Origin of the sequence: Treponema succinifaciens DSM 2489 (assembly GCF_000195275.1) — a bacterium.
GTDB classification, from domain to species: domain Bacteria; phylum Spirochaetota; class Spirochaetia; order Treponematales; family Treponemataceae; genus Treponema_D; species Treponema_D succinifaciens.
On the sequence record NC_015385.1, the window covers coordinates 114522 to 172192 of the forward strand.

Here is a 57671-nt window from a genome sequence, read left to right on the forward strand (position 1 = left end):
AAAGTTTATTTAAAACCATAGATATATGTGCTGATTTTAAGATATCTTCTAATCCCTCTGAAACAAATTCATTTGTAACAGTATTCTCAATATTTTGTGTATCATAATGATTATTATCTATTGCTGGTGTATATTGTTGTTGATGGTTAAGTTTATTTTTTCCTGTTTCTTCTGTGAAGGAAATTCCGCTTCCTGGAATTGATGTAGTTCTTCTAACTGTTCCTCTAGCAGTTTTTGTTATTCGATAGCCTTTTACTCCCCAACTATAACCGATTCCAGATTTACTAATATTGATTCGAAATCCACCACCTAAGTTTATACTTTTTCTATATCGGAACCCCATAATTTTCCTCCAAAAGCGGCTCAGTGAGCCGTCCGCCTAACAATGAGTTAGACAATATGTAGTGCCACCAGGTTTGCAGAATCGAGGGTTCGGTCGTAAACTTGGAATAGAAAACAACAAGCATGACCTGCCTCATGCAAAAAGGAGCACTACAATGAACAATGTAACAGAGAACACAAAAGTAATCTATGTCGGAATTGACGTGCACAAGGACACAAATTCTTTCTGTGCTTATGACAGCCGTGAAGACAAATTATTCGCGGAGCACAAAAGCTCTTCCAAATTTGAAAACACGCTTCACTACCTGAAGAACCTTCAAAAATCAGTCGGGCAAGATGCAGTTTTTCTTATTGGATACGAGGCAGGTCCCACAGGATACGGACTTTGCAGAAAACTTCAAAAAGAAGACTTCGCCTGCGTCATTATCGCCCCATCGACAATAGCAAAGGCACCTGGTCAGAAAGTCAAGACAGACAGGATGGACGCCCGCCTTCTTGCAAAGACTCTCGCCTTCAAAACCTACAGCCCTGTCTGCCTTCCTTCTGAAAAACTTGAGGCGATAAAGGAATATACACGGGTCAGGACGGCAAAAATCACCATGCTCAAAAAAGCAAAGCAGAACCTCCTTTCTTTCCTGCTGCGAATGGGCTTGCCTTATCCTCAGAGCGGCCATTACTGGACGCAGGCTCACATGGCTTGGCTCAGGACGATGAACTTCGCTGACAAGTGGCTTCAGGAATCATTTGAGGAATATCACGCCGAAGTAATAACGCTCATGGACAAAGTTCAGAGAATTGAGGCGAAGATTCTGGAACTCTGCAAGGATGATGAAGTGAGGGAAAAAATTGATGCCCTGGTGTGCATCTCTGGAATCAGTTATGTCTCCGCCATTTCGATTGTCGCGGAAATCGGGGATTTTTCCCGTTTTTCAAAGGCGAAGTCCTTCGTAAGCTTTACAGGACTTTGTCCCGGCGAGGATTCAAGCGGAAACAGGGTACGGCACACGGCGATTACTAAGGCTGGGAATTCAAGAGTCAGAAGTCTTCTTGTTGAGTGTGCGGGAAGCCTTAGAATGCATTCTGTTGTCACGGCAAAATCAGTCAGGGTAAAAAGAGCGGCAGAAAAATGCGTCCGCCGCCATCGTTTCTTACGCGGACAAGTGCACGCTCAGGCTCAGAAAAAGAATGCTTTATCTTTCCCAAAAAGGGCTCCCCTACAATCTAGTAACGACGGCGGGGGCAAGGGAGCTTGCATGTTTTGTCTGGGGAATGATGAATTTTGTTGACAACAGGAAAACTGCCTTGAACAAAATTGATGAGGGGGAGCTTTCCGACATTCAAAAAACGGTCGAGGAGTTTATTGCGCAATGAAATCAAATCACCTGCGGGATGAAACTTTCGCTAAAGATATTCTGGCGAAAAATTAACTTGTATCATAACGGAAGGAATTTGTGAGCATTTAAGGAATTATCTTCGAGCGGTTTATGAGCGGGAAACTTTTTAACTTCCTATGCTCGCAGTTAGAGAGAAAGAATTCCAGGCGGACCATTGACCTGTCGGTAAACCTGATTTTCAGGCGAATCCACGTATATCAGAATGGCCATGTGCCGATCTATCGCTTTCCTTCCGTTTTTTTTTATATTTTTTCTCAAAAGGAGTTTTTTATGTTGACAAATGGCACAACATATCAAACCGCAAACCGGCTTGACCGGTTTGTCGGCTTTGAACTTCTTGTTAGGCGTTTTTCTTTACAAATTAAGAAGATGTTTTATATCTTCATTTTTGATTTTATTATAACTTAATAAATCAATTCGATATTCAATATCAGAAATATTTTCTGGCAACGTATTAAATGGATTTATTATATTGCAGTCATAAATATTTATGTCTAAAAGTTTTAACTTTTTATTAGAATAGTCTGCTGTATTAAGTCGTGATTTTTCTTTTTCTAGATTAACTATGAAATTAAAATCAGATGCTATTATATCAATATCTTTTAGTTTCTCTTCCAATTCTTTTAAACTAATGCCTGAATTGTTATTTTCAACTATGGAAATCGCCAAATAATTTGAATCGCTATTGAAAAGCTGCGAATGTTTAATTAGCACATTATTTACTGAATTAGAAGTTTTAACTTCGATATTTTTGTTTTTCACAGAAAAATCATATTTTGAATAAGTTCCTGACGTATGCCAATATGATGATAGATTAATGCTAAATTTCGTATAAAAATAATATATTAATGATAATTCACCAAACAAACCTAAAATATTTTGTTTTTTTTCTTTACCGACATTTTGAAACAAATCGACCAAGGAATTAAAAAACTCTACAAAGTTTTTTGAATCCATTAATTCTATATGTGCCAAGCATAGATTTATAAAAGATTCAAAGGCTGATATATTTTCATTAAATGAAATCTTATATTCAATAAGGTTATAAAATCCTGAATCAAAATTCTGTAAATTTTCAACCGAAAGGATGTTTGCATTTGAACGGAGATGTAAATACTCTGTTTCAAGGGAATTTTTCACAACTGAATCATTATTTTTCACCATATAAATAAGTTTTTTATTATTGACAAAAAATCCTGCACTATCAGAACATTTTTCAATTAAATAAAGTTTATTATCTATTGGAGCGTCATTTATTGCATCTGTAATTTTATTCAACAAACTCATCTTCTTCTCCTTTTGTAAAATAAACTTTTTCTTTTGGAACATAGATAGCGAACATATATTGAATTAAGGATGTGTCATAATTATTCTTATCATTTCCCGGAGCAACATTATACAATTGTATATTAACTTTATTCTCATCTATTAAGACAAATCTATCGCCTAAAAATGCAGATTTATCTTTATTGAGACTGCTAGCTCCCTGCTGCAGAGGCTTGATTCTCGGCTCATTTTTGTAAAGAGAACGGAATCTAGGAGACTCTTTTTTTATGTCACCTATCTGAATTAATACAACTTCATCTGTATCAAGTAATTTTAACAAGGCATCCTTTTGAAATGGCTCATATTCAAATACATTTTTAACAGCTTTTACAATATCCTTCATGGACTCTGCCTTTAAAAGAGTGTAATATCCAGTAATTTGACCAACTTGACTTCCATTTTTTGTTTCTTTCCAATTTGAATTATTTATCAAATTATCAATTATTGCGGCATTTTCCTTTATTATAGAGCGGTCTTCAACAATAAAACGCTGAATAACCCAACGTTTCTTAAACTTAATTTTTTGGAACTTTGCCTTATTCGGGCTTGTAGGTCTTAATATCGTATTTTCGCCAGATATGATAATATCATCTATACTCATTTTACCGACTTCAATATCTGCAAATTGTTCCCACAAATCCTCATCGATTTCTGCAAGATTCGTAAATTCCTGTGCAATAGGTGAACTTGTAAAGATTTTACATAAATGGAAATACTTGCTTCTGTAACCAAACCATCTTGCGCGCTGGAGAGTGGTATCCATATTCCCAGATTTTTTTGCCCATCGAGTAAAATAAGTTGTAATTAAATTATCAAACGTTAAACCACGCTGCAATAAATCTCCACCAATAAAAATCTTTTGCGTAAATAATTGCGGATTTGCCTGGGTTTCTTTCCCTTCTGAATTCTGTAAAATCAACTTAATAGATTTTACTATCTTAGGGATAACATCATTGATTGAGTCGAATGTGTCAGGCTCTGAAAAATATTTATCAAAAGTTGATTTGAACTCATTTAGAAATTCAAATTTATTTTCATCATTATTTTTGAATGACAATTGCATTTGGTCGATGTAAGAATCTATCTGATTATATACTCGTTTATGTTCAGCTTTTTCCTTGGCCGTATGAACAATCATATCAGAATAAGTTCTAGTTTTGCTTTCAAGAAGCAGTTTCATTGCAGAAGTGATAATAAAATAGTTTATTGCTTCACGCAAAGAATTGGAGATTGTTGTTGTATCAAACGAATCATCATCGTCAATAATTTGTATAGAATTATTGTCACTCAAATGATATTGCAAAGCACCATCATAACCAATTGCTGGACTTATAAGCCATATAGATGCTGGCCGTAATTCGCTCCATTTGTCTAAAAAGATATTAGCTTGTGGTGTTGCAGTTACTGAAAGATAAAGAGGATTATTTAGTAAATTTTTTATTTTCTTTATCTCTGCATACGTTGCGGAAGCATCATTTTGTTTGTCTTTTTTTGTATTTAAGCTTGCCTGGTCTCCTTCGTCATCGATAACAAAAGATTTTAAGCGATTTTTATCCAACTGCGATAAAAAGTTATTTACAATTTTCATTGCAGGTGGACGCTTCATAGAAATCAGGATAATAGGCTTTTTTAGCTCAATAAAGTCATTTATAATATCTTCCGTCAGATTTGTTATATCTTCTTTTTCTTCTGTTGAAAAAATTGCCGGACTATCACTTTCATATGTTACGGTATCTTCTGCATCAAAAGTTTTCTTAAATCTTTTTGTAGTTTGCCCCAATAGTTTTGAATCATAACCGCCGTAAATGACTAAGAAATTATATCCATTATCAAAAGCTAATGCGGAAAACAGTTCCAAATTTGATGTTTTTCCAGACTGTACTTTACCGACTAACAAGGAGTTGTGATTTGTATTTTCAGAAAGCTGCCCTTTTATTTTCTGAAATATTTTGATTACATTAGCTGCTATATTATCAGCACCATTCTTGCCATAGCTATTTATGTGCTTATTATGAATTCTTTGATAATATTTTCCATCAATGATTACTGGTTCAAGTTTCTCGTCAGCAAATTCATATTGTTCCATAATTATTCACCTACCACTGATAAGAAGTCATTCAGAAAATTTCTAATAGATGTTGACGGAATCTTTCCATCTGAACCAGCCAATTTAGCTTTCTTTTCAGCTGCCATAAATGCAATGACAAACTTTTCTATTATAGGTTGAAAGTCAGGATTCTTTGAAAAAGGCTTGAAGAACTGATGATTTATATTTATATAAAGTTCCACCAAATCATCGGTGTCAGTCTTTACATCTATCCAATTTGTTGAATCGGCTTGTTTCCATGAGATTCTAAAAACAGTTTTTTGAATCTGATTCATTTGTATTGGATATTCTCTAACTGATTCGCTTAATTTTTCTTCTTTATTTGATTCAACTATATATTCATCAAATAACTCTTGCTCAGGAGTTTTAGTTTGTGAAGAGGATAAATTGATATGACCGGTATTAATTGCAGATATTTTTTTTGCATAGGGCTGTACTTTTTCCAAAGTGTTGTTCGAAGTTTCTTCGGAAAGAACATTTTCATCGTTACGTTCTTGAACTGTTTTTGAAGCTAAAGATATAATATTCTTTATTCTAGGTTTTAGCGATTTCAAAAATTCATCTTCAAGACCGTTATCCCAAACAAAACCGTCTTTTGCCTGATTTACAGGGAAATCATCTAGATCAATTTCACCATATAATTTATGTGATATTGTGCTTTGAGCCTCACCAAAAATTTCTGTAGGTTTATAATTTTGTCCTTCACCACCAATGATTACTCTATTTCGCCTAAACAATGCAAAGCCGGCATTTGTAAAGCCACTTTTTCCTCCCGCTTTTCTGTCTTTTAAAATACCAACAAAACCTTTGACTTTATAGGCTTTCTTTTTAAACTCAAAGGTGAAGTCGATATTTTTCTTCCATACTTCACCTTTATATGAAAGTGGTTCATAGGGAGTAAACGACAGTTGTTTTGAATTATTTCCGGTTATAAACTCTATAGTAACTTTTCCACTTTCCAAATCACGACGATACATACTTTCTAGCAAAGTACAAATCTTGTCACGAGTTTTTGATGATATTTGCTTTGTAAGATTTTTTATATGGACAGTTGTACCATGTTCTGATTTGGGACAGTTGCTTTTTTGAATTTTTACAGAATTAATTTTCTGTTCACGTAACAAAGGTATATTTACTTCGGTATAATATTTATTTTCGGAATCAAGTTGAGTTGTTTCTACGCTCCATATCTCACCAAACCAAGATGCAGCAGTCTTTAACCCCATTCCAAATTCATTTCGGGTATCAGGATGGTCTGATTTTGAATCAAGTTTTACAGCCCTTTTAAAATCTTCAATTTCCATGCCATAAGCATCATCTGTTATGATAAGTTCATTCTCATTTTGAAGATATTTTATTTGTACGTGAACTTGTCCTATTTTTTCTTTCTTTAATTTTGCCTCATTTGAAAAAAATGACTGTGTTGAATTATCCACAAATTCAGCAATGGCATACCAAGCCTTGTAGCTTAATCGTGAGAACACGCCCAAAATGCCAGCTTCTGGTCTTATATCCAATTCTTCATTTGCCATTATCTTATCTCCAAAAGATTTTCTGCAATTCGTCTTACGACATCAACATTTACCGCATTTCCAAAAGCCTTGAATGCCTCGGAAATTGTATTCGGTACATTTTTAAGTTCTTCCATGCCTTGTAGTTTTGCGGCTTCTTTTTTTGTCATGTATCGTCCTTGCTTTCCGTCTGGTGTTGTTATCCAAGGGAAAATAGGAATTTGAGTTGTTGTAAGAACAAGTGCTGGTGAGTATGTTGGAAGTTTTACACGAATTCCAGACGGCCTAAACTGTATTATTTTGTTATCAAGAATTGGTTTTGCATTTTTATCGATTCCACAGTTCCACTCAAATTTTTGATGACTGTTTTCAAAGCCTGGTTTTTGAATCTTTGGTAACCAAGAATCTAATATATCCTTGTGCTCATTATAAAATTCCCTGTTCCATTTTATAAAGTTCTTTTTCCAAACAGGAAATTCTTCATTAGGCTTCATAACAGTTTGGGCATATATGGGAAGTTGCAAACGCATATCATCAGCAGAATTACCTTGCAGGACAACACCAAATTTTCCGCGTCTTCCTTCAAGAGTTTTTCTTTTCTGACGACAAGGCGGAGTTTTTTCATATTCATAATCAGCTCCCCATTCCATAGCCCAAATTGGAAAAGAGGGAATTGAGATTTTGTTTTTAGTAAGTAAATCAAGAAACTCTTGCCAGGCTTTTAAATGTACACGCGTTTGTTCTCGTAATGATAGAAAATCATCGTCACTTTCATCTATGACAGATTTAATGTTACATTCAACTTTTTCTTCATGCGGAGGAAATTTAAAATCCTTTAGACCGCCCTTTGATTTTAAGCGACCTACTATATAGATACGCTTCCTATGTTGAGGTATTCCAAAATTATGAGGGGAGATAATATCGCATTTGACATCATACAACTTTTCTAGATTTGTTCTTATAACTTCCCAAGTATTTCCATTGTCATGTGTTTGAAGATTTTGGACATTTTCAAGCAAAATATATTCAGGTGTTTTATCCTTTAATATATCCATAATTTTCCAAAAGAGATTGCCTCTATCTTTTTCATCATTGAATCCCTGTTGTTTTCCAGCTTTTGAAAATGGCTGACAAGGGAATCCTGCACAAAGCATATCAAACTTTTTTGGAATATCTTTATCAATATCGACTTTGTTTATATCCCCAAAGCAGTCAATACCATAGTTTTCCTTGTAAAGAATTCTCAAATCTTCCTTTAATTCGCTTGCAAAAACGCATTTACCACCTAGTTTTTGCATTGCTAAATGAAAGCCTCCAAGACCAGCAAATAAATCTATAAATGAAAACTGATGTTTATCTTGATAATTTAAAGGAGCGTTTAAAGTGACATCTTTTTTAGTTTTTCTTTCTCCAACACTCATTATTCTATATCTCTTCTATAATAAAATAGAAATTAATATCTGCTAAAAATTCACCTTTTAATATAGCACAAAAAACGCTCCTTTTCTATATCAAAGGAACTCTTTGGCAGGGCAAACGCATGTAAAAACACTTTCTGATAAAATTACAGAAAGTGTGAAATTTTAAAGGAGCCTTAAAACCGTTTGGCGGAACTGGCGGTTTTCCCGAAACCAGATCGTGCGCTTGCTTAAACTGTCCTGTTTTTTATTCTCCGGTTTTTCTGCTTGGCGTAAGATATTTAATGCAAGCCGGCGCATAACTGTCATGTTTTCCGGACTATGATCCTTTCGGTGCCTTTTGTAGTCCTCATTGAAAGTCATATCAAGACACCAGTGAAGGCGGTTTTCAATTCCCCAGTGTAGTCGAATTGATTTTTTCACAAGTTCAATGTTATCAAGTGAAGTTAGAAAAAACCTGATGTCTGTGAAAGTTTTTCCATTTACAGTCCGTTCTTCCCGTGCCATGGCAACAGCCTTAAGTCCCGGCCACTCATCTTTATTCTCCAGCCACGACAGGTTCGTGCAGAGGTAATACTGCCTGTTTTCAATTCGTCCATGGTCAGGATTACATTCCTTTTCGCTTTTTATAACTCCGTATTTTGCAAGCTCCTTTTCATCCATAGAGAAAAAGTCTTTTACGGCTTCGTGTGTCGTGCTTTGATCTCCTTTCAAAGAAAGAACATAGTCTGCTTTTTTTTCCTTAATTTTCTCGCAGATTTTTTTCTGGCAGCCCATTGCATCGATTGTGATTATCATTCCCCTTATATCAATCAGTTCCAGAAGCTCAGGAATTGCAGTGATTTCATTTGACTTTTCATCTGTCTTTACCTGCCCAAGAATGAGGGACAGTTCATCTGCCCATGCACTTACAATGTGAATTCCCTTTGCTCCCGTGACCTTGTTTGAGCCGCACATCGTCTTTCCGTCGATGGCAACAATTGTTCTGTCCGGTTCAATTTTTACTTTTTCGTAAATTCCATGAGCCCACTTTATAAAAACTTTCTCGATTTTATCTGCGTTCACATTTCTGAAAACCCGGAGAATTGTGTCGGCACTTGGCGGACCGAACTCAAACTTCACCAGCCCCTTGATGGACTCTTCCGCTTCCTCCGCCCATTCAGCTATGTGCTCAATGTCCTTGATGCCGCTTAGCAGCCCGAACAAAACCAGCAGGAAAATATCAGCCAGTTCAAACTTCCTGCACCTTTTTACTCTAAAATCGTCTATTTCTTCCAGACTTTCTCTTAAAAGCATAATTCCACCCAAGGGGAATTTTACCATTTTGTGCATTTTTTAAATAGTAGTTTAGAGATTTAAAACAAAAAATTTTTACATGCGTTTGCCCTGAACTCTTTGGCAAAAGTCAAAATTCTCACTGAGAATTTTTTAAAAGTCAGTGAGAATTTTTAAAAACTTACTGACTTTTTGACCAAAACTCACTGAGAATTTCAGCTTCTGTAATACTTACTCCATGTCTGATTTACAGTTTCCTTGAATATTGTAAATGAAGAGTGATAATGGTCATTATGGATTAAATAAAAATTCTTTTTATCCAAGTAGGTATCGCGAAGTTTATTAAAGTGCCCCGCCGATTTCAATTTTTCAAATCTTTTATAAACTTTCTTGCTTTTAGGAATTTTATCCCAGTGATATGAGTTTTCATCTGCTTTCTTGTTATGAATTAATCTGCAAAAGTCTCCGTCTTTGTTTTTCGCTAATATAGCGACATCAAAGCTGAACTGCAATTTTCCACCAAATACAAGACGAGATGTAATTGCCGATGTTGAATCTTGGCAATTTCGAAAAACAGGCTCATTTTCAACAGTGATCTTATTCAAAAATGACATTATGTAATTCTTCAGTTCTTGTGGATTTAACTGCGAAATTGACACATTTAGAAATTCAATGTTATAGTCGAGGTCAAAAGATTCATTTTCATTTCTTGTAACAAGATTTTTCATCCCGCTACCGACAAGATAGAAATCAACTTCGTAGCCTTTGTTTTTCAAATCTTGTTTCAGTTGATTTAATTTATCAGAACAAAAAATTCTGAATCTTCGGCTTTCGTTTTTGGGTACATAAGAATACATAGCAACTCCAATAAATAAAAATATGCCCCAAACCTACCATTCAAGATTAGCACTCAAATCCTTATAGAATATTCTATTTAATGAAAAAAGTCTAGAATCTATTTATGTTCAAATTTTCAGTCAAAAGAATCCTTTCAGGTACGGAAAGTTCCTGGACACTCAGATTTTTTTATAAATACTCATTGACTATTTTTTTACCTATTCATAATGCGTCCACATTCTGAGGATATGGACGATTTTTTTCAGTCTGAAAAACTTCATAGACTAGTCTGTGCTGAATATTTATTCGGCGGGAAAAAATCCGGTCAGGTCGCCGATGAGTTTTTCGTAAGGTGGAGGATTCTGGAATGGGTTGATTTTCAGGATTTCAATGAGATTTATCACGTTCTGCTTTAAATTTGACTGTTCAATCTTTTTGGTGTTTTTTACTGCCTGTTTGGAATATTTTATTGTCTACATTACCAGCCGATGTCCTCAACGTTGTCTTCAAGTGACTCTTTGCTAGCTTCGATGATGGATTTCTTCATTCCCGGAACAGAGCACAGATAAAGCGTTTCCTGAGTTGCAGTTGCTGTGATTATTGACATAAAATATCTCCATGTTTAGAACGTGCATATTTTCGTACGTTTAGTCAAGAATGTTTTTTTCCCTTATGCGCTGTAATCACCGTGTAGCTGTGCGCGTTCACCGTGATTGTGCGGCCGTCTGTTTTTATGTACCAGTTTTTTCCCTGACGGAAGATTTTATTGGCGGATTTTCCATCGTTTTCGCCAGATTTTTCATTTTCAATGTTTTTTGCCGCGGAAAGAATTGTGTTTTTGCACCAACCAATAACATCATCGGTCATAAGTCCAAGATTCCGTTTTATGCGGACAACGCCGAGTTCCGTTGTGTGAAGTTTTTCAAGATTTTCTAAAAGTTCGCTTGTCATTTTTGTTGTCTTGTATGGAAAAATCATGTTGCCGCGAAAAAATGCCAGATAGACTTTATTTTACCGGCGTAAAAACTGGTTGTTCTGTATGCGTGTTTTCTGGATGTCCGTGGTTGTGTTCTCCGTGGTGATGGTCGCACTTTGCATCCGGATTGTCTTTTAGTGTTCCTGCCAGAAACTCTTTTACCGCATCGTCCGGATTTCCTGTGATTCCTGCAATCTGTTTGAGGCCGGCATTGTTCAATGCGTCGATTGCTCCCTGGCCGCGGTTTCCCAAAATCAAAATTTCGATTCCAAGATTTTTAAGATATGTCGCCAGGTCGTGGTGTCCGAAGCCTCCGTTGTCAATAACTTTTGAATCGGCTATTTTTCCGTTTTCTATCGTGTAAACCTTGAAATTCTGTGTTTTTCCAAAATGCTGAAAAATAGAATCTGTTGAAATATCGTAAGTCGCCGCAATTTTCATTTTTGCCTCCGAAAACTGGTGTGGCTGTAAGCCGTAAATCAGTTTGAATTAAGATAAAATTTTATTCTTCTTATTATATCAAGATTGGCGGATAAAACAAAGTCAACATGAAAATCCGGAATGTTTTGAGAATATGCGCAGAATGAAAAAAAGTTTATTTTTTTGAGTTTACAAGTTCAAAACTTTGTTCTGTCAGCGCGCAGAGTTTTTCCCAGTCGGCCGCTTCTGTCAAAAGCACTGTAATCCAGTATTTTTTGTTCATGTGCCACGCCGGAAAAACCGTGATTTTGTCTGTGATTTCTGGAATTATTTTGGGGTTGGCTTTCAGGTTTACGGCAAAAACCTCTTCATCGCCAGAGAGCCCGAGCCGGGAAAATTTTATCTTGATAATAAGGGCGAACCATTTTTTGTTTTTGCAGCGGAACACTGTGTTTTCAGGCGTATCTGACCATGGATTGTCGCCTTTGCAGCCAAATTTATTTTGAATAAAGTCCATGTATTTTTTCTTTGTGTCCGAAGTCTTGCAGCATTGGGAGCGGAAAAGTTCAATAATTTTACGAACCTGGTTTCTTATTTCGCCTACAAAACTTCCGTTTGCATTTTCCACATCGAACAGAACGTAACGCTCATCTGAGCCGGATTCAAAAACTTTAGCGGTAAGAAAGTTGCCTTTCAGTTCGATTATTGAATAAAAATCGCCGTTCAGAATGTTTTTTCTGCAAAAATAAGAGCCGTTTTTTTCTTCAAAGCCAAATTCCGCAAGTTTTTCCGGCAAAACTTTTGATGTTTTCAGAATGTATGAATAATCCATTTTATGCTCTTTTTGGAAGAAATATAATAAGTCAAATATCGAGTTCTGATAAAAACAGCCATTTTTTCTGGCAGCGGGAAACTGCGCGGCTTTGGAATCGAACCAAAGACCCCAAGCGTGTCATGCTTGTACTCTAACCAACTGAGCTAGTCGCGCAAAATATGTGTGTATAATAACAAAACTTTTGCCCAGCGTCTACCCATTTACATTGCAATTGAAACTTCACTTTTTAACTGCTAAAATCTTCGGCATGAATCTTTTATCTGTGAATAACCTTGCAAAAATCGGACGGGAAAAACCTTTGTTTACAGGAGTAACGTTCGGCTTAAACGAAGGAGACAAGGCGGCTCTTATAGGACGCAACGGAACTGGAAAATCAACTTTGCTCAACACAATTGCGGGACTGCTTTCTCCAGACGAAGGAACTGTTGTGCTGAACAAAGAAGCCGGAGTTTCTTTTCTTGCACAGAATCCTTTGTACAGCAAGGATGACACAATAAAAAGCCACATTTTCAAATTCCAAAGTCCCAAGCTCAAGACAATCCGCGAATATGAAGAAGCCTGCGACGAGCTTCAAAAAACAAACTCGCAGCAAGCCCAGAAAAAGTTCAACACCCTGAACGAAAAAATGCAAAAAGACAATCTTTGGAACTACGAGTCCCAGATAAAGTCAATTCTTACCACGCTTGGAATAAACGACCTTAGCCGAAAAATGGGCGAGCTTTCAGGCGGAATGATAAAAAAAGTCGCACTTGCACAAGTTCTTGTTGAAGACACAAAGCTGCTTCTTTTGGACGAGCCCACAAACCATCTGGACATTTCCACAATTCTTTGGCTTCAAAATTATCTTGCCGAAACAAAAAGGTCAGTTCTTATGGTAACCCACGACCGCTACTTTCTAGACGCAGTATGCAACAATATCTATGAACTTGCGCGAAACAAGATAAAGCTTTACACAGGAAACTATTCAACTTACCTTGAAAAAAAGCAGACAGAAGCGCAGATTGAAGCGAACACAGAACGCCGCATTGAATCCGTTTTGAGGTTTGAACGCGACTGGCTTATGCGAGGACCATGCGCGCGCGGAACAAAGGCAAAGGCAAGAATCCAGCGGGACCAGGCTTTAATAAACCGCGAAAAATTTTCCGCAGACAAAGGCTTTACTTTTGAAGTTGAAGGAAGAAGGCTCGGCGGAAAAATTCTAGAGCTTCATAAAATCACAAAGAATTTTCAAAAAGGATTCGCATCTTCGGGCAAAAGCAGCCTTGAAAATTCTTTTCCAGTCCTTAAGGATTTTAGTTACAATTTTAACAAGGGCGAAAAAATCGGAATATTCGGCGGTAACGGCTCTGGAAAAACCACGCTTTTAAATATAATCACGCAGAAAATCCAGCCAGATTCCGGCGAAGTTGTAAAAGGCGAAAACACTTCGATTGCATACTACGAGCAAAATCCGCATTTTGAAAACACGGAGCTTACTGTTCTTGAATACATAAAGGAAGCGGCGGACGTTATGAAAATGAATGACGGTACAGTTTTAAGCGCGCCACTCTTTCTTGAGCAATTCGGCTTTGAAGGAAAAATTCAGCATTCGCCAGTGGGAACTTTGAGCGGTGGAGAGCGCAAGCGGCTTTATCTTGTGCGGCTTTTAATCAGCAATCCGAATTTTCTGATTTTGGACGAACCTACAAACGACTTTGATATTTTTACAATGAATATCCTTGAGCAGTTTTTGCTTTCGTTCAAGGGCTGTCTTTTAGTTGTAAGCCACGACCGCTACTTTATGGACAAAATCTGCGATACAATGTTTATAATGGAAAACGATGGAAGCGTTTCAGGCTTTGTGGGAAAATGCTCTGAATATCTTGATCTTCAGCAGGAACAAAGCGCACAGCAAAAATCACAATCCAAGCAGGAAGAAAAACAGGAAAAGGTTTCTGTCCATCAGAAAAAAAACAAAATGTCGTTCAAGGAAAAAAAGGAATTCGAGCAGCTTGAGCAGCACATATTTGAGCTTGAAGACAAAAAGCCGGAGCTTGAAAAACTTATGGCCTGTCCAGACTACGAAAAGTCCTCAAAGGCTGGAAAAGAATACACAGACCTAGAAAAGGAGCTTGAAAAAGCGTACTCAAGATGGGAAGAACTTTCCGCGCTTGAAATGTAAACGGCAACTTAAAAGAATTACGGAGGCGTTTTTATGGAAGAAAAAATCGAACAGTTAAAAAAAATTGTAGAAAAATCCCAGAAAATTGTGTTTTTCGGAGGAGCTGGAGTCAGCACAGAAAGCGGCATTCCAGACTTTAGAAGCGTTGACGGGCTTTACAATCAAAAGTGGGCTTATCCGCCGGAAACAATACTGAGCGCGACTTTTTTTCATTCAAATCCAAAGGAATTCTACAGGTTCTACCGGGAAAAACTTCTTGTATTCGGAATAAAACCGAACATTACGCATTTTAAACTTGCGGAACTTGAAAAGCAGGGAAAGCTTTTGGCAGTCGTAACTCAGAATATTGACGGACTTCATCAGGCTGCAGGAAGCAAAAAAGTTTTTGAGCTGCACGGAAGTGTTCTTAGAAACTACTGCACAAAATGCGGCGAGTTTTATGATGAAAAATATATTGCTTCACATTCAGACCAAGACGGACTTCCCCTGTGCGAAAAATGCGGTTCCCTTATAAAGCCAGACGTTGTTCTGTACGAAGAATCTCTAAAGGATGAAATTGTAAGCGGCGCAATAAAAGCAATAGGCGGCGCAGACCTTTTGATTATCGGGGGAACTTCGCTCACTGTTTACCCTGCGGCAGGAATGATTCATTATTTCCGCGGAGAAAATATCGTGCTTATAAACCGCGACCCGACTCCAAGCGACGGAATTGCGAACCTCGTTCTGCACGAAAGTCTTGGAAATGTTTTTTCAAAATTATAGTTTACTTTAATGCCATTCTTTGCGCCAAAACAGTTTTAAGGGAAGCAAGTGTTTCTTTTACCGCAGACTCATTGCTTCCTGAAAGAACTGAATCGCAGGCTGAACTTACGGCCGTAATGTTTCCAAGGATGTCTTGCTCAAGCTTTGCAGAAAAAATTTCAGGAGAACCAGCAAGTTTTTTTGCTTCCTCGGCAAGTTCCGCTATCTGTTTTTTTTCTTCATCAAACTGGCTATTTAAATTTTGCGATTTCTGTACAAGAAGGTTCATTGATAAATTTATTCTGTCCAGCAAATCGGAGTTTTCATTTTTCTTTCCAGACTTCTGAAAAAGCCTCTTCATAAAATCTGTAATTCTCATACTTAACATTATCTCTGATTTGCAAAAATATGGCAATACAGACCTTGCGCGCAAAACAGGGCTTACGCATTATAAATGTATTCAGCATAAAACTGGCTCCCATGCATGGTTTTCTGGTTCAAAATCGCGCAATAATGCGCTACACGCTGATTGTTGCAAAGTAACTATAGAATTCCCCGCTCATGCGGCCGCAACAATCAGAGTGTTTTTGACCAAAGAACCGTTCCTTCGCGCAAACTTTACTTAAATTATTTATAATGCGTTTGTCCTGGCGCAAAAGCCTTGACCTTGAAATCTCATGAACTATAAACTAAGGTAAAAGGACCAGTGAAAGAATGAATGCAATTTACGCCTCAGGACTTAACGGAGAATTCGCGCTAGAAGACGGAACACTTCCATGGAAAAAAAACTCTTTGCTTCAAAAAGAATGCAAAGAAGACATGGATTTCTTCAAACATATGACCGCAAAAAAAGCCGTCATAATGGGATTCAATACATTTAAGACTCTGCCCTTTCCGCTTAAAAACAGGCTGAACATTGTAATAAAAAGAAACGCCGCCCCGCAAAAAATAGAACGCATAGACAATGAATTTTTCTTTTTTTCTTCTATAGAAAAAGCTTTAAATGCGCTTGATTTTCTTTGCCCGGACGATATTTTTTTAATCGGCGGAAAAAAACTTTTTACAGAAGCGTTCAACAAAAATCTTGTAGACGGTATTGTTTATGAAACAGTTTTTTGCAGGAATTTTCCAGACGCAAAAATTTTTATAAATTGCCCGGAAAATTTCAGCCTGATAGATTCAAGGAAAAGCGGAATTCTTGTTTTTAATCAGTACAAAAATCCGGAAGCTCCAAAGGCTCAATTCCAAAGCGGCTTGCAAAATCCCTAGCTTTCCAGGCGTTCATGATAACATCCTGCGGATTGTGGGCATCGGAATTGCATATTACACGGACATTTGTAAGAGAAGCCATTTCCCAGAACTCAACAAACGGATAAGGGTATCTCATTCCGCGCTTTGTATGATTTGGAGTTCTGGTTATTCCAAGACCGTTTATTTCAATAGGCAAATCCAAATCGGAAGCCGCATCCAAAATCGCCTGGCTGCAAGCCTTTGCCTGATCGTCCCATTCCTTGTAGCCTGCCATAAACAAATCCGGGTGGGCAAGAAAAGCAAAATGGCCGCTCCGCATTCCTTCTATGGTCTGATCAATATATTTATTCAAAAGCAAAGGGCTTTCAACATCGGGAATATAAATATGGCTTGAACCGTCTGTAACCCAGTGCGAGCCAAGAACAAGATAGTCCGCTCCAAAATCCGCCTTAAGTTCGTCATACCAGCCAACGAAGGATTCTTCCCATTCACATTCATAGCCCTGGTAAATAGGAAACATCGCTGCTTCTTTTGCCTCTTCAATCCATTCGCTGTATTCAGAAGCCTCCTTTGTTGTCATTCTTATTTCCGGCCAGTAGTCAAAAAAATCTTCCGGATATGGGCAATGGTCAGAAAACCCCAAAGCAGTGCAGCCTTCCAAAATAGCCTGATTAACATAGTCAACCGGCTGTCCTTTTGCATGATGGCAAAGCTCTGTGTGTGTATGAAAGTTAGAAATTGATTTCATATATGCTTGATTTTATTAAAAAAGAAGAATTATGTTAAGGGCATAAAAAAATCCCCTCCAGTTTCCTAGAGGGGGAAGTTAGCATTTAGCCGCTAAACATCAATGAAAATTATTTCTTTGTTGTTTTTTTAGCAGGAGCCTTTTTTGCTGGTGCTTTTGCGGCCGGCTTCTTTGCTGTTGACTTTGCAGCCGGTTTTTTAGCAGGAGCCTTTTTTGCTGGTGCTTTTGTAGCTGGTTTCTTTGCTGTTGAAGTCTTTTTTTCTGCTACTGCTTTCTTTGCGGCTGGCTTTTTTGCTGGTGCCTTTGCAGCTTTTGCAGCGGCAAGAGCTTTAATAACAGCCTGTGCTCCGGCAAGGCGTGCAGCTGGTACACGGAATGGTGAGCAAGAAACGTAGTTAAGACCAAGCTTGTAGCAAAGAGCGATTGAATCTGGGTCTCCACCATGTTCTCCACAGATTCCAAGGTGAAGATCAGATTTTACTGAGCGTCCCTTAGCTTCTGCAATTTCCATAAGAGCACCTGGTCCGTCTGGATCAAGAGTCTTGAATGGATCCTTTTCGAGAATCTTCTGGTCAAGGTAAGAATCAATGAACTTGCCATAGTCATCACGGCTGAAGCCAAATGTTGTCTGTGTAAGGTCGTTTGTACCGAATGAGAAGAAGTCAGCGTACTGTGCAATCTGATCTGCTGTGCAAGCTGCGCGTGGGAATTCAATCATAGAACCAATCTGGAACTTGAGGTTTGTTCCCTTTGTTTCGTTTACTTTTGCAATTACAGCTTCTGCCTGTGCGCGGATCTGCTTGAGTTCGTTTACAGAAGTTACGTTAGGAATCATAATACGAACATCATGTGCAATTCCGTCCTTTTCTGCGTGCGCAGTTGCCAAAGCGATTGCTTCAACCTGCATTTCGTAGATTTCAGGATATGTAATTGCAAGACGGCATCCACGGTGTCCAAGCATAGGGTTGTGCTCGTTAAGATCAGCGAACTTTGCCTTGATTGTTGCAACAGAAACTCCGAGCTTAGAAGCAAGTGCCTGAGCTTCAACATCTGTAGCAGCCTGAATAAACTCGTTAAGAGGCGGGTCAAGAAGACGGATTGTTACAGCGCGTCCACCCATTGCCTTAATGATTCCGTAGAAATCTCTTTCCTGAAGTGGAAGAATCTTTGCAAGGTTTTCTTTGCGGGCTTCTGTGTTTTCAGAAATAATCATCTTCTGGAACGAAGAAAGTTTTGGCTCTTCAAAGAACATGTGCTCTGTGCGGCAAAGACCAATTCCGTTTGCACCAAACTTGAATGCCTGTGGAGCTTCGTTCTGCTCTGCGTTTGCAAGAACATCGAATCCCTTTACAGTTTTTCCGGAAGCTGTCTTGCGTACAGACTTTTCGCGGATTTCATCAGCCCAGCCAAGGAATGTTTCAAGATCGCCAGAAACTTTTGCTTCTTCTACAGGAATAAGACCTGCATAAACTTTACCAGTTGAACCGTCAATAGAAATATTGTCGCCCTTCTTGAAAGTCTTGTCGCCAATCTTTACTGTTTCTTTGTCTACAAATACAACTGCCGCGCATCCGCAAACACAAGGAGTTCCCATACCACGTGCAACAACAGCAGCGTGTGAAGTGCGTCCGCCTGTAGATGTCAAGATTCCTTCTGCAACGTACATACCTGCAATGTCATCAGGAGATGTCTCTTTGCGAACGAGCATTACTTTCTTTCCAGCCTTGTTCCATTCAACAGCTTCATCTGCTGTGAATACAATCTGTCCAGCTCCGGCTCCAGGAGATGCGTTAAGAGCTTCTGCGATTGGTGCTGCGGCTTTAAGAGCTTTTGGCTCAAACTGCGGGTGAAGAAGCTGGTCAAGCTGATCTGGCTTTACACGGAGAAGAGCCTGTTCTTTTGTGATGAGTTTTTCTGCAACCATGTCAACTGCCATCTTAACAGCTGCCGGTCCTGTGCGTTTTCCGTTGCGGCACTGGAGCATATAGAGGGTTCCTTCCTGAACTGTGAACTCCATATCCTGCATATCGTGATAGTGCTTTTCAAGGCGAGCGCGGATTTTGCAAAGCTGATCGTAAATCTTTGGATTTGTTTCAGCAAGCTGAGAAAGGTGCTGAGGTGTGCGGATTCCAGCAACAACGTCTTCACCCTGTGCGTTCATAAGGTATTCACCCATGAATTCGTTAACACCAGTAGAAGGATCACGGCTGAAGCAAACACCAGTTCCTGATGTATCTCCCATGTTTCCGAATACCATTGCCATAACAGTTACGGCTGTGCCTTTGATAACTCTTTCATCAATGTTGTTGAGCTTGCGGTATGTGATAGCACGAGGATTCATCCAAGAACCGAATACAGCTCCGATTGCTCCCCACATCTGTTTGTGTGGATCCTGCGGGAAATCTTCGCCCTTTTCTTTCTTGTACATTGCCTTGTACTTAGAAACAATTTCCTGAAGTTCTTCTGTAGTAAGATCTGTATCCTGTGTGATTCCGCGGTGAGACTTAACTTCGTCGATTATTTCTTCGAACTTGTCATGATCTACACCCATTGCAACGTTGCCGTACATCTGAATAAAGCGGCGGTATGCATCCCATGCGAAGCGTGGGTTCTGTGTTTTGTTTGCAAGACCAAGAACGGAATTGTCGTTAAGACCGAGGTTGAGGATTGTGTCCATCATACCAGGCATAGATTCTGCAGCGCCTGAGCGAACTGAAACAAGAAGCGGATCTTTTGCATCGCCGAGCTTTTTGCCCATTGATTTTTCAAGCTTTGCAAGATACTTAGCAACTTCTGCATCAAGTCCTGCCGGATACTTTTTGCCTAATTTGTAGTATTCCTGACAAACATCAATTGAAATTGTGAATCCAGATGGAACAGGAAGGCTCAAAGGTTTCTTTGCCATCTGAGCAAGGTTTGCGCCTTTTCCACCGAGGATTGGACGCATTGATTCATCGCCTTCTGCGTCGCCATCACCAAAGTAATAAACATATTTGGTCTTAGCCATTATGTCCTCCATATATATATGTGAGAAAAATTATAATGGTAATTTCTTGTATCGTCAACAAATGTTTTTAATATCGGAAAGAATTGCAAATTAAAATTTGAGTTTTTTCAAAAGAAATTTCTTAAAGCAAATCGCAGACTTCGTTTATATCTTTTAAAATACGGGAAGACAATTCGTCTTTTAACGAAGCTCCGTAAATTTTTAAGAAAGTGTCTTTTAAAGAATCGGGACTTCCTCTTTCATTAAAAAGAAGTGAAACAGGAATTTCCAATGCCGCCGCAATTTTGTCTATAGTTTCCGCAGAAGGAAAACGCTCTCTCGCCTCCATGTCTCCAATATAAGATGTGCTCATGTCTATTGCTTCTGCCAGTTTTTCCTGAGTCAAACCAGCTTGCTTTCTATAATATTTCATGTTCTGAATGAAAATGCGCCTAATTCCCATGTCATAATTTTGTATGGATTTTTACATTTTTATTATATTCTATAAAACAAATTATAGTTTATTATTTGACAAATATGTTTTTTAGAATATAATTTCTATTAACTAAAACACAAGAGAAATTTAAAAGACAAAAAAATGACAAACAAGGAACTTATTATTTCATTTCTAAAAAAACACAATTATAATTTCTGCGATGACTGCCTAAGCTCATTAACAGGAATTTCACCGAGGCAATCTATAAACCAACTGTGTAACAAGGAACTTTACGTATTTTCAAAACACGCAAATATAAAATGCCACAACTGCAATAAAATAAAAATAACAAGAAGCCTAGCAAATACATTCGAAAACACAAAAATCAAAAACTGTTTAAAAAACGAAAGAAAATTCGATTTCTTATGGAATGAAATAACAAGCACACTAAAGCCTTCTCAGCAAATTCCAAACTGAACAAAGCACAGCGGATTTTTAGAAAGCGAATTTGAAATATGCTCTATTACAAACAATGCTATTGAAGTTTTTACAATCAAAGACAAACATCACCGATCAATTCCAAAAACAGATTTTGAGAATATTTTTAGCAAATGGGACAAATATATCTCTGGGGAAATAAAAAGAAATGAGCTTCGAGATGAAAACAAAAATACAACATACATAATCAGCATATTAAAAATTTTTTGTAAAACTTAATGTTTACTCAAAATATTTTTATAAATAAAAATCAAAGAGGTTATTAAAATGAAAGCACTTTCTATTTCATTAATGGTTTTAGGATTTTTCGGTTGTTTTTACTTTTGCAATTCTTATATATTTATATTTGTTTATCCTATAACTTTACTTTTACTATTAATTCCAGCATATATTGCACAATCCAAAGGCAGGGATTTTTGGAGCTGGTTTGTATATTCATGGTTCTTTTGGGGAATAGCACTTGTTCACTCAATTGTCATGCAAGAAAACAACACCGCAAAAATACGCAATAGAGAAGCAAAAAAATGCCCATTTTGTTTTGCAACAATAGACACAAGAGCAAGTGTGTGCCAATACTGTGGAAGACAAATATACAACAATAATATCCAAAATGTAACTGCAAGATATTTCAATATGAATGGAGATTCTGCTTCTCCTGTCGCAGATAACAATAATTATTGGAAATGCAAAAAATGTGGTTATGAAGAAAATTCAGAAACATCTGCTTTTTGTGAGAAATGTGGCGCAATTTCCGAAAGCAAAAAATCAGTTTTAAAAAGTTTCATAGAACGTCAATTGTCAACTTCAACTTTACCAGAAATAACAAACTGTCAAAATTCATATTTCAACACTGACTCTCTTTCTTGGTTAAAAGAAATTGTTCCAAACGTAGAAGATTTCACAGATATTAATGAATATAAAGAAAATCTAAAAACCGTTTCACAAAAATACATTTAAACGAGGAAAATCCTTATGAAGAAAACAGTTATTTTAATATTTTTTAGAAAATTATTAACATTAGTTCTGTTGGTCGCAGGCGTATATGCAGAAGATTGCAAAGTATGCGAAATATACAAGCGTATGTTACAACACAACCCTGATGATTCCTATCAACTGCTAAACCTAAACATCGACGGAGACATCGTAGATACGCTAGAAGAGGATCACTCAGAAGGTTTAGTAACTTTTACTAAGTAAATCAAGAAATTCAGCACAGGATATATTGTCATAAATAGCTATATAGATGCCATAATCAAGAATGGAAAGGCTATAGCAGTTATATGTCCTCATGACTATTGGATTCAAACCGCAACAATCAATAGTCCAGGAAGTGACAACGGATGCAGCACAAATGCGGAATACACTCCAGGTATCTACACATTGTATTTAGAAAAATTCACTAATTAATACTTTTATGGAAACAATCCGAATTCTGCAGAACATCTATGAAGAACTCTATGTTGCAAGAAAACCTTTGGCAAATTTTCTTGAAGAGCGTTTACCGGCTTTGTCATCTCAATGGAAAAAAGAATGTATTGAAAATGTTCTAAATGAAAAGGTAAACAAAAACTTTTTCGAACTTGACATTTATTATCTGCTCCAGATTCTGTTGGACGAACAAAACTGGCATAACTTAAAAAATCTTTTTCCGAAAGACGAATATTATTTTGAAGAAGAAAATAAGATTCTTTATAAAAAAGTAAGGCAAATAAGAAATGAAGTTATGCATCCAAGTTTATCATCTTACACTTATGCAGATTTTTTAGAACAAGAAAAAACAATCAATTCATTTGTAAATGTTTTTTCGCAGGAAAAGAATTTGCCGCAATTAATCCTAGAGCTTCATCAAGCTGAAAAAACAAAACTTATAAATATCATTGAAAAAAATGTTATCATACCTGAACTCTCTTGCGAATTTCTGCCAGAAAATATAATCAAAAGCATAAAAAATACAAGAACAAGACTTAATATACAAAACACTGCTCAAGGAATTATTTCTTTCTTCAACGACTCTCTTAATGCCGAACGTGGAAAAGAAATTTGCAAAGTCCTTCATAAAAATAGCCTCAAATCTTTTGAAGACATAAAATCAGAAGTCGAAAAATCCTATTACTCTTAACTGAATTTACTACGCATTAAAATCAAATACAAAAAATCCGCCAAGTTTTTCCAATCTGTACAGCAATTTCGCATACTTAATGTGAGCCAAAATTTCCCAAGTTTTACTAAACTGATTTTATTTTCTGCGTCAAAAAAATTCAAATAAAAAGGCAAATTCAACAGCAATAGCACAAATTTCCATGCAGACATAAAGTTAAACGCAGACATTCAGCCAAAAACAAGCGAAAAAGGCATTTATTCGGCAAATTGCTGATTTTTCTTACTTGGCACGTATTCTGCTATATATCTAGTGTACGGCTGAAAGGCAGTACGAAAAAAAATTAAAACAATGCTGTAAAACCAGCGAGGAGATTTATATGAACGAACTTTCACTTTTAGATTCACTTTTTGGAAATGATGGATTTGCATTGCCAAGCTACCGCGAAGCAGCTTTTGCCCCGAAAGTAGATGTTGTGCAGAAAAAAGACAGCTATGTGCTTTCTATGGATTTGCCTGGAAAAACTGAAAAAGATGTAGACATAACACTTAAAAACGATGTTCTTACAATTTCTTCTGTTGAAAACGCAAAGTCTGATTCAGGCGAAAAGAAAGAAAAGGTTGACGATGCTTACTACATTCTGCGCGAACGCACAACAAGGCACAGCCAGTTCAAACGTTCATTTACTTTGCCAAAGGACATTGATTCCAACAAAGTGAATGCGACATTCAAAAACGGCATTCTTTCTATTGAAATCGGACGCAAGGAAGATTCCACAGAAAAGAAAATTGCAATCAAAAGCGAGTAAAAAAAATTAAAAAATTTTTTTAAAAACTGTTGACAAAGAAAATGCAATGATGTATATTCTAATCAGCTTATAAAGCTGATAAAACTCTCTCCTTTAGTTCACGAAAGTGAACGGCAGAACCCCGGGCAACCGGGGTTCTGTTCATTTAAAAACATTAATTTTATTACTGATTCCAACTATCTGTCATAAAAAGATTATAAGATCGAATGTCGAGTTTTAGGATTTCTTGAAATTTCTAGTCATTATCGTGCTTGACCCTGCGATGTTTGCACGGAAATGACAGCCTTTTTAGCATAGGAATAATTGTTTAGCAGCTGTTTTATTAAAACTCGACATTCGTCCTTTATGGCAAAATATATTTTTTCAGTTTTTATAAAAAAACTACATCGACATTCCTATAGAAAAGCCTGTCCTGAATTCTTTTTCGGTAATATTGTAAATAACTTCAACTGAACAAGCTGGAAACGCGACTTTTGAAAGGTACATTTTCATTCCGCCGCCAGCTCCCTGATTAAAAACCCAAGTCCTGTCAAAGTCTTTTGCGCGCGCTGTCTGATAAACCGCATAAACAGAAAAAAGACCTATTTTTGTCTTAATAGCGGCATATTCAAGCCCAAGAGAAAGCCCTGCCATTGAATCAGAAGAAAATTCAGTAGGAAAAAGGCTCACAGAAGCCGAACGTCCGCCAGTATAAAAGACAATCGGAGCATCGAATTCATAAAAGCAAGATGCTGACTGAACAATTCTAAGTTTGTCAAGAATCGGCTGCTGAATTTTTATTTTAAGCTCAAATCCGTTAAAAACATCCCGACAAGGCGTAACATCAACAAAAGCCTTTACAGCTGCAAATTTTTCAGACATAAAAACACCGTTCCAGTCAGCGGATTTAAAATTTATTGCGGCGGAAGATTCCCAGACTTTTTCAGATTCAATTTCGCCTTTGATTTCGTCCGAGCCGTCAACTTTTATAATTCCAAATCCTGTGCTTAGTTCCGCAGAAAAACAGTCAAAAAATTTCTTGGAAACACCAAGGCTTCCGCGGAAAGAAAGAGAGCCAAAATCGTAAACTGAATCATCTTTTGTTGTAACAAGCTCCGTGTCCGATTTTGAAATTCCTGTGTAAATCGAAAATCCAAGCGACGAGCCTTTTGGCGGACGTGAAAAAAATGCCATTCCAGAAATGTTGTCCCGCGAAAAAATTCCGCCCAGCATAAAAAAATCTTTCAGCCCCATCGCATTTGAATCAATGAGAAACGCGCCCGCAGAAAAAACTCCGTCATTAACGGCAACAATCGGCAGCGGCAAAATGGACATTTTTTCTTCAAGTGAAATTTTAACGCGGCTCTCATTTTCGGTTATAGGCTCGCATTCAATGGAAATATTTGTAAAAAGGTTGTCCGCCTGAAGTGAATTTTCTATGCTGTGCAAAGTTTCAGCGGAAGCCTCTTTTCCAATGAACTTTTTTAAGTCGCGCTGAACTGCAAATTCTTTTGTGCGCTTTAAGCCTTGAATTTCAAACTTCGTGATTTTAGACTCAGCGTTAAGAAAACCTGCGAAAATAGCAAAAAGCGCAACTGCAGAAAATGACTTTTTCATTGAAAACATCTCCATTTATTGTAAATAACTAAAGTTATAGTTTTACAACAAATGGGAAGATTTAGCAATATAATGCAAGAAAAAGAATTAAATGCGGTTAAAACCTGCCAAGCATGGACAAAACAAGCGAACCGCTCAATGAAGCCGCTTCGTTTTCATTAAAGCTGTAAATTGATTCTCCGTCATCGTCCGCCATGTCGCTCATGCAACGGATAATCACAAATGGAATTTCATTTATCCAGCAGGCATGCGCAACAGCAGCTCCTTCCATTTCAACACAAGCCGGAGAGCAAGTTTCCTGAATTGCTGATTTTTTCTCTTTGTCGCTTATAAACTGGTCGCCTGTAGCAATCCGTCCGAACACAAGCTTATGTTCCGCCGGAAATTCCTTAAATGCAGAACGAGCCGCTTCAAGCATTTTGCCGTCCGCCGGAAAATCGCTGCATTTCATCTGCGGAATTTCAGTTTTTTTGTAGCCGAATCCTGTCGCGTCCATGTCATGATAAACTGCATCCGTGGAAGCAACAAAATCAAGCACTTTAAGTCCAGAAGCCATTGCGCCGGCAATTCCAGTGTTGATTATATGCGTGCATCCAAACTTAAGAATCAGCCGTTGAGCACACAAAGCCGCATTCACCTTTCCAACTCCAGACTGAACCAGAACTACAGGAATTCCGTTGATTTTTCCTTCAGTGAATGTCATTCCGCCAGCCTTGGTTACCGCCGGATTTTCTTCCAATTTTGACTTTAAAAGCTCCAGTTCAACGCTCATTGCGCCGATTATCCCGACCTTTTTTGACATAAAATGTTACTCCTTGCGAAATACCGCATTATTTACAAAAAACTTCTAAAAATTTCTTCAAAACCATTGACTGCATTACAGTTTTCATGTAAATTATAGCCAGCAGTAAAAAAACGACAAAATGAAGTCAACACGCTTCAGAAACGGACTGTCTTTTTCCTCCTTAGGGCAGTCCGTTATTTTTTTGTCAAAAACAGAATAATAGAAAGCAAAGGGAATTTCAATTTTCAATCTAAGAATTGACATAAATTTAAAAAATCAATATATTGTTTTTAGACAATGACGTCTGTTTTCTGGGTATTTTTATGCCCTCAGAGCAGGCGTCTTTTTTTTTGCCAATTAATTGAAAAGGGGTTATTTATGTGTGGATTTGTTGGCGCATTTGATTTAAACAGCGGCTCGCAGCCGATTGATGAAGGCTTAAAAGAACAGCTTCGTTCCCAAGTTCTGGATATGTCTAAAAAAATCCGTCATAGGGGACCGGACTGGAGTGGAGTTTACACAGGAAACAATGCGATTTTAAGCCACGAACGACTTTCTATTGTAGATCCGCTTTCTGGAAAACAGCCGCTTGTTAGCGATGACGGAAAAATCATTCTTGCGGCAAACGGTGAAATATATAATCATCAGGAAATCCGCAGACAGTTTGCAGGAAAATACAGCTTTAAAACACAGAGCGACTGCGAAGTTATAATTCCGCTTTACAAAAAATACAGAGCAGAAGAAAACGGCTTTTGCAAAATGATAGAAGAGCTTTCTGGAATTTTTGCATTCGCGCTTTATGATTCAGAAAAAGACGTTTATTTAATTGCCCGTGACGAAATCGGCGTTATTCCGCTTTATCAGGCATGGGACAAGCAGGGACGTTACTATGTTGCTTCAGAACTAAAGGCTCTTGAAGGGCAAAACATGGTTTCTATTGAAGAATTTCCAAACGGACATTATTTCTATTCAAAAGACAAAAAGCCGGCTCTTTGGTACAAACGCGACTGGGAAGAATTCAGCGCAGTAGAAAATGCAAAACGCGCGACGGATGACAACGGAGAAATCATAAACGAAGATGTAATTCAGAATGTGCGCGACGGACTTGAAAAAGCCGTGAAACAGCAGCTTATGAGCGATGTTCCTTATGGAGTTTTGCTTTCAGGCGGACTTGATTCAACTGTAATCGCGGCAATCACACAAAAATTCGCAAAAAAAAGAATTGAGACCGGCTCTTTAAAAGATGCCTGGTGGCCGCAGCTTCATAGTTTTGCAGTAGGACTTGAAGGAAGCCCTGACTTAATCGCAGCAAAAAAAGCCGCTGATTTTATAGGAACTGTTCACCATGAGGTTCACTTTACAATTCAGGAAGCTTTAGATGCCCTTGAAGATGTAATTTACCACATTGAAACTTACGACATTACAACAGTGCGCGCTTCAACACCAATGTACTTGCTTGCCCGCGTTATAAAATCAATGGGAATAAAAATGGTTCTTTCCGGCGAAGGAAGCGATGAGCTTTTTGGCGGATATTTGTATTTCCACAAAGCGCCTAACGCCCGCGAATTCCATGAAGAGCTTGTGCGTAAAATGAGCAAACTGCACCTTTACGACTGCCTGCGTGCAAACAAATCTCTTGCAGCCTGGGGAGTTGAAGGCCGTGTTCCTTTCCTTGACAAGGATTTTATCGACATTGCAATGAGACTGAATCCGCTTGACAAAATGAACATAAAACTTCCGAACGGAAAACAGCGCATTGAGAAATGGATTGTACGCAAGGCATTTGAAGACATTCTTCCACCTGACATTTGCTGGAGACAAAAAGAGCAGTTCAGCGACGGCGTAGGCTACAGCTGGATTGACACATTGAAGGAAATGACAGCACAAAAAGTTTCGGATGCAGAATTCGCCCAGAGAGCAAAAAGATTCCCGGTAAACACTCCTGTTACAAAGGAAGAATATTATTACAGGGAAATTTTTTCAAACCTCTTCCCAAGCGAAAGCGCAGCGCTTGCAGTTCCACACGAAGCCGGAGTCGCCTGCTCAACAGCAAAAGCCCTAGAATGGGATGAAGCCTGGAGCAAAATGGACGAACCAAGCGGAAGAGCCATTAGCGGCGTGCATAATGACGCCTACAAAAGCTAAATAAAAAATATGCTGTGCGGAATTTTCATTTTCTGCGCAGCGCAAAATTCTTGCAAAAGCTTAACTTGGGCAAAGTCTATGGAATCAGTTTTTGAAAACCTTAAAGACACTTGCGAAGGCAAAATTGCCGCTGAAATAGAAAAACTTTATGCCGAACTTGAAAAACAGCAGTCGGATTGGTACAAAAAAACAAAATTCACCTGCCATTCTGGCTGCGGAATGTGCTGCCACAACTTTGAGCCGGACTTAACAGAAGCCGAAGCAAATTTTATGGTATTGTGGCTTATACAAAACCAAAGACAAACCGCAGAAAAACTTCTTGAAGAAAATGAAAATTCCAGTAAAACTTGCATTTTTTTCAATGCGGAAAATGACTGTCACTGCTCCATTTATGGCGCGCGACCTTTTATCTGCAGACTTTTTGGAGCAAGCAGTTTTTACAGCAAAAACCATTCACTTGTCTGGCGGCCATGCAAATTTTATCCGGAAGAAAAACTTTCAGACTTTGGACTTTCCCACAGACAATATTCAAAAGATATGGCAAAAAAAATTCTGGGCGAAGTTCCTCCTGCAATGAGCGACATAATGGCGCAGGCAATGGCAGTCAGCCCCGAAAACAAAAGCACCGAGCCTCTGCGGAAAATTCTTCCAAGAAAAATTCAGCACATATTTTTTCTTCTCAAATGCTGCGGAAATGTTTAGCAAACGTTTTAATCTTTGCTTCTTGTAAAAAAACGCCCGAAAATTTCTTTTGTTTTTAAAACATTTATAAAAGCTGCAGAATCACATTTTTTCAGTTCGCGACTCAAAGGTCCAAGCTCATCCGCAGAAACAACCGTATAAAGCATTGTTTTTTCTGAATTTTTGTAGCAGCCTGTTCCAATAAATTTTGTAGCGTCATGATTTGTAGAATTCTTTACAACCTGGTACATTTCGTCAGGTTTTTCCGTAATAATCAAAAGAGTGATTTTTTGGTAGCGTCGGTAAAGCTCATTTAAAATTTGAGTCGAGCTGAACTGAAAAATAATCGAGTAAAGCGCCTTGTCCCAGCCAAAAAGAATTCCGGCTACAACAAGAACGCAAATATTCATTCCAAAAATCATATTCCACATATCCATGCCTTTTTTTTCAGAAAAATAAATTGCGATAAAGTCCGTTCCGCCGCTTGTTGCATCAGCATAAAGACAGCAAGTTATGGCTAGTCCGTTTAAGATTCCGCCGAAAATCGAACACAAAAGCAAATCATCTGTAATACGGATTGAAGGAATAAAATCTGTAAGAAATGAAGAAACTGCAATCATCAGCAAAGAAAAAATTGTGAACTTCTTTCCAATGTATTTAAAGCTTATAAAAACCGGCACTGCATTCAACGCAAAATACAAAACTGTATACGGAATTTTCACATTGAAAAACTTCAAAAATGCGCGCTGAATCAAAAGCGAAATTCCTGCAAATCCGCCTGGAAAAAGTTCCGCCGCATAGGCAAAAGAATTCAGATTCATGGAAAAAATAACCGCGCCGGCAATAACAAGAATCACGCGTTTAAAAGTTGAAGGTGTCGGAATAATCGTAGTTACACTGATCATGCTAAAATTGTATCAATAAAATACAGTTTAGTTAAGAATGCAGTTTCTTATAAAAAAAATTGACATTCCCCCTGCGCCTGAATAATATAAAAAGGGGTTACGAAATTCTCGGTAGGTGTTTTTATGGAAAAGAAGAAGTCGATTTATTTTACGCTTGTTGCTATTTCGGTCGCGCTTTCGGTTGTGGTTTCAGTCTGCGTTTCGCTTGTGCTTTATAATATGATTTCGGGCGAAATTACCGGAATGAAAAAAATGGAGCTCAGGGCAAGCTCGGACAGAATGCACGTTCTGTTCACCGCGCGGCAGAAAAATCTTGAGAAAAAACTTTCCGTGATTCTGGATAAAATTGACTGGAACAGCATTTCCTCGCAGGATGAAATTTTCAGCCGGCTTTCGGAAGTTCAGGAAGAGGCGGAGCTTTACAGCGTGATTCTTGCCAAAAATTCAGGCGAGACAATTTTTTCAGCCGGGAAGAACAGTTCAGCTTCACTTGCCTCCGAAAAAAAGGCGCTTTCAAATGCTGCGGGCGGAAAACTGAATTCGTGCGTCTCTCTCAAAAATGACGAGGTTCTTGCAACGGCAGCCGCAAGATTTCCGGCGATAAGCGGAAGTGTTCTTGTGATTCAGCAGGAAATTTCAGACCACGGATGGCTTTCGGAATACGGCTCCACGCTCGGATGCAGCATGAATATTTTTATAGAAGACACTTGCGTTGAAAGCTCGGACATCGGTGAAAACGGCAAGCCAAAGACCGGCGGAAAAATGGGAAGTCCGTTCATCATCGGCGAAGTCTACAAAAGCCGTCATGTCCTTGAGCTGATTGACCGCTACAAGGGAAACGTCTCGGCTACGGTTTTCAGCCCGATTGACAGCGATGACGGAAACGCGATGCTTTATCTCGGAATAAATTTAAAGGAACTTGAAAAAAGCTCTTCGCGGCTTATAAAACTCTCGCTTCCTGTCGTGGTTGCGGCGATTCTTTTGAGCCTTGGAATAATTCTCTTTATAATCCTTCAGATTGTGACAAAACCTTTGAAGAGAACTTCCGCGGCATTCAAAAAACTGAACGGAGAATCCGGAACTTCAGACCTGACGATAAAAATAGACGCCAAAAATGAAAACGAAATCGGCGAGATGATAGATTCCGTGAACCATTTTATCGGCACTTTGCGCGGACTTCTTACGGACGTAAATTCGGCGGAATCCCAGCTTGAGTCAATCGGAACAAGTTTGGCTTCAACTTCGCAGGAATCGGCAAGCGCGGTCTCGCAGATTATGTCGAACATCCTTAGCGTAAAAAATCAGATTGAAAAGCAGAATAAGACGCTTGATGAAGTTCAGGGAATTCTTGACAGTTCAAGCCGCGGAATTGAGTCGCTTGAAAAGAACATCGAGGACCAGTCCGCAAAAATCACCGAATCGTCATCGTTCATCGAAAAAATGGTGGCAGACATCGCGGAAATGTCGGAATCCGTCGCGAATCTTGCGGGCGAATACAAGGAACTTATCCGTATTACTGATTCCGGAAAAACACGTCAGAACGAGATGGCGGATGAAATCAAGAACATGGCGGAGCAGTCAAAGAATCTTGCCGACGCGAACTCCGTAATCTCGCAGATTGCCTCGCAGACAAACCTCCTTGCCATGAACGCCGCGATTGAAGCAGCCCACGCGGGAGAAGCCGGAAAAGGATTCAGCGTTGTTGCGGATGAAATCAGAAAGCTTGCCGAGAATTCCGCCGCGCAGTCAAATTCAATCAAGAAGGAGCTTGAGACAATCGGCCAGGTGATTGCAAAGGTTGTCGAGACATCCGAGATTTCCGTAAAGGAATTTGAAAAGATAACTGAAAAAGTCAGCTCCACCGAATCGCTTGTTCAGAATGTGGACAGCACAATGTCGCACCAGCATGAGTCCTCAAAGCAGGTTCTGGCGAATCTGCAGGACGTGGACGATACGACTTCGACAGTTCTCAAGACCGCAAAGGAAATATCCGCCGCAATTGAAAACGTCGCTACTGCCGCAGGAAACCTCGATATGCTGGCCCAGCAGGTTGAAGGAAGCATGGACGAAATGTCCGAAGGCGTAAAGGAAATAAACACCTCCGCTCAGAACATTTCCGAAATGGCGCAGACAACCCACGACAGCATAAAGGTCATGGACAGCGTCCTGTCGAAATTCAAAATCTAGCGCTGAGGAAACATTTTTGCTATTGACCCCAATGTAAAATTTCAGATATAATATCTGACATTCGGGCCATTAGCTCAGTCGGTTAGAGCAGGGGACTCATAATCCCTTGGTCCTAGGTTCAAGTCCTAGATGGCCCAAAAAAACAAAAAAGGATACTTTGCAATAAAGTGTCCTTTTTTGTTTTAAAGTAACCAACAAAAATTCTATAGCTTTTTCATTTAAAAACTGCCGTTGTAAATATTGATTTTTTAATGTATTCTATAACGTATGGCTTACGAAGTTACGGCGACACGGCGTCGTCCACAGAATTTTGACAATCTTATTGGTCAGGAATTCGTTGCGGAAACTCTCAAGAATTCAATCCAGTCAAAAAAAATAGCTCACGCATATTTATTTTCAGGTCCGAGAGGATGTGGAAAAACATCAACCGCAAGAATTCTTGCAAAAGCCCTGAACTGCCAGAAAGGACCTACAGCTTTTCCATGCGGAGAATGCGCAGCGTGCAAAGAAATAACAGCAGGATCTTCGCTCGACGTAATTGAAATAGACGGAGCTTCAAATACAAGCGTTAACGATGTCCGCCAAATAAAAGACGAGGTTTTGTTTCCGCCGAATTCATGCAGATACAAAATCTACATAATCGATGAAGTGCATATGCTTTCAACCTCGGCATTCAACGCGCTTTTAAAGACAATTGAAGAACCGCCGCCATACTGCATTTTTATTTTTGCAACTACGGAAATCCAAAAAGTTCCAGCCACAATAAAATCAAGATGCCAGCAGTTCAACTTTAGGCTTGTTCCAATTGAAAAAGTAAAACAGCAGCTTGCAGAAGCCGCCAACGAACTTGGAATAAAGGCAGAAGACGAAGCACTTTACTGGATTGCAAGAGAATCGACAGGCTCAATGAGAGACTCGTATACGCTCTTTGATCAGGTTGCAGCTTTTTCCGGCGGAGAAATCACTTACGAAAAAATCCGCGACAAACTTGGACTTGTTGGAGTTGACTGTCTGAATGAAATTTTCGGTTTCTGTGTAAAAAAAGATTCTGAAAACGCGCTTTTAAAGCTTGATGAATATTTGCAGAACGGAGTAAGCATTGAGCAGCTTATTTCAAACTGCGCGGATTATTTGCGCTCAATTCTTCTTATAAAAAGCGGCGTAAAAAAAGAATCATTGCTTGGACAAAGCGCAGACCGTTTTTCCAAGGAAGTGCTGGATTCATGGAATTCCATGCAGACAGAAAGAGCACTTGGAATTTTCATGCAGCTTTACAGAGATGTTCGCTACTCGCTAAGTCCAAGATACGAATTTGAACTTGCAGTTTCAAGGCTTTGCTGGCTCAAGGATTATGTTTCCGCAGCGGAAGTAAAAAAAGCAATTGACGCTGTAAAACCGATTTTGGCAAACTCAAGCTCACAAAGAAAAATTCCCGCTGAAAAAAAAAATGAACCGGTAAATATAAATGCGCCAAGGAATTCGTTTTTATCTGTTCCCGCTCCAATTCCCACATTCAGCGCACTGGAAGAAGACGAAGATTCTTCTTATGATGGCGGAGCTGAACCGCCTGAAAAATTTTCAGCAGAGGCAGAAACCAAGTCTTTAGAGCAAAATCAAGATATTCCGCAGCAAAAAGAATTCGTTGCAAAAAACGTGGACACTTCGGACATAGAAAAAGTAAAAGATGCAATGATTTCCGATTTTTCCATAGATGATGCTTTGCTTGCCAGCAGTTTAATGCAGACAAAAGAATGGAAGCTTGAAGAAAACAAAGCAAACGCGATAAGTGAAAATCAGTTTGAGCAGATGCAGATTCAGCAGCAGGCTTTTAAAATTTCAGAATATCTTTCTAAAATTTACGGACGGACAATAAGCTTTGAAATTCAGTTTGTTCCGAAAAAAGTTGAAGAAAAAAAACAGGAAATTCCAACAGAAGTAAAAATTCTCCGGGATGTCTTTAAAGGAACTATAACCGTAGGAGCATAAAATGAAAAAAACATTCGCTTTGTTTTTATGCGTCGGCTTGTTTTTTAGCTGCGGACAAAAATCTCCTGAAATGACACTTGAAGAAATCGCGGAATACAAAAAAAATTCAGGCTCGCTTCTTCTTGAAAAAACGCTATACAAACCATGGAAAGGCGGCGGTTTTGCAGACGGAACAGAAGGAGGCGAATGGTTTTCTTCAATAAGCGCAGATCCAAAAACTTTCAACCAGTATATTGCAGAACGCGATGCAGAAAGCGCAGGAATTATAAACCAGACTTTGGATTCGCTTGTGGACTATGACAATGCTGAAAAAAAATGGTTTCCAAAAGCGGCATTCTTTGAAGTAGAAACCAACAAGAAAAAAAACACGCTAACCGTCCATTACACTTTGCGTGAAAATCTTTACTGGACTTGGTACGGCTCAGATAAAAAAGTTCCTGTAACTTCTGATGATGTTGTTTTCTGGTACAACGAAATTGCAGGAGACCCGGCATTCCAAAGCTCAGGCTATAGCGGACAGTTTGTTTCTATGCCAGACGGAACTTCCGCGCGCATTGAATGTGTAAAAATAAACAACAGGCAGTTTGACTTTGTCTTTCCGCGGATTATAGCAGATCCGCTTCTTGCCACAAACATGAGTTTCTGTCCGTCTTTTATCTATAAAAAAGCAAAAGAAGAAAAAGGCGCAGAAGGTGTAAAAGACTTATTCAAGGCTTCGTGCAATGTCCGTGAAATTCCTTCAATGGGAAGATGGTACATAGCTGAATATATTCCGGGCCAGAGAATCGTGTACAAAAAAAATCCGTACTACTGGGAAAAAGACTCGCAAGGAAAAACCACAACTTACATAGACACAAAAACAGTTCAAATTGTAGGAAATCCGCGGACTGAATATCTTTTATTCAAGCAGGGAAAAATGGAATCCTATTCGCCAGTTCCGGAAGAAGTTGACGCTGTGATAAACGGACAAAAAGATTCTTACAAAGTCTTCCGCTCGGAAGGTTCAATCGGAACTGCAATGTGGACGTTCAATCAGAATCCAAAAAACAGAGGAAAAAATTTCTACAGCTGGTTTACAAAAAAAGAATTCCGCCAGGCAATGAGTTGCCTTTTAAATCGTGAAAGAATAATTGCACAGACTTACCGCGGACTTGCCGAACCAAAATACAATTTTTTTCCAAGCGTGAATCCGTACTACAACGAAGAAATCACGCTGAAATACAGATTCGACAAGGAAATGTCTTTACGACTTTTGTCAAAAATCGGAATAAACCAAGATTCAAACGGCACAATGCGCGATGCCTTTGGAAACGAAATTTCATTTGACCTTGCAATCCCTTCATCCAGCGCAACCTCAAATGACATGGCGCAAATTGTAGCGGACGAATGTTCAAGTGTAGGAATAACCGTGAATGTGCGTCAGGTTGATTTTCAAAAACTGATTGAGCTTTTGACTTCAACTTATGACTGGCAGTCGGTGTTCATCGGTCTTGGCGCAAATATTTTTCCAACGCAAGGAAGCAATGTCTGGCCTTCAAGCGGAAATTTGCATCTTTGGTATCCAGAGCAAAAAACTCCGGCAACTGAATGGGAAGCTAGAATCGACCACCTTTACAACGAAGGCTCTTTTACAAACGATTTCAATCAGGCAAAAAAAATTTGGGACGAATATCAGTCCATTATTCTTGAGCAATGCCCGATAATTTATCTTGTAAGCATGAAAACTTTTTTTGCGCTTCAAGGCAAATGGGATATTTCAAATTTTTTTTATGACAACATGAACGGAGCAATGACGGAACGGATTTTCTTGTCGCAGATTCAGTAAGGGAAAAAATATGGAAGCATTTTTAAAAAAACTTTGGGAAACAATTTCTTTTCCTTGGAACTACTTAAAAAAGCAAAGTCCCCTCGCATCTTTTATAACTGGAAGAATTGCAACAATGGCGGCTCTTCTTTTTATTTTGGGGCTTGCAATGTTCGCGCTCATGGAACTTGCTCCCGGAGACATAGTTGACCAGATGATGACGCAGCAAATCGCATCTTCCATGAATTCAACTTCGGTTTCATCATCGCAGATTTCAAAGGACAACAGCTTTACAACAGACCAAGGCCAGCAGCTTAGAAAAGAACTGGGACTGGACAAACCGTTTTATTCTCAATATATGGACTGGCTAAAAAGAGTTTTTGTAAATCACGATCTTGGAATCAGTCTGATTTCCAGAACACCGGTAAGCTTTTTGATTTTATCGCGGCTTAAAAATTCAATAGTTTTGAATTTGATTTCGCTTGTTTTTATCACGTCGTTTTCTTTTTTGCTCGGAGTTTATTTTTCTAGCAAAGCCGGAACAAGAACTGACGTGGCGGCAACTTTTTTCGCGCTTTTTTTTCATGCTTTCCCGGGAATTTTGCTTTTGATTCTTTTGCAGCTTTTTGCATCTATAACAGGACTTTTTCCAGTAACAGGCTATCCGAATTTTCCATTCTCTGAAAATCCTATGAAATTTTCATTCAGCTATGTTCATCATATTTTTCTTCCGTTGCTTGCCTCTTTTCTTGGAGGAGTTGGAGGAACTATGAGAATGATCCGCTCAACGATGCTAGACCAGATGGGACTTCCTTACATAATGGCTCTTCGTTCACGCGGAATTTGCGAGCGCAGAATTTACTTGAACCATGCTTTTAAAAACACGCTCAATCCGTATATAACAGGCAGCGCAAATCTTCTTGCAAGCCTTTTCAGCGGAAGCTTGATCTTGGAAATAATTTTTTCGTATCCGGGAATAGGCAGGCTGATGTACGAAGCTGTAACCCAGCAGGATGTAAATCTTGTTCTGGCAAACAGCATGTTTGTTTCCGCGCTGGTTCTTGCCGGAATGATTATTTCAGACATCACGCTTGCAATTGTAGATCCTAGAATCAGATATAAATAATTTTTTGGAGTGCTTTATGAAAAAACTTTTAGTTACCATTGCAGCAAGCGCACTGCTTGCTTTTGTTCAGATTTCCTGCTCAACGAACAAGATTCCCACGGAAATTCCAAAGCCGTCGGTTTCATTCAATTCAATTTCATTTGTTTCGCTCGATTTGGAAGGAATAACTTTAAAGTGCGACTATGCAATCAAAAACCCTTACCCGGTTTCACTTTCACTTGCAAAACTTGCGGCGGACATAACTTGCAACGGTGAAGCTTTTACAACTTTGACCGCAGACGAAGGAATTTCACTTTCAGCAAAATCCACAAAAGAAAATTCGTTCAACTTTAAAATTCCTTACGATTCAATTTTGAACTTTGCAAAAACTTTCAAGTCTGAAAAAACACTTCCATTCAAGATAGCGGGAAATGCGACAATCGACAACATTCCGCTGATTTCTTCAATAACATTGCCGTTTTCAAAAGACTTTGACGTTCCTGTATTCAAGCCAAGCTTTTCATTTTCAAGTCCAAAAGTTGTTCTGCCGACTGCAAAAGAAATTATTTCATCTTTTACAAAAAGCGGAATTTCGGCGGTAAAAGCAGCAAGCGCGGCAACTTCACTGGCTTCAGGAAAACCGATTGCAGAAAATTTGCTCGACAACGTGAACATGGACGTAAAAATAAATTTCAACTTGAATGTAAAAAATGAAGGCGGCGCAGACTGGAAGTACATTTTAAATTCATGCAAAATCAGTTCAGGCGGAAAAGAACTTACAGAGCTTGACGTTGCCCAAAACGAAATAAATTCCGCAGATGGAACAATCCCGCTCACAGCCACAATCAACACAATTACAGCCGGAAAATTTATTACTCAGATTATAAACAAGTCCGGAACAAATCCGACATTCGCGCTTAAAAGCGGCATTTCATTTCCGCAGTTAAAATCAGTAACTTTGCCTTTGTCTTGCTCAAAAGAAATTCCGCTAAGCAAATTTGCCATTGGAAAATAAAACAAAATGAAGCAGCTTTTTAAATATATTACAGGACGACCAGTTGCGCTTGCCTCTTTAATCGTGATTGCCATGATTTACATTGTCATGATTTTTGCTGAATTTTTTGCTCCGTATTCAGCAACTGCATCTTTTTCGGAAGATACTTTTCATCCTGCAAATATTGAGCTGACTTCCAAAGGTTTAAAAGTCCGTGAATTCAGAGTTCTGGAAAGCACAACTTGGCATTACGCAAAGGTAAAGGATTTGCGGCACAACCTAAAATTTTTTGTGCATGGACATAAATACAAAGTCCTTGGAATTATTCCGTGCGACCTTCATCTTTTTGGAACAGAGCCTGATTCAAATGGAAACCAATATCCGGTATTCTTAATCGGAGCAGACAATTTAGGACGAGACCTTTTTTCAAGAATCGTATACGGAAGCAGAATTTCACTTACGATTGGATTTATTGCAAGCGCAGTTTCATTAGTTCTTGCAATAATTTTCGGCGGACTCGCAGGATTTTACGGCGGCTCAACTGACTGGTTCATAATGCGGTTCAGCGAATTTTTTATGCTCATTCCTAGCCTTTACCTGATTCTTTTTTTACGCTCGCTTTTAAACACAAACATGGATTCTGGAACTTCCTACATGGTCATCACTGTAATTCTTTCTCTTGTAGGTTGGCCGGGAAGCGCGCGGACTTTACGCGGAATGATCCATTCAATTAAACGCGAAGAATTTATTCAGAACGCAGTCCTTGAAGGAACTCCATCGCTTGTAATAATTTTCAAATATATAATTCCGCAGATTGCAAGCCTTCTTATTGTAAGCACAACGCTTTCGATTCCGGGCTTTATTATGAGCGAAACAACACTTTCGTATCTTGGGCTTGGAATAAATGATCCTGCGGTAAGCTGGGGCTCGCTTATAAACCGCGACATTTCCACGTTGAACAATCTCAAAAATTTCCCGTGGCTCTTAACTCCTGTTTGGATATTGCTTGCCGTAACGCTTGCATTCAACTTTTTGGGCGACAGTTTGCGCGATTTTTATGATCCGTTTCATTCAGTCTTTCCAACTTGGAAAAAAAGGCGGCTTGAAAAGAAAATCAAGACGCATCCTGCTCAATGCGAATTTTCAATGGCGGAACTTCAGCGTTCATTTTTAACCGTGCAAAATCTTTTTGTAACTTTTGATATTACAACAGGAAACAAAAATATTCAGATTCAGGCTGTACGCGGCGTAACTTTTTCAATGAAGCGCGGAGAAATTCTTGGAATTGTCGGAGAAAGCGGCTCAGGAAAATCAGTTTCCACAACGGCGATTTCAGGACTTTTGCCGGGAAACGCTTTTGTTGAAGGCAGAATTTTCTTTAAAGGCATCGAGCTTACTTCACTTTCGCAAGATCAGTTCAGGGAATTGCGCGGAAGAAAAATCGGCTGTATCTTTCAAGAACCCGGACGCTCGTTTGATCCGCTCCAAAGCATAGGAAATGTTTTTGCGGAAACTTTAAAAAATTCAGAGCCAGAACTTTCAAAAGAAGAATGCAAAAAACGCGCTGTGGAGCTTTTAAATGAAGTCGGACTTCCAGACGCAGAAAAACGCCTAAAGAATTTTCCGCACCAGTTTTCAGGAGGACAGCTTCAAAGAATCAGCATTGCGCTTTCTTTGGCTCAAGGCTGCGACCTTCTTATTGCGGACGAGCCTACAACTGCGCTCGATGTTACAATTCAGGCGCAAATTGTGGAACTTTTGGCAGACTTAAGAAACAAGCGCGGACTTTCAATAATTTTTATAAGCCACAACATTGACCTTGTAGCTTTACTTTGCGACAATATAATCGTAATGTACGGCGGGCTAATCATGGAAAAAGGAACTTCCGCCCAAATCATAAAAAATCCGCGGCATCCATATACAAAGGCGCTTTTAGCTTCCACGCCAAAATTCGGAAGCCACTACACAGAACAAGAACTTTCTTCTATTCCGGGAAGAGTTACAGATCCGGCTTCACCTGTACCCGGATGTCCGTTTGCTCCAAGATGCGGCTTTAAAAAAGATGAATGCGAAAAAGAAAACTTCAGATGCTACAAAATGATATAAAAAGGACTGCTTTTATATGAAAAAAGATATAATATTATATACTGAAAACTTGCAGAAACACTTTGGGCTTGACGCAGGATTCTTTGCAAAAAAAAACAAGCAAGTCTATGCGGTAAACGGAGTTTCATTTGAAATCGAGCGCGGAAAAACCTACGGACTTGTAGGCGAAAGCGGCTGTGGAAAAACAACAACAGCCCGGCTTTTAGTAAGAATGTACAATGCCGATTCTGGAAAAATATATTTCAATCCGCAGGAAAAAACAGAACCTATTGAAGTCGCAAATCTGGACAAAAAAGCTCTTTCCGCATATAGGGAAAAAGTAAAATACATTTTTCAAGACCCTTCACGCTCAATGAATCCACGCATGACAATTGCAAGCATTTTATCATCGCCTTTAAAATATTCATCGCATTGGCAGGGAAAAGAGCAGGCACGTGAAAAAGCCACCGAGTTGCTTGAAGAAATCGGGCTAGACAAAGCGGATTTGGACAGACGACCGCAGGAATTTTCAGGCGGACAAAGGCAGCGCATTTCAATTGCACGCGGGCTGATTCTTGAGCCGGAACTTCTGATTTGCGATGAAGTTGTAAGCGCACTGGATGTTTCTGTTCAGGCGCAAATTCTGAATCTTTTGCAGGATTTAAGGAAAAAACGCGGACTTTCATTTTTGTTTATTGCCCACGATTTAAAAGTTTCCTGCTATTTTTGCGACACAATCGGTGTAATGTACCGCGGAATGATTGTAGAAGAAGCCGAGGCAAAAGACCTTTACAAGGAAGCCTTGCATCCGTACACGCAGACACTTTTTGCCGGAGCAGGCGGAAAATTTCAAGTTGAAAAAACAGGCGAAATGAAAACATTGCTGGAAAACCTTTCTGGCTGCCCGTTTGCCCACAGATGCCCAAGAGCGCAAGAAAAATGCCGTTCTGAAATTCCGCCTTTAAAGCAGCTTTCAGAAAACCATAAAGTGCGCTGTTTTTTTATAGAATAGGCTCTAAAAACGCCTTAATACTATAAAAGTATGATAATTCAACTGATTATGCGGAATTTTTGGAATTATTTTCGTTTTTGTACCCTTATTTTTAAAGATTTTCCCTTAATTCCGCAGTTAAAAAAATCAAAAAAAATCTGCCCCCAAGAATCACGCATAAACCGCCTGTTTATAGAATTCTTAAATTTATACAAAAAGCTCTTTTTATTGACTGAAAACACTACTGCTAGTATACTAAAGGCAGTTGTAACACCATATATAGACAAGGGTGCTAAAAAAAAAGAGGGAAAAGCATGAAAATCATCAAAAGAAGTGGTGCGGAAGCTATTTACGACCGCAATAAAATTTCAACGGCAATAAGAAAGGCAAACGTGCAGGTAAGAGAATCACATCGCCTTAAAGAAAGCCAGATTGAATCCATTGTTGATGATATTGAAATCGAATGCCATAATTCAGGACATGCGCTTAATGTTGAAGACATTCAAGACCTCGTTGAAAACGGAATTATGCAAAATGGTGCTTACGAAGTTGCCAAGCTTTACATAACCTACCGCTACCGCCATCAGCTTTTGCGCAAAGAAAATACAACCGACCAGCAAATAATGAGCCTCCTTGAAGAAAACAACGAAGAAGTCAAGCAGGAAAATTCAAATAAAAATCCGACTGTAGTTTCTGTCCAGCGCGACTATATGGCTGGAGAAGTCAGCAAGGACATTACACGCCGTTTTCTTTTGGATCCGGATATTTGCAAAGCCCATGACGAAGGAATCATACATTTTCATGATGCGGACTATTTTGCACAGCACATGCACAACTGCGACCTTGTAAACCTTGAGGATATGTTACAAAACGGAACTGTAATCAGCGGAACAAAAATCGACCGTCCGCATTCTTTTTCAACAGCCTGCAATATAGCCACACAGATTATAGCGCAAGTCGCCAGCTGTCAGTACGGCGGACAAAGCATTACGCTCACTCATCTTGCTCCGTTTGTAGACGTAAGCCGCAAAAAAATCATGGCGGAAACAACAGAACTCATAAAAGCCACAGGACTTCAGGTTTCTTCAGAGCAGTTTGATTATATGGTTGAACAGCGTGTAAAGGACGAAATCAAGCGCGGAGTCCAGACAATTCAGTATCAAGTTATAACCCTTATGACAACAAACGGCCAGGCTCCTTTTGTAACGGTTTTCATGTACTTGAACGAAGCGAAAAACGAGCAGGAAAAAGCCGACCTTGCGCTTATTATAGAAGAAGTTCTCAAGCAGCGTTATCAGGGAGTAAAAAACGAAAAAGGCGCCTGGATTACTCCTGCGTTCCCAAAACTTATTTATGTTCTTGAAAATGACAACGTGGAACAAGGCTCGCCATACTATTATCTTTCTGAACTTGCCGCAAAATGCACCGCGCGCAGAATGGTTCCAGACTACATAAGCGAAAAGAAAATGCTGGAGCTAAAAATCGACGCAAAAGGAAACGGAAACTGCTATCCTTGCATGGGCTGCCGTTCATTTTTAACGCCTTACCTGGACTTGACTGGAAAGCCAAAATACTACGGAAGATTCAATCAGGGAGTTGTAACGCTGAACCTTGTTGATGTAGCCTGCTCTTCTGGCGGAGATATGATGAAATTCAATCAGCTTCTTCAGGAACGCCTTGAACTTTGCCACAGAGCGCTTAGAATCCGCCACGAACGCCTTCTTGGAACAAAATCTGATGCCGCACCAATTCTATGGCAAAACGGAGCTTTGGCAAGATTAAAGAAAGGCGAAGTTATCGACAAACTTTTGTACAACGGATATTCAACAATTTCCCTTGGATATGCTGGACTTTGTGAATGCGTTCGCTACATGACTGGAAAATCACACACAGATCCAGATGCAAAGCCTTTTGCGCTCAATGTAATGAAAGCCTTAAACGAAGCCTGCAAAAAATGGAAGGAAGCCGAGCATATTGACTATTCCGTCTATGGAACTCCACTTGAAAGCACAACTTACAAATTTGCAAAGTGCCTCAAAAAAAGATTCGGAATAATTGAAGGCGTTACAGACAAAAACTACATCACAAACAGCTACCACGTAAATGTAACAGAAAAAATCGACGCATTTACAAAGCTTTCGTTTGAATCTGAATTCCAAAGACTTTCGCCGGGCGGAGCTGTAAGCTATGTTGAAGTTCCGAACATGGAAAACAACATTCCGGCTGTAATGGCTCTCTTAAAGCACATTTACAACAACATAATGTATGCCGAGCTGAACACAAAAAGCGACTTCTGCCAGAAATGCGGCTACACAGGCGAAATTCAAATTGCAACAGACGGCGACGGAAAATTAATCTGGGAATGTCCAAACTGCAAAAATCACGATCAGGCCACAATGAACGTTGCAAGAAGAACCTGCGGTTACATCGGAACACAATACTGGAATCAGGGACGCACACAGGAAATAAAAGAGCGTGTGCTGCATTTGTAAATGTACTACGGAGAAATTAAAAAATTCGACATTTCAAACGGAGAAGGTGTTAGAGTTTCCATCTTTGTTTCAGGATGCAGAGTTCATTGTCCGGGCTGCTTTAACAAATGCACTTGGGATTTTCAGTACGGAAAACTTTTTACAGAAGAAACAGAAAACGAAATAACCGAAGCTCTTTCAAAGGAATTTATTTCGGGACTTACAGTTCTTGGAGGAGAGCCTTTCGAACCTGAAAACCAGGAAGTTCTTGCGCCGTTTTTATCAAAAGTAAAAAAAATGTTTCCCAAGAAAACAATCTGGTGCTACACAGGCTACGTTTACGACAAGGACATTCTTCCTTCCGACGGAAAAAAACACTGCGCCTTTACAGAGCAATTTTTAAGCCGCATCGATGTTCTTGTGGACGGACCTTTTATAGAAGAACTCAAAGACATTTCTCTGCAATTCCGCGGCTCAAGAAATCAGCGCATCCTTCATTTAAAATAAATTCAGCTACAAACTCATAACAGACTGAATCCATTCGCTTCTGCTTTTTACGCCGAATTTTTCATATATATGCTGAATATGAGTTGCAACCGTGCTAGTGGCAATAAAAAGCTCCTTTGCAATCTGCTTGTTAGTCTGATTCTTTAGCAAAAGCTCGGCAATTTCAATTTCCCTTGACGACAAGCCGAATTTTTTATAGGCACAAATTCTGTTTTCTTTTGAATCAGCGGCAGAAGCAAACGGCAAGTCTGAATTCAATTTGCTTCCAGAAGAAATTTCCGCCGTCTTGTTTATAAAATCCGTGATTGTCCTTGCAAAATCTTTTTTCACATTTACTTTTAATGACAAAATCGAATAGACTTTTAAAAGCAGTTCCGTTTGCGAAAAAGGCTTGAAAATATAATCCACCGCTCCTTCCTTGATTGAAACTCTCCGAAGTTTGGAATCCTGCACGCCCGTTAAAAACAAAAATGGAATTGTTTTTAGCTTTTCGTCCCTGCGGCAAATTTCAAAAAAAGCCTTTCCATCCATAACTGGCATAACCATATCCGAAATTATCAAATCGGGAATTTCTTCCTTTATTTTTTCAAGAGCATCCTTTCCATTGCAAGCGGCAAAAAACGTGCAGTAAGGCTTGAACATATTTTGAATATTTTCCAAAAGTGAAAGATTGTCTTCCACGCAAAGAATTTTTACGCCTTGCATTATCTGCAAAAAGTCATAATTTTGAAGCGCGGAAACATTCAGTTCAGGCTCATTTTCATAAAAAAGCCGCCTTTTTTGAAGTCTGTTAATAACTTCTAGGACAGCCCCGACAAAACAATTCAAACCTGATAATGACAGAAAAAATTGAACTGGATAATAATTCTTAAACGGCTGTTTTTACCAAAATTCAACGCTTAACTGAAGGAATACTTCCTAAGAGGCTAAGTGAGTATTCCTAAAGCCCTAAGTGAGTATTCCTAAGGCCTGAAGTAAGTATTCCTAAGAGCCTTAGAGAGTATTACTCAGGGTCTTAGGAAGTATCGCTACGGCTCTTAGGAAGTATTCCTTCAGTTTTGAATTATTCAACAGAAAACCAGTCTTCCATACGTAAAAAAGAGCGTTCTGCGGCTTCAGCAAAATCTGTTGTATTGTGTGTTACAAGAACCATTCCGTTTGCAATTGCGGTTGCGGCAATCTGTGTGTCGCAGTATGGAAGAGATCTTCCTTCTTTTGAGCATTTTCCTGAAAGCTGACCGCATATTCCTGCTGCAAAATCGTCGTAGGGAATTATCTCAAATTCTTCTTTGTATTCAACAAGACATTCTTCAATATAAGTTTTGCGTTTTCCGTCGGGCATTCTTTCAAGTCCATAGATAAGTTCCTGCCAGGTAATGGCGGAAATTGCGCAGAAATTTTTTCTTGCCTCATATAAAGCAATCACGTTTTGGTTCGGATGTTCCTTTGAGAACTCGGATATGATATTTGTATCAAGAAGATATATTTTTTTCATTTTTCCTCCGTAAGTGATTCTTATTATATTTGTGTGTGAACAAATCTTCAGTACTTAATTATTCCTCGAAAATTACTCTGTTCGGGTCAGCATAAACTTTTGGTCCGAGAGGAATTCCTTCATCGCTTAGAACATCCGCATACTTTTCCTTCAGTTTGTTAATCCGGGCAATTAAAGACGGTTTTTCATCTTTGTGTTTATATTCCTCGTAGCTGATAATCACCGCAACCGGCTTGTCGTACCTTGTAAGCTCAACAGGTTCACCGCTTTCCGCAATCTTTACGAAATTTGAAAGATTGTTCCGCGCGTCATAAATTGAAGTTCTACACATAGTTTCCTCCTGCGATATAATGAAATGTCATCTTTGCTCTTGACCCGAAAATCTAAAGTAATATTTTGCCAAATGAGTTTTTTAGAAACACAACGGAGCAGTTCTGGCAATGACAGTTTGTAAGTAAAACAATAACATTGCTCTGCTTTATAGTCAACATTAAAAATTATAGCCAACATTTTTTTGAGGTGAGATATTTGAAAACATATTAATTGCAATTTTATATATTTTTGTATTACATTTGTAGTACAAAAATATTCTGGAGATTGTTATATGGCAATGACAGTTCTTCAAACCAGAGTTGACTCAGAAACAAAACTTGCAGCTGAAAATCTTTTTAGTTCATTGGGACTTGATATTACAACTGCAATCCGTTTATTTTTACGTTGTTGAAGTTGCTTTCCATTGATTTTAAAAAGTCCGTATTTTATTCTGACTCTATGAAAAAATTCATTTTGCTGTTACTTTTATTTTTATCATTGAGTTCCTGCACTATAGCCCGCAGTAAAAATAAAGCTAAAGTTTCATCTGGTGATTTAGAAGCATCAACAACTGCTGAAAAATATTATGTTTCCAACAGCTATCATTTTATGTTGAATTGTCCTGATTTTATAGGCAAAGCCATGAATTATGCCTGGCAGGAATATTCCGGGGTTACCGTTCCTGCACTAGTTTATCCATCAAATTATTGTTTAAAAAAAGACAAGTATTCTTCTCCGTATTTGGAATTCGCCAATATTTCTGCAAAAAAAAATCACGCAGGCGGAAATATTTTTTTTCAGCACAGGAAATCCTGATTATACAAGTCTGCTTGTCAAGCTCGATTTGATTCCTGGCGGTTGTTCTGAGGTCAGTCTGACAGACTCATTTTTAGGAGAGAATGAATACCGGTTGGATAAAATTGATTTTTACTTTCAGGATGAAACCATGCTCTCATTTTCTGCGGCTGATTTTTTTCATTTTCATTATCCGGAGCTTGCGGCTTTTGACTTGTCCGGTTCAGAAACCTTTTTTCTAAAAGGAAATGAGGGATATTTTTACTTGATAATAAAAAACCGCAAATCAGGCGATGAAAACGCAGGATTTTTCAGACTGGGCATTACCAAAGAAAATGGCGAAGAAACAATTGTTGAAAAAGGTGTTTCCTACAACAGTGAGGACAATACTTATTCATATAGACTATGGGATGACATGGCAATTGAAGATTTTTGTTTTGCAAAAAAAGTTAATGTTGAATTCCGCTCTACAGATGGCAAAATAATATCAGAGGAAATTACAGATTCAGAACAGCTGGAAAAAATAAGCTTATGGGTAGCCGCGTTCTGTTATTTTGGTTTGAGATAAGGAAGAAGAGCTTGTACAAAAACAAAAGACAAGAATTTTTAAGAAACAGTTTTTTGTTTTTGTACATTTTCTCCTTGACAATCCCCGATTTTCGCATAGAATACAAATCATAGGCACAAGCAAAACAGAAAATACTTGTTCTAAAATCAGTTTGGTTGTCATGTCTTGATGCAAGTTAAGCGTAGCAAACAGATTCTTCTTAGTTCTCTTATTTCCAGTTTTCTTAAATCCTAATTATTCAAACATTTTTATTTTCTCATGCAGACAGGATTATTGTGCCCAAATTCTTTTTTAGGAGCATTTTATGAACAGACAGGACATCGGCTTTGTCCAGAGCAGCATCAACTATCAGTTTAAAAATTTGCAGCTGCTTGAGCAGGCATTCACGCGCAAGTCTTATTCGGAGGAGCATCCGGAACTTCAGAACAACGAGGTTCTTGAATTCTACGGAGACGAAATTCTTGATTTTTTTGTTACGAAGATGATGTACAAAAGATTTTCAAGAATTCTCAACAATGAGCTTGTATCGGAAAAAAACGAGGGCGAGCTTACAAAACTGAAATCGATTCTAGTGAGTAAGGAAAGTCTTGCGCGCTGCATGTACAATATCGGGTTTTCAAAGTTTCTATATCTTGGAAAAAGCGATGAAAAAAATGAAGTGTACAAAAGCAAGTCCGTAAACGAAGATTTGTTCGAGGCGATAATCGGGGCGGTTGCCGCTGACTGCGACTGGAACTATGAAAAACTTGAAAAAGTCTGCCGGACAATGCTGGATATGGAAACAACGAACGGCTACCTTGCTTTGCTTGTCAAGGAAAAATCTCACCGGCTTGGATTCGGAGAGCCTTGCTATCGTCCTTTCGCATGGCAGACAGACAATCCTGAAGACTGGCAATCGGACAATCTTTTCAATATGGGAATCGGATTTGGCGGCTTTGGAAGCACATCAAAAAATCCTAAAACCGGGAAGCATGAATACGGAATCCAAGTTGGAGAAAATAAATTCACAGGAATTGGCGACGGAATTGCCCAGGCAAAACTTAACGCGGAACAGAAAGCCTACCATTTTCTTATTCAGGAAGAAATAAAACAGCAGTTCCAGAATCTTGACTACACAAATCCGGCAAGCACGCTTCACGAGCTATTCCAGAAAAAAGTGATTATGGAAGTGCGCTACGAATTCAACGAATACCACGATGAGAACGGAAATCCAATCTGGAACTGCAAGGCGATTCTCGAAGGCTACGGAACATTTGAAGCCGACAACGCATCAAAAAAGCAGGTAAAACAAGATGCTTCGTTGAAACTCCTGAAATTCATAGCCAAAACAAAAATCGAGCAGACCGAAAAATGGGAAATACCGACATTCTATCACGGAATGGCGAGAATCTGGCACGATGAGGGGAAAATATAATGAACAAAAACTATATCCTGATGGCTGTGAATAAAGCCGGAAAAAATGTATATATCGATGAAGTTCCGAACGGAAAACAGTGCGGCTGTTTCTGCAAGGAATGTGGCGGCGAGCTTGTTGCAAAGAACAACGGCAAAATAAAAGTCCATCACTTTGCGCATGCAACCGGAAACGACAGCATACAATGCTCTCAGACTGCGCTTCATATTCTTGCAAAAGAAATTATCGCAGAAGAAAGGTGTGTGGCTATTCCAAGAAGCGGAAAAATTGAATTTTATTCAGCAGATAAAGTCGAGCTTGAAAAATCTTTAGGCGATATAATTCCAGATGTTTTTGCTACTGTAAAAGGTAGAGCTTTCATGGTGGAAATTCTTGTAAGCCATGCAATTGATGAAGAAAAACTTGATAAAATCAAAGAACACAGAATTTCTTGCATTGAAATAGACTTATCAGGAAAAACATTCGAGTCAAAAGAAGATGTGAGAGCCGCATTAAATAATCCATGCAATATGAAAATCATTTATGATGATAACAGCCGCCTGATTCAAGAAAGAAAAGAAATTTTATTGAATTACGGATTAAAGCTAAAAATTTACCGTGGCGGAATTGTTATTTGTCCAAAATTGTGTAGTTATGTTCCGACCTATTTTTGTGAAGATTGTGTTTTTGGTTGCAAAGAAAACAATAGCTTTATGAGGTGTGGATTTATTTTGCCGCTTGTGTTAAAACCGAATCTTAGAGTGGTATTTAATATTATTCTAAAAAACAATACTGTTATGTTTGATGATGAAGCCAAAAGGTATAACGACAGTCATTTTGGCTGGAAAGCAACCGAGGCTGTTCAAAGAGCATATATTTCAAGGAGTTTTTGACTATGAAAAAACTGATTTCAATTTTTACTTTGCTGTTTATTTATTCGCTTTCTGTTTTTGCAGGACCGTTCGGGCTGGATATGGGAATGACGATTGAAGACGTTACTAAAGCCTGCGGCGGAAACGAGCCGGAATATATTTCGGACGACAGATACTACATCCAGCCGGTAAAATCGCATCCGCTTTTTGAAGGATACGTCGTCTGGATTAGCGAAACGGAAGGTTTATATTATATAAAAGGAATAAGTCGCGAGATTCAGGCAAACAGTTACGGAACGGAAGTCAAACAGGAATTTGCAAAACTGCTTTCTCCTCTTGAACGAAAATACGGAAACTTTGAGATAATTGACGAGATTGTTTCAGATGATGTGCTTCCATATAAATTGAAACAAGATAGCTGGATGTTGACAATTGCGGAAGGCTCAAGAATTTGTGAGGCACATTGGTCTGTTAGTGAGGACGACTTTGAGAAATTCGGCGGATTGACAACAATTTCTGTCGGAGTAAAAACGCAAGCGACATATATTACCAGCAAAGCATACATTTGGATTGAATACGGTTTTGCAAATGCAGCTGATGGCTTTGACAACTTGGATGATGTGCTGTAAATGATAGTTGAAATTTATTTCAGTTCTTGACAAAGTGTCGGGGGGGGGTACACTGTTTTTAACTTTATTGGATAAGGAGTAAAAAATGAAGTTTAAGAAATTTTTTGTAAGCTTTATTTCAGGCTTAACATTAGTTGTTATGTGTTCATCTTGTGTTTCATCAACAAGAGTTAATTTTAACACAGATGTTGATGGGGCAACAGTATATGTGGATGGAGAAGAGATTGGAACAACTCCAGCTCAAATAAAACTGAGCAATGCTGTATGGGAAAATCCAGATGTTGTAATAAAAAAAGATGGATATAGAGATTTGTATACAGAATTAAATAAAGAAGTCAAAGGTGTTAACTTGGTATGCGGTTTATTGCTTTGGTGGCCTTCTTTGCTGTGGGTTTATGGTCCAAAGAAAAATCAAAATTATATGTTGTCTCCTCTTCCTGTAGTTCAAGACACAATAAATGAATAAAATATATATATTGCTGTTTTTCTTATTTTCTGTTTTTTTGTTCTCTTGCAATAAGCTTAATTCTATATATGGGAAATGGGAAGACAGTAATAGAATTCTTGAATTCAGTGAGTATGGGGATTTTACTCTTGAGTTTAAGAATTCAAATTTAGTGAAAGGGTTTCGTGGTAGAGCATTAAAAAAGAAAAACATAATGATTATGTTTTTTGAGGAGTTTAAGGATTCTAATAATGAATGGCTTTACACAGATGGAACTGATTTAGAAGATTACAAAGAAATCTTATTTATTTCTTTTGAAGATGAAAAACTTGTTACTCAAATAAAGTCAACTAATAAAAAATTTATATATACAAGAATTATTGATTAATTTCATTTCTTAATTTTTTATCATAATTTGTAACACTTTTATATCCTGAATATTAAAATCTGCTTCAAAAGATTATCCAGTCAAGCTGGATAATGACATCAAATATAGCGTGTCTTTGTTGCTGATTCTGCACAGAATGTTACTGGAAAAGCAATTTATATTCTAAAATAAACTGTTTAGTGTTATTTTGCCAATTCACTGTGCTGGTGGTATAATATTCGCACTTTATTAGAAGGAGTAAATATGAAATTATCAAGAAAATCAAAGGTCGTATTGGTTTTGCTTATGGTTGCGGCCTCTGCTTGTTTTGCTCAGAAATGGAAAGGTCTTGTAAAAGGAATTGAAAGAAGAGTGGGCGGAAAGAACAATTCACAGCAGACAACTGAATCAACTGGAAAAGAAGATATGCCTAACTTGCCTGGTTTTAATACTAATGTTGACACTGGTCCACGCAATATAAAGAACTATAAATCAAAAAGACCAGCCAAAATCCCAAATGAGCCTTATCTTCAGGAAATGGCGAAAAAGAATGATAATGCAGAAAAGGCTCTAAAGAAAGAAGATTTTAAAAGAGCGTATGAGCTTTTTAATACACCTATTAAAGCTAAAGCCACAGAAAAAATATATGATGATTATGATGGACTGGGAAAGAGATCTTTCAAGTTGGATTCATTCCTTTTATGAAGATCCAAATTATCAGGGAGAAAAATAATCTCATTTGGCTTTTTCATAAAAATCTAAAAATAAATGCCGTGCTGGAAAATGCGTTTAAATGCAAAATCCGGCACGTTTTTTTTTCTGTAAAAACTTTCACGGAAATAATATTCTATTCCAGCAGTCTTCCTGCCTTGTAGGATTCTTCAAGATAACTTGGGTTTTGATAGTAAAGGTCTGTGTTGAAGTTTGAAATTTGGTCGCTTATAAACGAATTGAACAGCTTGATTAAAGTTTCTTCTTCTGTTCCTGGAGCGGCAAGGTCTTCTATCATTATGCAGTAAAGTTTTCCTATGTCCTGAAATCCGGGCAACGTGTACTTGCAGTTTTTTACAGTTTCAAAGTCGCCATCTGGAATTTTGTAATCCCTGATTATTTCATCGCTTACTTGCTCAAACGAGAGGCAGTGATTTACAGGTGCGGCATAGAGCTGCTTGTGAACACCTTTTTTTCCAAGCGCATTGACAACAGTTCCGCGGCGGTTCTTTGTTTTTCTGGCAATAAATTCAATCAGCGCACAAACATAAAAAAAATCATTCCTCTGTTCTTCGGTCATATACAATCTCGCTTTTTTTGAAATTAAGGCAGTTTAATGCCGACAATGTATGGAAGCTTATTTGGTGCGTAGGATGCTTGAATTCTGCAAGCACCCAAAACTGTTTTTTTGTAATTGTGCCTTTTATAAAATCGTTAACGTAATTCCAAACTGTGTCGTTTGCCATCGGTCCTTCTACAATATCGTAATTGTGAGTTTTTCCGCTTCGGCAATGGGCAATGAATTCAAGCCATTCATCATTCATTTCATCGAATTTTAAAATTGAAAGAGATTCATCGGCAGTATAATCAAAAAAATTTATTACAGGCTTTTCATTGTTTCTGTTTGCCCAGCGAACGGCTTGCTTCCAGTTGTTTGTGCAATAAAATCCCCATGAAAAATCTTTTGTGTATAAACTTTTTCGGATTTCTGGAAACTGCACAATTTCTTTGCCTGCATGATATAATATGCTTTTATTCATTGCTAGATATTTTTCCTCGTTTTACTTTTTGGGTTGTGGTCATTTCGAGCGGCTGTTCTAGCATTGTGATTTTTGAGATGCGGGCGTAAGGCTGAAGCTCCTTGTTTACTTTTGAGATTATTTTTTCAATTTCTGATTTTACTGATTCGTCTAGCGGAGAAGCTTCTCTGTTTATATTCAGTCTTGCAAAAAGGTCGTCGCTGGCATAGACAAGGGCTTCGATTTGCTCGCTTTTTGTTGCTTTGTCTGCAATGTAGCCGCGCACTGTGATTTGTGCTATGTCTGTAAAAAGCTGGAATGCGTTTTCAATTTCTTCCGGATAAACGTTTTTGCCACCTTCTGTAACAATCATGTTTTTTACGCGTCCTGCAAGAATAAGGTAGCCTTCGCTGTCTAGATTTCCAAGATCGCCGGTTTTAAAGAATCCGTCTGGAGTAAAAACTTTTGCGGTTTCTTCTTCCATGTTGTAGTAGCCTTTAAAAACCATCGGACCTTTTACCGCTACTTCTCCGATTCCATCCGCAGAAGGCTCAAGAATTTTCATTTCCATGTACGGAAAGAAATACTGACCGACACTTTCAATTTTAAAGCGGCTTATCGGGTTCAATGCGATAATCGGGCTTGTTTCTGTAAGTCCGTAGCCTTGCACAAAGTCGATACCCATTTCGTTGTAGATTTTGAACACGCTTGAAGCAAGAGGTCCGCCGCCACAGATTGCAATTCTTAGCGACTGAATATTTGCTTGTTTTAGCACGCTTTTAAAAAGTGTCTTGCCGGGATTTACTTTGAAAACTTTTTTTATTATGTAGGAAATCCACATCATGGCATGGATTGCGCCGTTTACAAGCGGGCCTTTCGCCTTGATTCCTTTCATTATTCCTGCGAGCAGCTTATTGAACAAAAGCGGAACGCCAAGCAGCATTGTGATTTGTCCTTCGCGAAGTTCTTTCATTAGCCGGGAAACAGCCATGCTTTTTCCGAATACGATTTCAGCTCCTACGGAAAGGCTTTCTATGAAAACCGCCTGCATTGTGTAAGCGTGATGAATCGGAAGGAGCGCGTAAAAAACATCAGTTGAAAAAATGTCCATGCGGGTCTGCGCGATATATGCATCGCTTACAAGATTTTTGTGGGTGAGCATTACGCCTTTTGGATTTCCTGTTGTTCCGCTTGTAAAAAGAATTGCCGCAAGATCATCTTCTTTTGCGCTTCGGAAATCATGTTCAATTGAATTGGGCTTTAAGCTGTAAACGTATTTTTCTGGAAACTTAGGGCTGAGCGAATAAACTTTGTATTCAGCATTTTGTGCGTCAAAGGTTGGAAACTTTTCTTCATCAACAAAAAAGAATTTTGGCTTGGCTGTGTTCAAAAGATTTTTGATTTCCTCTTCATGGAGAGCGTAATCTATAGGACAGATTGTAGCTCCGGCGGCAAGAGATGCGAGGAATACAAGTCCCCATTGTGGAGAGTTTTTTCCGCTTACTGCGATTCTGTCTCCTTTTTGAATTCCTTTTTCTGTAAGCCAGGAAGCAAGTTCCTTGACTTTTTGTTCTACCTGTGAATATGAAAGAGTGTTTTTTGAGCCGCCTTCGCCTTCAAAATCTGTAAAGCAAGGTCTTTCTGGAAATCGCTTTGTTGTTATAAAAAACATTTCGGGAACTGTTGGCCATTCTCCTGAAAAGTCGCTGTCTTTGTATTTGCTTAAAAAATCCCAAGGTGTCTTTGTGGTTGTCTGCATAGTCTATTCTCCAGAAAATAAGAGTAATTTATAATGATATATTCTATCACGAAATATGGTTTATTTAAAACAAAAAACGGCCGCAACCGTTTATTGGTCGCAGCCGCATTTCTAGCTTTAAAGTTTGGAATTGCTATTAGTACATTCCGCCCATTCCATCCATGCTCGCCTGTGGAGCAACTGGTGCTGGAGGTTCAGGAATATCTGTGATAGCACATTCTGTTGTGAGCAGCATTCCAGCTACAGAAGCAGCATTCTGGAGAGCGCATCTTGTAACTTTTGCCGGGTCGATGATTCCAGCTTCCATCATGTTTACCCATTCGCCTGTAGCGGCATTGTAGCCAACACCTTTCTTTTCTGCCTTTGCCTTGTCAGCAATTACAGCTCCGTCTACACCTGCGTTTTCTGCAATCTGGCGAATAGGCTCTTCCAAGGCTCTCTTTATAATCTGGAAACCAACTTTTTCATCTCCAGTAAGATTTTCTTTTTCCGCGTCAAGAACTTTGCTTGCTTCGATGAGTGCAAGTCCGCCGCCTGAAACAATTCCTTCTTCCAAGGCCGCTCTTGTTGCTGCGAGAGTATCTTCAACACGGAATTTCTTTTCCTTCATTTCTGTTTCTGTGATTGCACCGATGTTGATTACAGCTACACCGCCAGAAAGTTTTGCAAGGCGTTCCTTGAGTTTTTCCTTGTCGTAGTCAGAAGTTGACTTTTCAATCTGATTCTTGATTTCTGCAACACGGTCAGCGATTGCCTTTTTGTCTCCGGCTCCATCAACCAAAGTTGTGTTGTCCTTGTCGATTTTTACAGACTTAACCTGTCCAAGGTCTGCAAGTTCTGTTGATTCAAGCTTAAGTCCAAGGTCTTTTGTGATTACTTTTCCGCCTGTGAGGATTGCGATGTCCTGAAGCATTTCCTTTCTTCTGTCGCCGAATCCTGGAGCTTTTACAGCGCAGCATTTGAGAGTTCCGCGGATTGAGTTTACAACCAAAGTTGCAAGAGCTTCACCGTCAAGGTCTTCAGAAATAATGATTAAAGGCTTTCCTGTCTGGGCAACTTTTTCAAGAACAGGAAGAAGATCTTTCATTGTGCTGATTTTTTCGTCATAAATAAGGACGTAAGCGTCGTTGTAGTTTACTTCCATGCGCTCGCGGTCATTTACAAAGTAAGAAGAAATATATCCACGGTCGAACTGCATTCCTTCTACAGTTTTTACAGTTGTATCCATGTTCTTGGATTCTTCAACTGTGATGACGCCGTCTTTTCCGACTTTTTCAATTGCGTCTGCAAGGATTTTACCAATTTCAGGGTCGTTGTTTGCAGAAATTGTGGCTACGTGAGTAATATCTTCGTTGCCTTTTACTGCGCGGCTGTTCTTTTTTACTTCTTCAACTGCGATTGCTGTCGCTTTGTCGATTCCGCGTTTGATTTCAATTGGTGTCATTCCTGCTGAAACTGCCTTGAGTCCTTCGCGTACAATTGCATAGGCAAGAACTGTTGCTGTTGTTGTTCCGTCTCCTGCTACATCGTTTGTCTTTGAGGAAACTTCGCGTACAAGCTGTGCTCCCATGTTTTCAAATGGATCTTTAAGCTCGATTTCTTTTGCAACTGAAACACCGTCTTTTGTGATTGTTGGTGCGCCGTATTTTTTGTCAAGCATAACCAAGCGTCCGCAAGGTCCTAATGTTACTTTTACTGCGCGGGCAATCTGCTCAACTCCGCTCAGCATTTTTTTGCGTGCATCTTCGCTGTAAACTAACTGTTTAGCCATGATTCTAACTCCTATTTTTATTGACTGTCTTGAAAAATCTAAAGACAGCTTAAAAATTTTATTTTATTGTAAATAAAGATACTAAAAATTATAAAAATCGACAATATTTTTTTTATTAAAACTTTTCTAATTTTGTTTATTTATCCTTATAATATAGAAGAAAGTTGGTATTTTTTAGAATAATTTATATTTTTTTTGTAAATCACTTGATATTTTTTATAATTGTATTATAATCATAATTGTAATAATTACAAATTATTAAATCGGGAATTGGACTGTCATTTTTGGCAATTGCATAAAAAAAAGCAATGGTCTATAATGCTTCCAGTTATTATAGTTGAATTTTTCAATGCAAAGAGGTTTTGAAATGAACATGAGAGCTGAATGGGAAGGTTTTAACCCAAAAGGTTTGTGGACAAGCGAAGTCAATGTTCGCGATTTTATTCAGGCTAACTATACTCAGTATAGCGGAGATGAGTCATTCTTGGCTGGACCTACAGCTGCCACAAGCAAGTTGTTCGATGAGCTCCAGAAGTTACAGAAAGCTGAGCATAATAAGAAATGTGTTGGTCTTGACGGAAAGGAAAGATCAGGCGTTCTTGATTTGGATACAGACGTTGTTACTAGCCTTACAGCTCATCAGGCTGGATATATTTGCCCGGAAGGAAAAGAACTTGAGCAGGTTGTAGGTCTTCAGACAGACAAACCTCTTAAGAGAGCGTTTATGCCTTATGGCGGAATCAGAATGGCTGAGCAGTGTCTTGAAATGTACGGTTACAAGCCAAATCCTGAGCTCCACAGAGTTTTCACAGAATATCATAAAACTCACTCAGACGCTGTATTTGAAGTTTATACTCCAGAAATCAGAAAAGCCCGCAAGGCTCACATTCTTACCGGTTTGCCTGATACTTATGGTCGCGGACGCATTGTAGGAGACTACCGCCGTGTTGCTCTTTACGGTATTGATTATCTCATCCAGTGCAAGGAGCAGGACAAGGCTAACTGCGGAAACGGCACAATGACAGATGATGTTATCCGTCTCCGTGAAGAAATTTCTGAGCAAATTAAGGCTCTCAAGGGAATCAAGGCAATGGCTGCGATTTACGGATATGATATTTCAAATCCT

Annotated in this window: 56 protein-coding genes and 2 tRNA genes (2 of these 58 cut by a window edge); 32 read left to right on the top strand and 26 right to left on the bottom strand. The window is 38.7% G+C overall.

Features of this window, described 5'->3' with window-relative positions:
* Positions 1-343, bottom strand: the 5' end (the start) of a protein-coding gene (locus TRESU_RS00545; protein ID WP_013700384.1) for a DUF4236 domain-containing protein. 668 nt of this gene lie to the left of the window's left edge; 343 of the gene's 1011 nt are visible here — the first part of the coding sequence; its start codon is at positions 341-343; its stop codon lies off the left edge, out of view.
* A gap of 61 nt (positions 344-404) precedes the next feature.
* Between TRESU_RS00545 and TRESU_RS00550 the strand changes: the two genes are divergently transcribed.
* Positions 405-1628 carry an IS110 family RNA-guided transposase gene (locus TRESU_RS00550; protein ID WP_245535679.1) on the top strand — a complete coding sequence of 408 codons (1224 nt, stop codon included), beginning with the start codon at positions 405-407 and terminating at the stop codon, positions 1626-1628.
* 462 nt (positions 1629-2090) lie between these two features.
* Here the strand turns inward: TRESU_RS00550 and TRESU_RS00555 are convergent, their stop codons facing one another.
* From TRESU_RS00555 to TRESU_RS00580, 6 genes are all read right to left on the bottom strand, one after another.
* Positions 2091-3023 carry a PD-(D/E)XK motif protein gene (locus TRESU_RS00555; protein ID WP_013700386.1) on the bottom strand — a complete coding sequence of 311 codons (933 nt, stop codon included), beginning with the start codon at positions 3021-3023 and terminating at the stop codon, positions 2091-2093.
* A complete protein-coding gene (locus tag TRESU_RS00560) occupies positions 3007-5148 on the bottom strand; it encodes a Z1 domain-containing protein (RefSeq protein WP_013700387.1) in 2142 nt (713 codons plus the stop codon). Before TRESU_RS00560 ends, TRESU_RS00555 begins: the two co-directional genes overlap by 17 nt.
* Positions 5149-5150: 2 nt before the next feature.
* Positions 5151-6701: an ATP-binding protein gene (locus tag TRESU_RS00565; RefSeq protein ID WP_013700388.1), complete on the bottom strand. Its 1551-nt coding sequence runs from the start codon at positions 6699-6701 to the stop codon at positions 5151-5153.
* On the bottom strand, positions 6701-8101 hold the full coding sequence (locus tag TRESU_RS00570; RefSeq protein ID WP_013700389.1) for a DNA cytosine methyltransferase: 1401 nt from the start codon (positions 8099-8101) through the stop codon (positions 6701-6703). Before TRESU_RS00570 ends, TRESU_RS00565 begins: the two co-directional genes overlap by 1 nt.
* Before the next feature lie 162 nt (positions 8102-8263).
* Positions 8264-9421, bottom strand: a complete 1158-nt coding sequence (locus TRESU_RS00575; protein ID WP_245535680.1) for an ISAs1 family transposase — start codon at positions 9419-9421, stop codon at positions 8264-8266.
* 167 nt (positions 9422-9588) lie between these two features.
* The gene (locus TRESU_RS00580; RefSeq protein WP_013700391.1) at positions 9589-10230 is read right to left on the bottom strand and encodes a hypothetical protein; all 642 of its coding nucleotides are present in this window, start codon (positions 10228-10230) and stop codon (positions 9589-9591) included.
* Between the two features lie 228 nt (positions 10231-10458).
* Here TRESU_RS00580 and TRESU_RS15275 point away from each other — a divergent pair, with 228 nt between their 5' ends.
* Positions 10459-10626, top strand: a complete 168-nt coding sequence (locus TRESU_RS15275) for a hypothetical protein (protein WP_174255854.1) — start codon at positions 10459-10461, stop codon at positions 10624-10626.
* A 62-nt stretch (positions 10627-10688) separates the two neighbouring features.
* Here the strand turns inward: TRESU_RS15275 and TRESU_RS15755 are convergent, their stop codons facing one another.
* The 5 genes from TRESU_RS15755 to TRESU_RS00605 all read right to left on the bottom strand — a co-directional run bounded on the left by TRESU_RS15755 (position 10689) and on the right by TRESU_RS00605 (position 12594).
* Positions 10689-10817 (bottom strand): hypothetical protein, encoded by a 129-nt coding sequence (locus TRESU_RS15755; RefSeq protein ID WP_273355159.1) that lies wholly within the window; start codon positions 10815-10817, stop codon positions 10689-10691.
* A gap of 44 nt (positions 10818-10861) precedes the next feature.
* Complete coding sequence (locus TRESU_RS00590; RefSeq protein WP_041612110.1) at positions 10862-11161, bottom strand: DUF3781 domain-containing protein; 300 nt, start codon at positions 11159-11161, stop codon at positions 10862-10864.
* A gap of 55 nt (positions 11162-11216) precedes the next feature.
* Positions 11217-11627, bottom strand: a complete 411-nt coding sequence (locus TRESU_RS00595; protein WP_013700393.1) for a NifB/NifX family molybdenum-iron cluster-binding protein — start codon at positions 11625-11627, stop codon at positions 11217-11219.
* Positions 11628-11781: 154 nt separating this feature from the next.
* On the bottom strand, positions 11782-12438 hold the full coding sequence (locus TRESU_RS14530) for an MmcQ/YjbR family DNA-binding protein (protein ID WP_013700394.1): 657 nt from the start codon (positions 12436-12438) through the stop codon (positions 11782-11784).
* 82 nt (positions 12439-12520) lie between these two features.
* Positions 12521-12594, bottom strand: a tRNA-Val gene (locus TRESU_RS00605).
* 94 nt (positions 12595-12688) lie between these two features.
* Between TRESU_RS00605 and abc-f the strand changes: the two genes are divergently transcribed.
* Both abc-f and TRESU_RS00615 read left to right on the top strand, forming a co-directional pair.
* Positions 12689-14602 (top strand): ribosomal protection-like ABC-F family protein, encoded by a 1914-nt coding sequence (gene abc-f / locus TRESU_RS00610; RefSeq protein WP_013700395.1) that lies wholly within the window; start codon positions 12689-12691, stop codon positions 14600-14602.
* Positions 14603-14635: 33 nt separating this feature from the next.
* Positions 14636-15364 (top strand): NAD-dependent protein deacylase, encoded by a 729-nt coding sequence (locus tag TRESU_RS00615; RefSeq protein ID WP_013700396.1) that lies wholly within the window; start codon positions 14636-14638, stop codon positions 15362-15364.
* A 1-nt stretch (position 15365) separates the two neighbouring features.
* Here the strand turns inward: TRESU_RS00615 and TRESU_RS00620 are convergent, their stop codons facing one another.
* Positions 15366-15722: a hypothetical protein gene (locus TRESU_RS00620; protein ID WP_013700397.1), complete on the bottom strand. Its 357-nt coding sequence runs from the start codon at positions 15720-15722 to the stop codon at positions 15366-15368.
* Positions 15723-16057: 335 nt separating this feature from the next.
* Between TRESU_RS00620 and TRESU_RS13945 the strand changes: the two genes are divergently transcribed.
* Positions 16058-16612: a dihydrofolate reductase gene (locus tag TRESU_RS13945; protein ID WP_013700398.1), complete on the top strand. Its 555-nt coding sequence runs from the start codon at positions 16058-16060 to the stop codon at positions 16610-16612.
* Here the strand turns inward: TRESU_RS13945 and TRESU_RS00630 are convergent.
* The 3 genes from TRESU_RS00630 to TRESU_RS00640 form a co-directional block, all read right to left on the bottom strand.
* On the bottom strand, positions 16548-17342 hold the full coding sequence (locus TRESU_RS00630; protein WP_013700399.1) for a histidinol-phosphatase: 795 nt from the start codon (positions 17340-17342) through the stop codon (positions 16548-16550). The two genes, TRESU_RS13945 and TRESU_RS00630, sit on opposite strands and share 65 nt — an antisense overlap.
* 109 nt (positions 17343-17451) lie before the next feature.
* A complete protein-coding gene (ppdK, locus tag TRESU_RS00635) occupies positions 17452-20349 on the bottom strand; it encodes a pyruvate, phosphate dikinase (RefSeq protein ID WP_013700400.1) in 2898 nt (965 codons plus the stop codon).
* 121 nt (positions 20350-20470) lie between these two features.
* Entirely contained in the window at positions 20471-20791 is a 321-nt protein-coding gene (locus TRESU_RS00640; protein ID WP_013700401.1) for a helix-turn-helix domain-containing protein, read from the bottom strand.
* 738 nt (positions 20792-21529) lie between these two features.
* Here TRESU_RS00640 and TRESU_RS13950 point away from each other — a divergent pair.
* The 4 genes from TRESU_RS13950 (at position 21530) to TRESU_RS00670 (ending at position 24168) form a co-directional block, all read left to right on the top strand.
* The gene (locus TRESU_RS13950) at positions 21530-22219 is read left to right on the top strand and encodes a double zinc ribbon domain-containing protein (protein WP_013700403.1); all 690 of its coding nucleotides are present in this window, start codon (positions 21530-21532) and stop codon (positions 22217-22219) included.
* A gap of 15 nt (positions 22220-22234) precedes the next feature.
* Complete coding sequence (locus tag TRESU_RS00655) at positions 22235-22459, top strand: hypothetical protein (RefSeq protein WP_013700404.1); 225 nt, start codon at positions 22235-22237, stop codon at positions 22457-22459.
* A gap of 217 nt (positions 22460-22676) precedes the next feature.
* The gene (locus TRESU_RS00660; RefSeq protein ID WP_013700405.1) at positions 22677-23381 is read left to right on the top strand and encodes a hypothetical protein; all 705 of its coding nucleotides are present in this window, start codon (positions 22677-22679) and stop codon (positions 23379-23381) included.
* 358 nt (positions 23382-23739) lie between these two features.
* Entirely contained in the window at positions 23740-24168 is a 429-nt protein-coding gene (locus TRESU_RS00670) for an Hsp20/alpha crystallin family protein (RefSeq protein WP_013700406.1), read from the top strand.
* A 381-nt stretch (positions 24169-24549) separates the two neighbouring features.
* Here TRESU_RS00670 and TRESU_RS00675 read toward each other — a convergent pair whose 3' ends face one another.
* Complete coding sequence (locus TRESU_RS00675; RefSeq protein ID WP_013700407.1) at positions 24550-25764, bottom strand: BamA/TamA family outer membrane protein; 1215 nt, start codon at positions 25762-25764, stop codon at positions 24550-24552.
* A 97-nt stretch (positions 25765-25861) separates the two neighbouring features.
* Positions 25862-26566 carry a 5'-methylthioadenosine/adenosylhomocysteine nucleosidase gene (locus tag TRESU_RS00680; RefSeq protein ID WP_013700408.1) on the bottom strand — a complete coding sequence of 235 codons (705 nt, stop codon included), beginning with the start codon at positions 26564-26566 and terminating at the stop codon, positions 25862-25864.
* A 360-nt stretch (positions 26567-26926) separates the two neighbouring features.
* On the opposite strand from TRESU_RS00680, the gene asnB reads away from it, so the two are divergent.
* Positions 26927-28693: an asparagine synthase B gene (asnB, locus tag TRESU_RS00685; protein WP_013700409.1), complete on the top strand. Its 1767-nt coding sequence runs from the start codon at positions 26927-26929 to the stop codon at positions 28691-28693.
* A gap of 78 nt (positions 28694-28771) precedes the next feature.
* A complete protein-coding gene (locus tag TRESU_RS00690) occupies positions 28772-29395 on the top strand; it encodes a YkgJ family cysteine cluster protein (protein ID WP_169309722.1) in 624 nt (207 codons plus the stop codon).
* Between the two features lie 8 nt (positions 29396-29403).
* On the opposite strand, the gene TRESU_RS00695 is transcribed toward TRESU_RS00690, so the two are convergent.
* The gene (locus TRESU_RS00695; protein ID WP_013700411.1) at positions 29404-30279 is read right to left on the bottom strand and encodes a YitT family protein; all 876 of its coding nucleotides are present in this window, start codon (positions 30277-30279) and stop codon (positions 29404-29406) included.
* Positions 30280-30402: 123 nt separating this feature from the next.
* On the opposite strand from TRESU_RS00695, the gene TRESU_RS00700 reads away from it, so the two are divergent.
* The 11 genes from TRESU_RS00700 to nrdG all read left to right on the top strand — a co-directional run bounded on the left by TRESU_RS00700 (position 30403) and on the right by nrdG (position 44409).
* Complete coding sequence (locus TRESU_RS00700; protein ID WP_013700412.1) at positions 30403-32466, top strand: methyl-accepting chemotaxis protein; 2064 nt, start codon at positions 30403-30405, stop codon at positions 32464-32466.
* 63 nt (positions 32467-32529) lie between these two features.
* Positions 32530-32603, top strand: a tRNA-Ile gene (locus tag TRESU_RS00705).
* 130 nt (positions 32604-32733) lie between these two features.
* Complete coding sequence (dnaX, locus tag TRESU_RS00710; protein ID WP_013700413.1) at positions 32734-34452, top strand: DNA polymerase III subunit gamma/tau; 1719 nt, start codon at positions 32734-32736, stop codon at positions 34450-34452.
* 1 nt (position 34453) lies between these two features.
* A complete protein-coding gene (locus TRESU_RS00715) occupies positions 34454-36277 on the top strand; it encodes an ABC transporter substrate-binding protein (protein ID WP_013700414.1) in 1824 nt (607 codons plus the stop codon).
* Positions 36278-36287: 10 nt separating this feature from the next.
* Positions 36288-37382 carry an ABC transporter permease gene (locus TRESU_RS00720; protein WP_013700415.1) on the top strand — a complete coding sequence of 365 codons (1095 nt, stop codon included), beginning with the start codon at positions 36288-36290 and terminating at the stop codon, positions 37380-37382.
* A 16-nt stretch (positions 37383-37398) separates the two neighbouring features.
* Positions 37399-38376 carry an LEA/WHy family protein gene (locus TRESU_RS00725; protein ID WP_013700416.1) on the top strand — a complete coding sequence of 326 codons (978 nt, stop codon included), beginning with the start codon at positions 37399-37401 and terminating at the stop codon, positions 38374-38376.
* A gap of 6 nt (positions 38377-38382) precedes the next feature.
* Positions 38383-40461 (top strand): dipeptide/oligopeptide/nickel ABC transporter permease/ATP-binding protein, encoded by a 2079-nt coding sequence (locus tag TRESU_RS00730; protein WP_013700417.1) that lies wholly within the window; start codon positions 38383-38385, stop codon positions 40459-40461.
* Between the two features lie 16 nt (positions 40462-40477).
* Positions 40478-41452, top strand: a complete 975-nt coding sequence (locus TRESU_RS00735) for an oligopeptide/dipeptide ABC transporter ATP-binding protein (RefSeq protein ID WP_013700418.1) — start codon at positions 40478-40480, stop codon at positions 41450-41452.
* A 30-nt stretch (positions 41453-41482) separates the two neighbouring features.
* Positions 41483-41749 (top strand): hypothetical protein, encoded by a 267-nt coding sequence (locus TRESU_RS00740; RefSeq protein WP_041611852.1) that lies wholly within the window; start codon positions 41483-41485, stop codon positions 41747-41749.
* The gene (nrdD, locus tag TRESU_RS00745; RefSeq protein ID WP_013700420.1) at positions 41746-43923 is read left to right on the top strand and encodes an anaerobic ribonucleoside-triphosphate reductase; all 2178 of its coding nucleotides are present in this window, start codon (positions 41746-41748) and stop codon (positions 43921-43923) included. The genes TRESU_RS00740 and nrdD overlap by 4 nt, the downstream gene beginning before the upstream one ends.
* Complete coding sequence (nrdG, locus tag TRESU_RS00750; protein ID WP_013700421.1) at positions 43924-44409, top strand: anaerobic ribonucleoside-triphosphate reductase activating protein; 486 nt, start codon at positions 43924-43926, stop codon at positions 44407-44409.
* Between the two features lie 6 nt (positions 44410-44415).
* Here the strand turns inward: nrdG and TRESU_RS13955 are convergent, their stop codons facing one another.
* The 3 genes from TRESU_RS13955 to TRESU_RS00765 all read right to left on the bottom strand — a co-directional run bounded on the left by TRESU_RS13955 (position 44416) and on the right by TRESU_RS00765 (position 46235).
* Positions 44416-45237 (bottom strand): response regulator transcription factor, encoded by an 822-nt coding sequence (locus tag TRESU_RS13955; RefSeq protein ID WP_052299471.1) that lies wholly within the window; start codon positions 45235-45237, stop codon positions 44416-44418.
* Positions 45238-45472: 235 nt separating this feature from the next.
* Complete coding sequence (locus TRESU_RS00760) at positions 45473-45904, bottom strand: type II toxin-antitoxin system VapC family toxin (protein WP_013700423.1); 432 nt, start codon at positions 45902-45904, stop codon at positions 45473-45475.
* A 58-nt stretch (positions 45905-45962) separates the two neighbouring features.
* Positions 45963-46235 (bottom strand): type II toxin-antitoxin system Phd/YefM family antitoxin, encoded by a 273-nt coding sequence (locus TRESU_RS00765; protein ID WP_013700424.1) that lies wholly within the window; start codon positions 46233-46235, stop codon positions 45963-45965.
* Between the two features lie 273 nt (positions 46236-46508).
* Between TRESU_RS00765 and TRESU_RS00770 the strand changes: the two genes are divergently transcribed.
* The 9 genes from TRESU_RS00770 (at position 46509) to TRESU_RS00810 (ending at position 51990) form a co-directional block, all read left to right on the top strand.
* Entirely contained in the window at positions 46509-46628 is a 120-nt protein-coding gene (locus TRESU_RS00770; RefSeq protein WP_013700425.1) for a type II toxin-antitoxin system RelB/DinJ family antitoxin, read from the top strand.
* 47 nt (positions 46629-46675) lie between these two features.
* The gene (locus TRESU_RS00775) at positions 46676-47032 is read left to right on the top strand and encodes a hypothetical protein (protein WP_013700426.1); all 357 of its coding nucleotides are present in this window, start codon (positions 46676-46678) and stop codon (positions 47030-47032) included.
* 130 nt (positions 47033-47162) lie between these two features.
* Positions 47163-47579 carry a hypothetical protein gene (locus TRESU_RS00780; protein ID WP_013700427.1) on the top strand — a complete coding sequence of 139 codons (417 nt, stop codon included), beginning with the start codon at positions 47163-47165 and terminating at the stop codon, positions 47577-47579.
* 304 nt (positions 47580-47883) lie between these two features.
* A complete protein-coding gene (locus tag TRESU_RS13960) occupies positions 47884-48993 on the top strand; it encodes a ribonuclease III domain-containing protein (protein WP_013700428.1) in 1110 nt (369 codons plus the stop codon).
* Positions 48993-49865 (top strand): competence protein CoiA family protein, encoded by an 873-nt coding sequence (locus TRESU_RS00790; protein ID WP_013700429.1) that lies wholly within the window; start codon positions 48993-48995, stop codon positions 49863-49865. Before TRESU_RS13960 ends, TRESU_RS00790 begins: the two co-directional genes overlap by 1 nt.
* Before the next feature lie 2 nt (positions 49866-49867).
* Entirely contained in the window at positions 49868-50473 is a 606-nt protein-coding gene (locus TRESU_RS00795) for a hypothetical protein (RefSeq protein ID WP_013700430.1), read from the top strand.
* Between the two features lie 85 nt (positions 50474-50558).
* Positions 50559-50939, top strand: a complete 381-nt coding sequence (locus TRESU_RS00800; protein ID WP_013700431.1) for a PEGA domain-containing protein — start codon at positions 50559-50561, stop codon at positions 50937-50939.
* Entirely contained in the window at positions 50932-51306 is a 375-nt protein-coding gene (locus TRESU_RS00805; protein WP_013700432.1) for a hypothetical protein, read from the top strand. Before TRESU_RS00800 ends, TRESU_RS00805 begins: the two co-directional genes overlap by 8 nt.
* Before the next feature lie 243 nt (positions 51307-51549).
* Positions 51550-51990 carry a hypothetical protein gene (locus TRESU_RS00810; protein WP_013700433.1) on the top strand — a complete coding sequence of 147 codons (441 nt, stop codon included), beginning with the start codon at positions 51550-51552 and terminating at the stop codon, positions 51988-51990.
* 142 nt (positions 51991-52132) lie between these two features.
* Here TRESU_RS00810 and TRESU_RS00815 read toward each other — a convergent pair whose 3' ends face one another.
* From TRESU_RS00815 to groL, 4 genes are all read right to left on the bottom strand, one after another.
* Positions 52133-52576 carry a hypothetical protein gene (locus tag TRESU_RS00815; RefSeq protein WP_013700434.1) on the bottom strand — a complete coding sequence of 148 codons (444 nt, stop codon included), beginning with the start codon at positions 52574-52576 and terminating at the stop codon, positions 52133-52135.
* Positions 52554-53036, bottom strand: a complete 483-nt coding sequence (locus TRESU_RS00820; protein WP_013700435.1) for a DUF3990 domain-containing protein — start codon at positions 53034-53036, stop codon at positions 52554-52556. Before TRESU_RS00820 ends, TRESU_RS00815 begins: the two co-directional genes overlap by 23 nt.
* Positions 53029-54774, bottom strand: a complete 1746-nt coding sequence (locus tag TRESU_RS00825; protein ID WP_013700436.1) for an AMP-dependent synthetase/ligase — start codon at positions 54772-54774, stop codon at positions 53029-53031. The genes TRESU_RS00820 and TRESU_RS00825 overlap by 8 nt, the downstream gene beginning before the upstream one ends.
* A 136-nt stretch (positions 54775-54910) precedes the next feature.
* The gene (gene groL, locus TRESU_RS00830; RefSeq protein ID WP_013700437.1) at positions 54911-56545 is read right to left on the bottom strand and encodes a chaperonin GroEL; all 1635 of its coding nucleotides are present in this window, start codon (positions 56543-56545) and stop codon (positions 54911-54913) included.
* Between the two features lie 367 nt (positions 56546-56912).
* Between groL and pflB the strand changes: the two genes are divergently transcribed.
* Positions 56913-57671, top strand: partial view of a formate C-acetyltransferase gene (gene pflB, locus TRESU_RS00835; RefSeq protein ID WP_013700438.1) — the 5' portion only. It continues 1539 nt past the right edge of the window; the window shows 759 of its 2298 coding nt (coding positions 1-759); it begins with the start codon at positions 56913-56915; its stop codon lies beyond the right edge, outside the window.

Coding starts and splice junctions, on each gene's coding strand:
- TRESU_RS00660 (WP_013700405.1), top strand. CDS start 22,677: ATGGAAACAATCCGAATTCTGCAGAACATCTATGAAGAACTCTATGTT.
- TRESU_RS00575 (WP_245535680.1), bottom strand. CDS start 9,421: ATGGTAAAATTCCCCTTGGGTGGAATTATGCTTTTAAGAGAAAGTCTG.
- ppdK (WP_013700400.1), bottom strand. CDS start 20,349: ATGGCTAAGACCAAATATGTTTATTACTTTGGTGATGGCGACGCAGAA.
- TRESU_RS00680 (WP_013700408.1), bottom strand. CDS start 26,566: ATGTCAAAAAAGGTCGGGATAATCGGCGCAATGAGCGTTGAACTGGAG.
- TRESU_RS00655 (WP_013700404.1), top strand. CDS start 22,235: ATGAAGAAAACAGTTATTTTAATATTTTTTAGAAAATTATTAACATTA.
- TRESU_RS00630 (WP_013700399.1), bottom strand. CDS start 17,342: ATGAAATCAATTTCTAACTTTCATACACACACAGAGCTTTGCCATCAT.
- TRESU_RS00775 (WP_013700426.1), top strand. CDS start 46,676: ATGAAAAAATTCATTTTGCTGTTACTTTTATTTTTATCATTGAGTTCC.
- nrdG (WP_013700421.1), top strand. CDS start 43,924: ATGTACTACGGAGAAATTAAAAAATTCGACATTTCAAACGGAGAAGGT.
- groL (WP_013700437.1), bottom strand. CDS start 56,545: ATGGCTAAACAGTTAGTTTACAGCGAAGATGCACGCAAAAAAATGCTG.
- TRESU_RS00590 (WP_041612110.1), bottom strand. CDS start 11,161: ATGACAAGCGAACTTTTAGAAAATCTTGAAAAACTTCACACAACGGAA.
- TRESU_RS00695 (WP_013700411.1), bottom strand. CDS start 30,279: ATGATCAGTGTAACTACGATTATTCCGACACCTTCAACTTTTAAACGC.
- TRESU_RS00565 (WP_013700388.1), bottom strand. CDS start 6,701: ATGGCAAATGAAGAATTGGATATAAGACCAGAAGCTGGCATTTTGGGC.
- nrdD (WP_013700420.1), top strand. CDS start 41,746: ATGAAAATCATCAAAAGAAGTGGTGCGGAAGCTATTTACGACCGCAAT.
- TRESU_RS00825 (WP_013700436.1), bottom strand. CDS start 54,774: ATGCAGACAACCACAAAGACACCTTGGGATTTTTTAAGCAAATACAAA.
- TRESU_RS00730 (WP_013700417.1), top strand. CDS start 38,383: ATGAAGCAGCTTTTTAAATATATTACAGGACGACCAGTTGCGCTTGCC.
- dnaX (WP_013700413.1), top strand. CDS start 32,734: ATGGCTTACGAAGTTACGGCGACACGGCGTCGTCCACAGAATTTTGAC.
- TRESU_RS00560 (WP_013700387.1), bottom strand. CDS start 5,148: ATGGAACAATATGAATTTGCTGACGAGAAACTTGAACCAGTAATCATT.
- TRESU_RS00820 (WP_013700435.1), bottom strand. CDS start 53,036: ATGAATAAAAGCATATTATATCATGCAGGCAAAGAAATTGTGCAGTTT.
- TRESU_RS00570 (WP_013700389.1), bottom strand. CDS start 8,101: ATGAGTGTTGGAGAAAGAAAAACTAAAAAAGATGTCACTTTAAACGCT.
- TRESU_RS00805 (WP_013700432.1), top strand. CDS start 50,932: ATGAATAAAATATATATATTGCTGTTTTTCTTATTTTCTGTTTTTTTG.
- TRESU_RS00690 (WP_169309722.1), top strand. CDS start 28,772: ATGGAATCAGTTTTTGAAAACCTTAAAGACACTTGCGAAGGCAAAATT.
- TRESU_RS00620 (WP_013700397.1), bottom strand. CDS start 15,722: ATGAGAATTACAGATTTTATGAAGAGGCTTTTTCAGAAGTCTGGAAAG.
- TRESU_RS00615 (WP_013700396.1), top strand. CDS start 14,636: ATGGAAGAAAAAATCGAACAGTTAAAAAAAATTGTAGAAAAATCCCAG.
- TRESU_RS00640 (WP_013700401.1), bottom strand. CDS start 20,791: ATGGGAATTAGGCGCATTTTCATTCAGAACATGAAATATTATAGAAAG.
- TRESU_RS00725 (WP_013700416.1), top strand. CDS start 37,399: ATGAAAAAACTTTTAGTTACCATTGCAGCAAGCGCACTGCTTGCTTTT.
- TRESU_RS00700 (WP_013700412.1), top strand. CDS start 30,403: ATGGAAAAGAAGAAGTCGATTTATTTTACGCTTGTTGCTATTTCGGTC.
- TRESU_RS13960 (WP_013700428.1), top strand. CDS start 47,884: ATGAACAGACAGGACATCGGCTTTGTCCAGAGCAGCATCAACTATCAG.
- TRESU_RS15275 (WP_174255854.1), top strand. CDS start 10,459: ATGGACGATTTTTTTCAGTCTGAAAAACTTCATAGACTAGTCTGTGCT.
- TRESU_RS13945 (WP_013700398.1), top strand. CDS start 16,058: ATGAATGCAATTTACGCCTCAGGACTTAACGGAGAATTCGCGCTAGAA.
- TRESU_RS00780 (WP_013700427.1), top strand. CDS start 47,163: ATGCTCTCATTTTCTGCGGCTGATTTTTTTCATTTTCATTATCCGGAG.
- TRESU_RS00770 (WP_013700425.1), top strand. CDS start 46,509: ATGGCAATGACAGTTCTTCAAACCAGAGTTGACTCAGAAACAAAACTT.
- TRESU_RS13950 (WP_013700403.1), top strand. CDS start 21,530: ATGAAAGCACTTTCTATTTCATTAATGGTTTTAGGATTTTTCGGTTGT.
- TRESU_RS14530 (WP_013700394.1), bottom strand. CDS start 12,438: ATGGATTATTCATACATTCTGAAAACATCAAAAGTTTTGCCGGAAAAA.
- TRESU_RS00715 (WP_013700414.1), top strand. CDS start 34,454: ATGAAAAAAACATTCGCTTTGTTTTTATGCGTCGGCTTGTTTTTTAGC.
- TRESU_RS00735 (WP_013700418.1), top strand. CDS start 40,478: ATGAAAAAAGATATAATATTATATACTGAAAACTTGCAGAAACACTTT.
- TRESU_RS00720 (WP_013700415.1), top strand. CDS start 36,288: ATGGAAGCATTTTTAAAAAAACTTTGGGAAACAATTTCTTTTCCTTGG.
- TRESU_RS00765 (WP_013700424.1), bottom strand. CDS start 46,235: ATGTGTAGAACTTCAATTTATGACGCGCGGAACAATCTTTCAAATTTC.
- TRESU_RS00815 (WP_013700434.1), bottom strand. CDS start 52,576: ATGACCGAAGAACAGAGGAATGATTTTTTTTATGTTTGTGCGCTGATT.
- TRESU_RS00555 (WP_013700386.1), bottom strand. CDS start 3,023: ATGAGTTTGTTGAATAAAATTACAGATGCAATAAATGACGCTCCAATA.
- TRESU_RS00675 (WP_013700407.1), bottom strand. CDS start 25,764: ATGAAAAAGTCATTTTCTGCAGTTGCGCTTTTTGCTATTTTCGCAGGT.
- asnB (WP_013700409.1), top strand. CDS start 26,927: ATGTGTGGATTTGTTGGCGCATTTGATTTAAACAGCGGCTCGCAGCCG.
- abc-f (WP_013700395.1), top strand. CDS start 12,689: ATGAATCTTTTATCTGTGAATAACCTTGCAAAAATCGGACGGGAAAAA.
- TRESU_RS00795 (WP_013700430.1), top strand. CDS start 49,868: ATGAAAAAACTGATTTCAATTTTTACTTTGCTGTTTATTTATTCGCTT.
- TRESU_RS00595 (WP_013700393.1), bottom strand. CDS start 11,627: ATGAAAATTGCGGCGACTTACGATATTTCAACAGATTCTATTTTTCAG.
- TRESU_RS00810 (WP_013700433.1), top strand. CDS start 51,550: ATGAAATTATCAAGAAAATCAAAGGTCGTATTGGTTTTGCTTATGGTT.
- TRESU_RS00760 (WP_013700423.1), bottom strand. CDS start 45,904: ATGAAAAAAATATATCTTCTTGATACAAATATCATATCCGAGTTCTCA.
- TRESU_RS00580 (WP_013700391.1), bottom strand. CDS start 10,230: ATGTATTCTTATGTACCCAAAAACGAAAGCCGAAGATTCAGAATTTTT.
- TRESU_RS00800 (WP_013700431.1), top strand. CDS start 50,559: ATGAAGTTTAAGAAATTTTTTGTAAGCTTTATTTCAGGCTTAACATTA.
- TRESU_RS00790 (WP_013700429.1), top strand. CDS start 48,993: ATGAACAAAAACTATATCCTGATGGCTGTGAATAAAGCCGGAAAAAAT.
- TRESU_RS00670 (WP_013700406.1), top strand. CDS start 23,740: ATGAACGAACTTTCACTTTTAGATTCACTTTTTGGAAATGATGGATTT.
- TRESU_RS00740 (WP_041611852.1), top strand. CDS start 41,483: ATGATAATTCAACTGATTATGCGGAATTTTTGGAATTATTTTCGTTTT.
- TRESU_RS15755 (WP_273355159.1), bottom strand. CDS start 10,817: ATGTCAATAATCACAGCAACTGCAACTCAGGAAACGCTTTATCTGTGC.